Annotated in this window: 38 protein-coding genes and 1 riboswitch; of the genes, 20 read left to right on the forward strand and 18 right to left on the reverse strand. The window is 52.3% G+C overall.

Annotated features, from left to right (window positions below; all coding sequences use genetic code 11):
* Positions 1-327: 327 nt before the first annotated feature.
* Both glpK and D6029_RS21595 read right to left on the reverse strand, forming a co-directional pair.
* On the reverse strand, positions 328-1,842 hold the full coding sequence (glpK, locus tag D6029_RS21590; RefSeq protein ID WP_120066731.1) for a glycerol kinase GlpK: 1,515 nt from the start codon (positions 1,840-1,842) through the stop codon (positions 328-330).
* Between the two features lie 21 nt (positions 1,843-1,863).
* Positions 1,864-2,718, reverse strand: a complete 855-nt coding sequence (locus tag D6029_RS21595) for an MIP/aquaporin family protein (protein ID WP_120066732.1) — start codon at positions 2,716-2,718, stop codon at positions 1,864-1,866.
* Between the two features lie 444 nt (positions 2,719-3,162).
* Here D6029_RS21595 and zapB point away from each other — a divergent pair, with 444 nt between their 5' ends.
* A complete protein-coding gene (gene zapB, locus D6029_RS21600; RefSeq protein ID WP_120066733.1) occupies positions 3,163-3,402 on the forward strand; it encodes a septal ring assembly protein ZapB in 240 nt (79 codons plus the stop codon).
* Positions 3,403-3,503: 101 nt separating this feature from the next.
* Here zapB and rraA read toward each other — a convergent pair whose 3' ends face one another.
* The 7 genes from rraA to priA all read right to left on the reverse strand — a co-directional run bounded on the left by rraA (position 3,504) and on the right by priA (position 11,527).
* On the reverse strand, positions 3,504-3,989 hold the full coding sequence (gene rraA / locus D6029_RS21605) for a ribonuclease E activity regulator RraA (protein WP_120066734.1): 486 nt from the start codon (positions 3,987-3,989) through the stop codon (positions 3,504-3,506).
* 92 nt (positions 3,990-4,081) lie between these two features.
* Positions 4,082-5,011 (reverse strand): 1,4-dihydroxy-2-naphthoate polyprenyltransferase, encoded by a 930-nt coding sequence (gene menA, locus D6029_RS21610; protein ID WP_120066735.1) that lies wholly within the window; start codon positions 5,009-5,011, stop codon positions 4,082-4,084.
* A 77-nt stretch (positions 5,012-5,088) separates the two neighbouring features.
* Positions 5,089-6,423, reverse strand: a complete 1,335-nt coding sequence (hslU, locus tag D6029_RS21615; protein WP_034461420.1) for an HslU--HslV peptidase ATPase subunit — start codon at positions 6,421-6,423, stop codon at positions 5,089-5,091.
* Between the two features lie 9 nt (positions 6,424-6,432).
* Positions 6,433-6,963 (reverse strand): ATP-dependent protease subunit HslV, encoded by a 531-nt coding sequence (gene hslV, locus D6029_RS21620; protein WP_034461419.1) that lies wholly within the window; start codon positions 6,961-6,963, stop codon positions 6,433-6,435.
* Between the two features lie 90 nt (positions 6,964-7,053).
* Positions 7,054-8,043: a cell division protein FtsN gene (gene ftsN, locus D6029_RS21625; protein ID WP_120066736.1), complete on the reverse strand. Its 990-nt coding sequence runs from the start codon at positions 8,041-8,043 to the stop codon at positions 7,054-7,056.
* A gap of 89 nt (positions 8,044-8,132) precedes the next feature.
* A complete protein-coding gene (gene cytR, locus D6029_RS21630) occupies positions 8,133-9,167 on the reverse strand; it encodes a DNA-binding transcriptional regulator CytR (protein WP_120066737.1) in 1,035 nt (344 codons plus the stop codon).
* 164 nt (positions 9,168-9,331) lie between these two features.
* Positions 9,332-11,527, reverse strand: a complete 2,196-nt coding sequence (gene priA / locus D6029_RS21635) for a primosomal protein N' (protein WP_120066738.1) — start codon at positions 11,525-11,527, stop codon at positions 9,332-9,334.
* A 208-nt stretch (positions 11,528-11,735) separates the two neighbouring features.
* Here priA and rpmE point away from each other — a divergent pair, with 208 nt between their 5' ends.
* Positions 11,736-11,951 (forward strand): 50S ribosomal protein L31, encoded by a 216-nt coding sequence (gene rpmE, locus D6029_RS21640; protein ID WP_034500060.1) that lies wholly within the window; start codon positions 11,736-11,738, stop codon positions 11,949-11,951.
* A gap of 191 nt (positions 11,952-12,142) precedes the next feature.
* Here rpmE and metJ read toward each other — a convergent pair whose 3' ends face one another.
* Positions 12,143-12,460, reverse strand: coding sequence for a met regulon transcriptional regulator MetJ (gene metJ / locus D6029_RS21650; RefSeq protein WP_034461414.1), 318 nt, complete (start codon positions 12,458-12,460; stop codon positions 12,143-12,145).
* A gap of 263 nt (positions 12,461-12,723) precedes the next feature.
* Here metJ and metB point away from each other — a divergent pair, with 263 nt between their 5' ends.
* The 4 genes from metB (at position 12,724) to katG (ending at position 19,888) form a co-directional block, all read left to right on the forward strand.
* Positions 12,724-13,884, forward strand: coding sequence for a cystathionine gamma-synthase (metB, locus tag D6029_RS21655; protein ID WP_120066740.1), 1,161 nt, complete (start codon positions 12,724-12,726; stop codon positions 13,882-13,884).
* A 2-nt stretch (positions 13,885-13,886) separates the two neighbouring features.
* The gene (locus tag D6029_RS21660; RefSeq protein ID WP_120066741.1) at positions 13,887-16,319 is read left to right on the forward strand and encodes a bifunctional aspartate kinase/homoserine dehydrogenase II; all 2,433 of its coding nucleotides are present in this window, start codon (positions 13,887-13,889) and stop codon (positions 16,317-16,319) included.
* Positions 16,320-16,562: 243 nt separating this feature from the next.
* Positions 16,563-17,453: a methylenetetrahydrofolate reductase gene (gene metF, locus D6029_RS21665; protein ID WP_120066742.1), complete on the forward strand. Its 891-nt coding sequence runs from the start codon at positions 16,563-16,565 to the stop codon at positions 17,451-17,453.
* Positions 17,454-17,698: 245 nt separating this feature from the next.
* Positions 17,699-19,888 carry a catalase/peroxidase HPI gene (gene katG / locus D6029_RS21670; protein ID WP_120066743.1) on the forward strand — a complete coding sequence of 730 codons (2,190 nt, stop codon included), beginning with the start codon at positions 17,699-17,701 and terminating at the stop codon, positions 19,886-19,888.
* A gap of 150 nt (positions 19,889-20,038) precedes the next feature.
* Here katG and gldA read toward each other — a convergent pair whose 3' ends face one another.
* Genes gldA through ptsP form a run of 3 tightly spaced genes read right to left on the reverse strand, consistent with a single transcriptional unit; the run spans position 20,039 to position 24,330 of the window.
* On the reverse strand, positions 20,039-21,142 hold the full coding sequence (gene gldA, locus D6029_RS21675; protein WP_120066744.1) for a bifunctional L-1,2-propanediol dehydrogenase/glycerol dehydrogenase: 1,104 nt from the start codon (positions 21,140-21,142) through the stop codon (positions 20,039-20,041).
* A 12-nt stretch (positions 21,143-21,154) separates the two neighbouring features.
* On the reverse strand, positions 21,155-21,817 hold the full coding sequence (gene fsa, locus D6029_RS21680) for a fructose-6-phosphate aldolase (protein WP_120066745.1): 663 nt from the start codon (positions 21,815-21,817) through the stop codon (positions 21,155-21,157).
* A gap of 11 nt (positions 21,818-21,828) precedes the next feature.
* A complete protein-coding gene (gene ptsP / locus D6029_RS21685; RefSeq protein ID WP_120066746.1) occupies positions 21,829-24,330 on the reverse strand; it encodes a phosphoenolpyruvate--protein phosphotransferase in 2,502 nt (833 codons plus the stop codon).
* A gap of 307 nt (positions 24,331-24,637) precedes the next feature.
* Here ptsP and D6029_RS21690 point away from each other — a divergent pair, with 307 nt between their 5' ends.
* Genes D6029_RS21690 through D6029_RS21710 form a run of 5 tightly spaced genes read left to right on the forward strand, consistent with a single transcriptional unit; the run spans position 24,638 to position 29,597 of the window.
* Positions 24,638-25,720 (forward strand): PTS fructose transporter subunit EIIC, encoded by a 1,083-nt coding sequence (locus tag D6029_RS21690; RefSeq protein ID WP_120066747.1) that lies wholly within the window; start codon positions 24,638-24,640, stop codon positions 25,718-25,720.
* A 22-nt stretch (positions 25,721-25,742) separates the two neighbouring features.
* Positions 25,743-26,063, forward strand: a complete 321-nt coding sequence (locus tag D6029_RS21695; RefSeq protein ID WP_120066748.1) for a PTS fructose-like transporter subunit IIB — start codon at positions 25,743-25,745, stop codon at positions 26,061-26,063.
* Positions 26,064-26,092: 29 nt separating this feature from the next.
* Positions 26,093-28,390 (forward strand): formate C-acetyltransferase, encoded by a 2,298-nt coding sequence (locus D6029_RS21700; RefSeq protein ID WP_120066749.1) that lies wholly within the window; start codon positions 26,093-26,095, stop codon positions 28,388-28,390.
* Positions 28,356-29,231 (forward strand): [formate-C-acetyltransferase]-activating enzyme, encoded by an 876-nt coding sequence (locus tag D6029_RS21705; protein WP_120066750.1) that lies wholly within the window; start codon positions 28,356-28,358, stop codon positions 29,229-29,231. Before D6029_RS21700 ends, D6029_RS21705 begins: the two co-directional genes overlap by 35 nt.
* Positions 29,232-29,243: 12 nt before the next feature.
* Positions 29,244-29,597, forward strand: coding sequence for a PTS fructose-like transporter subunit IIB (locus tag D6029_RS21710; protein ID WP_120066751.1), 354 nt, complete (start codon positions 29,244-29,246; stop codon positions 29,595-29,597).
* Here D6029_RS21710 and D6029_RS21715 read toward each other — a convergent pair.
* The 3 genes from D6029_RS21715 to argE form a co-directional block, all read right to left on the reverse strand.
* Entirely contained in the window at positions 29,590-30,444 is an 855-nt protein-coding gene (locus tag D6029_RS21715) for an AraC family transcriptional regulator (RefSeq protein WP_120066752.1), read from the reverse strand. The genes D6029_RS21710 and D6029_RS21715 overlap by 8 nt on opposite strands.
* 118 nt (positions 30,445-30,562) lie before the next feature.
* On the reverse strand, positions 30,563-33,214 hold the full coding sequence (gene ppc / locus D6029_RS21720; RefSeq protein ID WP_120066753.1) for a phosphoenolpyruvate carboxylase: 2,652 nt from the start codon (positions 33,212-33,214) through the stop codon (positions 30,563-30,565).
* Positions 33,215-33,455: 241 nt separating this feature from the next.
* On the reverse strand, positions 33,456-34,607 hold the full coding sequence (gene argE, locus D6029_RS21725) for an acetylornithine deacetylase (RefSeq protein WP_120066754.1): 1,152 nt from the start codon (positions 34,605-34,607) through the stop codon (positions 33,456-33,458).
* Positions 34,608-34,791: 184 nt separating this feature from the next.
* Here argE and argC point away from each other — a divergent pair, with 184 nt between their 5' ends.
* The 5 genes from argC to oxyR all read left to right on the forward strand — a co-directional run bounded on the left by argC (position 34,792) and on the right by oxyR (position 40,421).
* Positions 34,792-35,796 (forward strand): N-acetyl-gamma-glutamyl-phosphate reductase, encoded by a 1,005-nt coding sequence (gene argC, locus D6029_RS21730; protein ID WP_120066755.1) that lies wholly within the window; start codon positions 34,792-34,794, stop codon positions 35,794-35,796.
* 15 nt (positions 35,797-35,811) lie between these two features.
* The gene (argB, locus tag D6029_RS21735) at positions 35,812-36,588 is read left to right on the forward strand and encodes an acetylglutamate kinase (RefSeq protein WP_120066756.1); all 777 of its coding nucleotides are present in this window, start codon (positions 35,812-35,814) and stop codon (positions 36,586-36,588) included.
* A 30-nt stretch (positions 36,589-36,618) separates the two neighbouring features.
* Positions 36,619-37,836, forward strand: coding sequence for an argininosuccinate synthase (locus tag D6029_RS21740; protein WP_120066757.1), 1,218 nt, complete (start codon positions 36,619-36,621; stop codon positions 37,834-37,836).
* A 118-nt stretch (positions 37,837-37,954) separates the two neighbouring features.
* Positions 37,955-39,328 carry an argininosuccinate lyase gene (gene argH / locus D6029_RS21745; protein ID WP_120066758.1) on the forward strand — a complete coding sequence of 458 codons (1,374 nt, stop codon included), beginning with the start codon at positions 37,955-37,957 and terminating at the stop codon, positions 39,326-39,328.
* A 166-nt stretch (positions 39,329-39,494) separates the two neighbouring features.
* On the forward strand, positions 39,495-40,421 hold the full coding sequence (gene oxyR / locus D6029_RS21750; RefSeq protein ID WP_120066759.1) for a DNA-binding transcriptional regulator OxyR: 927 nt from the start codon (positions 39,495-39,497) through the stop codon (positions 40,419-40,421).
* Here the strand turns inward: oxyR and sthA are convergent.
* On the reverse strand, positions 40,395-41,795 hold the full coding sequence (gene sthA, locus D6029_RS21755; protein WP_120066760.1) for a Si-specific NAD(P)(+) transhydrogenase: 1,401 nt from the start codon (positions 41,793-41,795) through the stop codon (positions 40,395-40,397). The two genes, oxyR and sthA, sit on opposite strands and share 27 nt — an antisense overlap.
* Before the next feature lie 193 nt (positions 41,796-41,988).
* Here sthA and fabR point away from each other — a divergent pair, with 193 nt between their 5' ends.
* Both fabR and D6029_RS21765 read left to right on the forward strand, forming a co-directional pair.
* Positions 41,989-42,633, forward strand: coding sequence for an HTH-type transcriptional repressor FabR (fabR, locus tag D6029_RS21760; RefSeq protein ID WP_120066761.1), 645 nt, complete (start codon positions 41,989-41,991; stop codon positions 42,631-42,633).
* A gap of 15 nt (positions 42,634-42,648) precedes the next feature.
* Complete coding sequence (locus D6029_RS21765) at positions 42,649-43,005, forward strand: YijD family membrane protein (protein ID WP_120066762.1); 357 nt, start codon at positions 42,649-42,651, stop codon at positions 43,003-43,005.
* Positions 43,006-43,050: 45 nt separating this feature from the next.
* On the opposite strand, the gene trmA is transcribed toward D6029_RS21765, so the two are convergent.
* Positions 43,051-44,151, reverse strand: a complete 1,101-nt coding sequence (trmA, locus tag D6029_RS21770) for a tRNA (uridine(54)-C5)-methyltransferase TrmA (RefSeq protein WP_120066763.1) — start codon at positions 44,149-44,151, stop codon at positions 43,051-43,053.
* A gap of 108 nt (positions 44,152-44,259) precedes the next feature.
* Positions 44,260-44,447, forward strand: a riboswitch (cobalamin riboswitch).
* Between the two features lie 66 nt (positions 44,448-44,513).
* Here trmA and btuB point away from each other — a divergent pair.
* Together btuB and murI are read left to right on the forward strand one after the other, a co-directional pair.
* Positions 44,514-46,388 (forward strand): TonB-dependent vitamin B12 receptor BtuB, encoded by a 1,875-nt coding sequence (gene btuB, locus D6029_RS21775; RefSeq protein WP_120066764.1) that lies wholly within the window; start codon positions 44,514-44,516, stop codon positions 46,386-46,388.
* Positions 46,333-47,199: a glutamate racemase gene (murI, locus tag D6029_RS21780; protein WP_120066765.1), complete on the forward strand. Its 867-nt coding sequence runs from the start codon at positions 46,333-46,335 to the stop codon at positions 47,197-47,199. Before btuB ends, murI begins: the two co-directional genes overlap by 56 nt.
* Positions 47,200-47,353 lie beyond the last annotated feature (154 nt).

The following is a 47,353-nucleotide window of genomic DNA, read 5'->3' on the forward strand; positions in this document are numbered from 1 at the left end:
ATTGCCCCAGCGTTCCCCATAAGGCAGGGTTGAGCTGCCGGGAGCAGCGAAAGAGAGCGATCGTCGGGAACGAGTCGCGAACGACCCTGATGTTGGGGATAAGCTGGGGTTTACCGCGCAGCGGCAATTTAATAGCCGGGCGCCTGGATTATCAAGGAGAGGGCGTTCTCTCCTTGATACGTTCACCGTTTTCGGGAAATAAAGAGATAACTGAACGCACGGGTGAACGGAAAATCAGCGAGGCTTAAAGATCTCACCCTGACAAAATTGCCAGGGTGATTTGTGTATAAGAGACAGCCTCAGGAGAGAGGGTTAAGGTGAGGGCAATTAACTTTCGTCGTGATCTTCCCACGCCAGCGCGCGTTTCACGGCTTTTTTCCAGCCCGCATAACGGTAATTGCGTTCGGTGGTTTCGATACCCGGACGGAACTCTTTTTCGATAACCGCTTTCTCGCTCACTTCATCCAGATTGTCCCAGAAACCAACCGCCAGGCCCGCCAGATAAGCCGCGCCCAGGGCGGTGACTTCGCGCACTTCAGGGCGCTCTACACGCGTACCCAAAATGTCTGCCTGGAACTGCATCAGGAAGTTGTTCGCCACTGCACCGCCGTCTACGCGCAAAGCGTGCAAACGAATGTCCGCATCGGCCTGCATCGCTTCCAGCACGTCGCGTGTCTGGTAGGCGATGGATTCAAGCGTTGCACGGATAATATGGTTGGCGTTCACGCCGCGAGTCAGACCGAAGATGGCACCGCGAGCATACGGGTCCCAGTAAGGCGCACCCAGGCCGGTAAAGGCTGGAACGACATACACGCCGTTGGTGTCTTTTACTTTGGTCGCGAAATACTCGGAGTCGGTTGCATCGCTGATGAGTTTCATCTCATCGCGCAGCCACTGAATTGACGCGCCGCCCATGAATACCGCACCTTCCAGTGCATAATTCACTTCACCGCTTGGGCCACAGGCAATCGTCGTCAGCAAGCCGTGAGTGGATTTCACTGCTTGTGTACCGGTGTTCATCAACATAAAGCAACCGGTGCCGTAGGTGTTTTTCGCCATCCCTTCTTTCACGCACAACTGGCCAAACAGCGCCGCTTGCTGGTCCCCGGCAATCCCGGCGATTGGAATACGCGTACCGCCTTTACCACCGATGTTGGTCTGGCCGTAGACTTCTGAGGATTTGCGCACTTCCGGCAGCATCTCACGCGGAATATCCAGCGCTTCGAGCATGCGAGCATCCCAGGTCAGATCGTGAATGTTAAACAGCATGGTGCGCGAGGCGTTGGTGTAATCGGTAACGTGCACACGTCCTTGAGTCATTTTCCAGATGAGCCATGTATCGACCGTACCAAACAGCAGTTCGCCACGGCGCGCGCGCTCACGTGAACCTTCAACATGGTCCAGAATCCACTTCACTTTGGTGCCGGAGAAATACGGGTCAACGACCAGGCCGGTCGCAGATTTGATGTACTCTTCCAGGCCGTCGCGTTTGAGTTGCTCGCAGATTTCTGCGGTACGACGACACTGCCAGACGATAGCGTTGTAAATCGGTTTGCCGGTCTCTTTTTCCCAGACAATCGCGGTTTCACGCTGGTTAGTGATACCAATCGCGGCAATTTGGTCTGAGTTGATGTCGGCTTTCGCCAGCACTTCGACAAGCGTTGAGCTTTGTGTTGCCCAAATCTCCATTGGGTCGTGCTCTACCCATCCTGCTTTTGGGTAGATTTGCTGAAATTCGCGCTGTGAAACGCTGACTACGTTGGCATCGTGATCCAGGATGACGGCGCGGGAGCTGGTTGTACCCTGGTCAAGTGCGACGATATATTTTTTTTCGTGAGTCATAATCTTGTCCTGAAGTCAGTCTTACAAAGAAGCATTTTGCTGTGTGGAAGCCTCGGATTTTTTATCCTCTTCAACAACACAAACATCACAAGGTAAATGGTGGCCAATCAACTTACGGTAGCCAAACGCGCCAAGGGCTGCACCGACTATCGGGCCAAATACAGGCACCAGGAAGTAAGGAATATCGCGGCCACCGGTAAAGGCAACGTCGCCCCAGCCTGCTAACCAGGCAAACAATTTCGGACCAAAGTCACGCGCTGGGTTCATCGCAAATCCGGTCAACGGGCCCATTGATGCGCCGATAACCGCAATCAGCAAGCCAATCAGCAAAGGCGCTAACGGGCCACGTGGAATCCCGTTGCCATCATCAGTCAGTGCCAGGATAACGCCCATCAAAATGGCGGTAATCACCATCTCTACGGCAAACGCCTGAATCAAATTGATGTGTGGATTAGGGTAGGTTGAGAAAATACCTGCCAAATCCAGGCTCTCTACGCTACCGCGCACCATATGATGCGTCTGCTCGTAATCGAGGAATAAATTGTAATACAGGCCATACACCAAAGCTGCGGCGCAGAACGCACCTGCAACTTGCGACACAATAAATGGCACTACTTTGCGTTTATCGAAGCAGGCGAACAGGCAAAGTGCGATGGTAACTGCCGGGTTTAGGTGCGCACCGGAAACGCCTGCGGTCAGGTAGATAGCCATCGCCACCCCCAGTCCCCAGATGATACTAATTTCCCATTGCCCGAAGCTTGCGCCTGCCACTTTTAAGGCGGCAACACATCCGACACCAAAGAAAATCAACAATGCGGTACCCATGAACTCGGCGATGCACTGACCTTTCAAGGTTGATGGAGCTGTCTGACTCATAGTAGGGTCCTGAAGGCAAAATTAATGATTATTGTTTGTTCGGGCATTCCCTGCCGCGCAGGTGCCATGTAGGCATGGTGTTAATTTATCGTTAACGAACATAAACGAGAAATATCGAACCCTAAATTTGTGTGGCACGTCATAAAAATGTGCGATTTCGCGTTGTTCTGTGCGCATTATCACCCAAATAAGACAACGCAAACGCGCATGTTAATCTTCAGCTTATTAACAAATAGTGATTTTGAGTGGCTCCGTCATTCGGCATAAGCCGAAAAACGTTATGTTACGCAAAGAGCGCTTGAACTCGCTGGACACGGGTACTCACGCTACTTACAATCGAGACACGCTGCGTGGTGCGCATATATTCATAAGGTGTCTTCGGGGAATATCCGGGACGGGGATTTAGACATCCATCAACGCCTTGCAATTCAGGAGAGGTACGAAATGTCATTTGAAGTGTTTGAGAAACTGGAAGCAAAAGTACAGCAGGCGATTGATACCATTACCCTGCTGCAAATGGAAATCGAAGAACTGAAAGAGACAAACAACAACCTGTCTCAACAAGTTCAGCACTCTCAGAGCAATCATGAAGAATTAGTCCGTGAAAACAATTCTCTGAAAGAGCAACAGCACGTTTGGCAAGACCGTCTGCATGCCTTGTTAGGCAAGATGGAAGAAGTGTAATACCCGTCATACTTCAAGCTGCAGGGGCGTTGGCTGCAACCTGAATTATTTAGGGTATTGATCGAAAGAAAAAGAACGGGCGCCTCAGGGCGCCCGTTTTGTTATTCGATATCGAGGGGATCTTCGGAAAGGATAATGCCGGTATTGTCCGCATACAGATGGTCGCCGGAGAAGAATGTCACGCCGCCAAAGTTAACGCGCACGTCACTTTCGCCAACGCCAACACCTGCGGAACCAACAGGAATAGCGGCAATCGCCTGAATACCAATATCCAGTTCTTCCAGGTCATCAACCTGACGCACGGCACCGTATACCACAATGCCTTCCCACTCGTTTTGAGTCGCCAGTTGGGCAAGTTCTGCGTCAATCAACGCACGGCGAACTGAACCACCGCCATCAATCACCAGCACTCGGCCACGGCCATTTTTTTCGAGCAGATCATACAACAATCCGTTGTCCTCGAAACATTTCACCGTGATGATTTGCCCGCCAAAGGACGACCGCCCACCGAAATTGGAAAACAGCGGTTCAACGACGTTGACATCTTCCTGATAGATGTCGCAAAGCTCGGAAGTATCATATTTCATAGGATTAAGATTCTGTTGCTGCACGAATTCTCAGTATATCGCTTAAAGCTAACTGTTGGCAAAATCATCAATTGTTAATTGATATTAATCAGCTAAAGCGACACCGTACTAAGCACAACTCCTATCGCAAACAATAGGTTAGTCAGCAACGCCGCTTTTACCGTGCGTTCGAGCATCGGGCGCATGGCGACCGGTTCCATCTCACGCAACACAAAACGCGTCTGCTTAATCAATAAGGGAGCCGCCAGCACGAACAGCCAGCCCCAAAGGCTTTGCAGCCAGACGAGGTTAAACACCGCCAGACACGCCAGAGCGCCTATCAGCAGGCAGGCGTGATAACGACGCGCCAGTGTTGGCCCTAAACGCACCGCCAGCGTGTTTTTACCGTTTTCCCGGTCGCTATCGATATCGCGCAGGTTATTGATGTTAAGCACGGCTGTTGCCAGCAATCCGCAAGCGGTCGCCGGTAAAATGACTAATGGAGCGAGGGAGTGCGCCTGCAAATACCAGGTGCCTGCTACGCTCAGCCAGCCGAAAAAGACTAATACCGAAATATCACCCAAACCCATGTAACCATAGGGACGCGTACCGACGGTGTAAGTAATGGCTGCGATGATGGCTAATAAACCAAGAGCCAGGAAGCCGAGGAAATCTGCCAGCGTGCGGCAGGCAACCGCAACCAGCGCCAGGCCGGAAACACAGATTAATGCCACGGTGATCATCAGCGCCTTTTTCATTTGCGCCTGGGTGATTACCCCTTTTTGCATCCCGCGTAATGGCCCGATACGGTCTTCTTTGTCACTGCCTTTTACCGCATCGCCGTAGTCATTCGCCAGGTTCGACAGGATTTGCAGCAACCCCGCAGTCAGCAGCGCCAACAATGCGATGGCCGGATTGAACACGCCTTGCCAGAAAGCCAACGCCGAACCACAGACGATAGAGGCAAATGCCAGGGGTAACGTGCGTGGGCGCAAGCTTTCAAGCCAGGCTTGAGTGGTGCTTACAGAGTGCGATTCGCTCATAATTCTCTCTGTCAGATATAAAAAAAATGGAGGGCATAAGCCCTCCATTTCAAATGAAGAAAATACGTTGAGCGGGATTATAGGATAAAACGGCTCAAGTCTTCATCTGCTACTAACTCATCCAGATGCTTACTGACATATTCGCCATCAATCAGGATGGACTGGCCGTTCATTTCGCTGGCATCGTAAGAGATGTCTTCGACCAGGCGTTCCAGAACTGTATGTAGACGACGCGCACCGATGTTTTCGGTGGACTCGTTCACTTGCCATGCGGCCTGAGCAATACGACGAATACCGTCTTCTGTGAAGTCGATATTCACGCCTTCGGTGCCCAACAGCGCTTTGTACTGCACGGTGATAGAGGCGTTTGGCTCAGTCAGAATGCGCTCGAAATCTTCAACGGTCAGCGCCTGAAGTTCCACACGAATTGGCAGACGACCCTGCAATTCAGGAATCAAATCAGACGGACTTGCCACCTGGAATGCGCCGGATGCGATAAACAGAATGTGGTCAGTTTTGACCATACCGTGTTTAGTCGAAACGGTGCAGCCTTCAACCAGCGGCAGCAAATCACGCTGAACGCCTTCACGAGACACATCCGGGCCGGAGCTGTTGCCGCCGCGCTTACAGATTTTGTCGATCTCATCGATAAACACGATGCCGTGCTGCTCGACCGCATCAATCGCGTCTTGTTTCAGCTCTTCCGGGTTCACCAGTTTCGCGGCTTCTTCTTCAATCAGAAGTTTCATCGCGTCTTTGATTTTCAGCTTGCGTGGTTTTTGCTTCTGGCCGCCGAGGTTCTGGAACATAGACTGCAACTGGCTGGTCATTTCTTCCATACCCGGAGGAGCCATGATTTCAACGCCCATCGGTGCCGCAGCCAGATCGATTTCAATTTCTTTATCGTCTAACTGGCCTTCACGCAATTTCTTACGGAAAGACTGGCGAGCCGCAGATGGCTCTGGTGCCGTTTCGTTTTGGCCCCAATTGTTCTTAGCGGGTGGGATCAAGACATCAAGAATGCGTTCTTCGGCCATTTCTTCGGCGCGGTAGCGGTTTTTCTCGATGGATTGCAGGCGCACCATTTTCATCGCGGAATCAGTCAGATCGCGGATGATAGAGTCCACTTCTTTACCAACATAACCCACTTCGGTGAATTTGGTCGCTTCAACTTTGATGAACGGCGCGTTAGCCAGTTTCGCCAGACGACGAGCGATTTCGGTTTTACCGACCCCGGTTGGGCCGATCATCAGAATGTTTTTTGGCGTAACTTCATGACGCAGCTCTTCATCAAGCTGCATACGGCGCCAGCGGTTACGCAGCGCAATCGCCACGGAACGCTTGGCATTGTCCTGGCCAATGATGTGTTTGTTCAGTTCGCTGACAATTTCGCGTGGGGTCATTTCAGACATGGGGATTCCTTACGCCTTAGACGCTAATTCTTCAATAGTGTGGAAATGGTTGGTGTAGATACAGATATCACCGGCAATCCCCAGCGATTTCTCTACGATGTCACGTGCACCCAGCTCGGTGTTTTCAAGTAGAGCACGGGCAGCGGCCTGGGCATAAGGGCCACCGGAACCAATCGCAATCAGGTCATCTTCTGGTTGGATAACATCACCGTTACCGGTAATGATCAGAGAAGCATTTTCATCGGCAACGGCCAGCAGCGCTTCGAGTTTGCGCAGCATACGGTCGGTACGCCAGTCTTTTGCCAGTTCAACCGCGGCTTTCACCAGGTGGCCCTGGTGCATTTCAAGCTTGCGTTCAAACAGTTCGAAGAGGGTGAAGGCATCTGCGGTGCCGCCAGCAAAACCAGCGATCACTTTGTCGTTATACAAACGACGCACTTTTTTGACGTTGCCTTTCATTACGGTATTGCCGAGCGTGGCCTGACCATCACCACCGATTACGACATGGCCATTGCGGCGCACACTTACTATTGTTGTCACGAGCAGACCCCTTATTGCATCAGCTAAATAAGTACCCCGATGCTTTATCGGGGCTGAATGCAATTATAGATGGGGGGGATTTTGGGGGTTTCAACCCCCAGCGCCAAGACGAATACAGTTAGAGTGACCTGCCATCTTCAGACGGTTGATAGTTCCATCGGCATTATCTTTGCCTTTGATTGGGCCAATCACGACGCGGTTCCAGCCATTATTGGTGGTAATGCGTGAATCAAAGCCTTCAAACGCCAGTTGCGCACGGACGGTTTCCGCCTGTTCACTGCCTTTGAAAGAGCCGCACTGAACCATCCAGCGTTTCTCATCCTTTGGCTTTTCCTGCGTTGCTGGAGCTTGTTTCGCCACTTCTTCACGGGTAATTGGAGCCGGTTTCGGCTGTGTCGCAGGGGCTGTTGTACGCTGCTGAGTATTATGCGGCGGCGTTTGCAGCAAATCCTGATAAGGCTGTGCGTTTGATGTTGTTGTACGCGGTTGCTGCTGCACAGTACGTGGCTGTTGCGTGACTGGCTGCGACTGTTGCTGAACGGCACGCGGCTGTGGCGCAACTTGTTGAGCGGTATACTGCTGCTGTTGCACTTGTTGCTGCTGAATCACTTTCTGTTGCTGTAACGTGCGCTGACGCTGTTCTGGCGTCTGCTCATTCCACGGCACTTCATTGAGTTGAGTTGGCTGCTGGCGCATATCCGCCTGCATTTGTTCTAATAACTGGCGTTGTTCAGAAGTGAGCTGATCTTTATTTTGGACTTCGCCACCGGCAGAAGGCTCGGTCGGGGCGCGCACACCCGTCTGGCGGTTTTCCAGTTCTTTAATATAACGCCAGCGTTCTTCTGGTTTAGGCGGCAGACCATTCCCGGCGACTTTATGGCCAGGTAAGGTTTCGCTTTCATCTTTTTTATGATGAGTAATGAAGTACAAAGCACCAATAAAGGTCACCAGAACGGCGGCCGCAATAGCGACCATTGTCGGCGAGACGGATGGCAGGCTGCGTTGCTTACTGCGGGTGTTACTTTTCTTACGCCGCGTACCTGACGATTGCCCGCGGCGTACATAATCTCGTTGTGCCACTATTGATTCGCTATATTTTTTTCGTTTATCAGCCCGCCATGTTACTTAATGGGCATCCCTTTGACCAGAATCGAGTGTCCGAAAGCGGTTCATTTTCTATTGACAGGTGCGCTGGTGGAGCCTCGTTCAATGAGTTCGCAGTCCAACAAACGTGAACCACTATTCACGACCTGGCCGTTGAGTTGATCCAAAAGCAGCAGCATGGCTTCTCGCCCGATATCGAAACGGGGCTGCGCTACGGTGGTGAGTGGCGGATCGCAGAATTGCGACAGAGCAATATCGTCAAATCCCATGATGGATAAATCTTCCGGCACCCGTAACCCACTGCGTTTGGCCTGAGACAGCGCACCCAGTGCCATCACATCGCTGTGGCAAAAAACAGCGGTCGGAGGATTTGGCAGTGCGAGCAATTGCGCCAAAGCCGCAGCACCGGCTTCGTAGGTAAAGTTACCACGCGCAATATAATGCGGATCGACAACCGTTCCCGTGCGGCGCAAAGCCTGCACGTAACCTTGCAGGCGATAGTGGCAAAGCGGCATTTCTTCAGGCCCGGCGATACAGGCAATTTTTTGATGACCTAAGTTTTGCAGGTAATGAACTGCATTAAATGCCGCCGTCAGGTTATCAATGTGAACGGTTGGTAGTTCCAGTTCTGGCGCAAACTCGTTTGCCATTACCATCGGTGGCAAATTGCGCTGTTCTTCTATGCTGGCATCAAAGGGAAGGCGGGAGCCGAGCAGCAACATACCGTCAATCTGCTTGGTGATAATCAGATTGATGAAGGTTTTTTCCTGCTGATTTTGATGAGCGCAATCGCCAATCAACACCAGATAGCCTTGTTCGGCAGCCGTCACTTCGATACCGCGAATGATTTCGCTAAAGAAGGGATCGCAGATATCCGGAACAATAACCAGAATGGTGCGTGACTCATTACGCTTTAAATTTCGCCCCAGAGAATGGGGTAAATAACCTACGGCGATGGCCGCTTGTTCTACACGATTACGAGTGCTTTGCGATACTTTGTCCGGGTTCATTAACGCCCTGGACACTGTTGCCGTTGAGACTTTCGCCTGAACAGCAACATCTTTCATAGTTGCATTGGCAACTTGATTCTTCGGCTTCAACTTCTTCTCCTCGCGTGCACTTTACAGGTGCTGACAACGTCCCTGGTGTCTGACCATGTTCACATTCTTAGCAGAATTGATGCCTGTTAGTTACAGTTATTTCATTAAAAGTGTGATGGTTGTTGAATTTTTCGATCTGCTTCGCATATCCACGGGGGGTTGTGCTAGCCGTCGATCGGGTCAACATCCAGCATCCACTTTACTTTTCGTGATTCCGGCAACGTATTGACCAGTTTCAGTGAATGGCTAACGAGGCGCTGCAAGCGTGCGCGGGAAGGGTGCTGAAGCAAAATTTGCCAGCGGAAACGTCCGCCTCGTTTTGGCTGCAAGCAAGGCACCGGCCCCATAATCCACAATTGATCATCCCTTAACGGGCTGGACTCCAGCAGGTTTCTAAGTTGCTGTAAAAACAGCGGTGCCTGATGGTTATTCTGGTCTTCGGCGCGGAACATGATGTGGCTGGTAAACGGTGGTAAGAATACCGTTTTGCGTTCCGTTAGCGCCTGGCTTGCGAAATCGTCATAGCCTTTGGTGAGCAGGGTTTGCAGTAACGGGTGCTCCGGGTGGTGCGTCTGGAGCATCACTTCGCCTTGCTTTCCGGCGCGTCCGGCACGGCCAGAAACCTGCACGTAAAGCTGGGCAAAACGTTCCGCTGCACGGAAATCGGCAGAGAAAAGCGCGCCATCAACATCCAGCAACGCGACGAGCGTCACATCCGGGAAGTGATGGCCTTTCGCCAACATTTGCGTGCCGATCAGAATACGCGCGCCGCCGCGATGCACTTCCGCAAGTTGCTGTTCGAGCGCACCTTTGCGGCTGGTGGTGTCGCGGTCGATACGCGAAATCGGCACGCCCGGGAACTCAGGCGTCAGGCTGTGCTCGAGCTGTTCCGTCCCCATACCGACGGGAACCAGATTAGTTGAACCACAATGCGGGCATTGTTGCGGAATCGCTCTTTGGCTGTCGCAATGGTGGCAGCGCAAATGGCGCTGGCCCTGATGATAGGTGTAGTAGTGATCGCAACGCGGGCATTCTGCTATCCAGCCGCATTCATGGCACAGCAGCGCGGGAGCAAACCCACGGCGGTTAAGGAACAGAATGACCTGGTTATCGGCTTTTAAATGCTGACCAATTTTTTTGATAAGTGCCGGTGCGAGGCCAGATTTCAGCGGCTGCCCTTTTAAATCCACCACTTGCTGCGTGGCTGGGCGCGCATTCCCGGCGCGTTTTGTCAGACGTAGCTCGCGATATTTCCCAACCTGAACGTTATGCAGTGTTTCCAGAGCCGGTGTCGCAGAACCTAAAATAATCGGAATATCTTCCGCGTGAGCGCGATACACCGCCAAATCACGCGCGTGATAACGCCAGCCTTCTTGCTGCTTATAAGAACTATCGTGTTCTTCATCTATAACGATCACGCCGAGTCGGCAAAATGGCGTGAATAGCGACGAACGCGTGCCAATCACAATCGCCGCTTCGCCGCTGCGAGCTTTCAGCCATACGGCCAGGCGTTCGCTGTCGTTAAGCCCGGAGTGAAGAACTTCGACCGGCGCGTTAAAGCGTTCACGGAAACGGGCGATGGTTTGCGGCGTTAATCCAATTTCGGGCACCAGCACCAGCGCTTGTTTACCCTGTGCCAGCACGTTTTCCAGCACGCTGAGATAAACTTCTGTTTTGCCCGAGCCGGTAATCCCTGCCAGCAGCCAGACGGCAAAATGGTCGGCAGAGCTGTGAATCGCCCCAATGGCGGTGGCCTGTTCGGTGTTCAGGCGTAAACGCTCACCTTCTACGGAATAGCAATCGCGCCAGTCTGTCGTCGAAGGCGCGGCACTTTTTAAGTCACATAAACCTTTTGCGCGCAGGGCCTGTAAACCCGCCTCGCTGATTTCCAGCCCGCTAACCTGATGACGCCAGATAATATTTTGCCGAACCGCTGCCAGTGCTTGTTGTTGTTTAGGGGCGCGTTTCAGGCTGTTAAGGTCAACCGCTTTACCTTCTTCGGTGGCAAACCAGTACCACAACGGCGCGTGGTGCGCGGGTTTTCCTTCGCGCAGCAAACCAGGGAGCGCATGGAAAAGCACATCGCCGATGGGATGATGATAATACTCGGCAGCCCACAGCAGAACGCGCCATAGCGAATCTGGAAACAACGACGCGCCATCCAGAACTTCCGCCACCGGTTTTAGCTCATTGAGAGGTAATTCACTTTGTTCGCTAACCGCGACAACAATGCCAACTGCCTGGCGTTTACCGAACGGCACCATGACGCGACAGCCTGATGCCACCTGCATTCCAGCGGGAACGAGGTAGTCAAAAGTACGGGCGAGAGGAACGGGTAAAGCGACATGGGCGACAGGCATTAATACATCCAGGCTGATAAAAATGACGAGATAGTGTACACTGTGTGTTCCAGAAAATGCGGATCAGTTTGCATACTCTGGCGGGGTTCTGTATGATTCGCCGCCTTTGATGCGCAGTTTTTGGTATCAAAAAACCTAATTTATCAACTTCGCGTGGTGTCTGGCGTTAGGGCTGGAAGAGCGACGCGGCCTTATACAGAGGTTTTCCATGAAAAAGAATATTCACCCGAACTACGCAGAAATTACTGCAAACTGCTCTTGCGGTAATTCTATCAAGATTCGCTCTACCGTGGGTCATGATCTGAACCTGGACGTTTGTGGCGAATGCCACCCGTTCTACACTGGCAAGCAGCGTGATGTTGCTACCGGTGGCCGCGTTGACCGCTTCAACAAGCGTTTCAGCGTTCCAGGCGCGAAGAAGTAATTCTTTGCTCTACGGTAGTAAGAAAAAGGCGCCTAACGGCGCCTTTTTTGTATCTATTACTTCTATAACCGATAGCATTCGAGTTGCTGGTAGGCGGCAAGGGAACGAATTCCCAGGAGCTTACTAAAGTAAGTGACTGGGGTGAGTGAGTGCAGCCAACACCCCAGCAGCTTGAAGGATGACGGTTAGAGTTAATATTCCCAGGTCTCTGGATCAATCCCCAGCTCGCGCATAATCACTTTCGCCGCTTCAGGAATTTCATCACTACGTTCTTTGCGCAGGTCTGCATCGTTTGGCAACGGTTGACCAGTAAACGCATGCAGGAATGCCTCACACAGCAGCTCACTGTTGGTTGCGTGACGCAGGTTATTCACCTGGCGACGGGTACGCTCATCGGTGAGGATTTTTAACACCTTCAGAGGAATGGACACCGTAATTTTCTTTACTTGCTCACTCTTCTTCCCGTGCTCAGCGTAAGGGCTGATATATTCGCCGCTCCATTCAGCCATGAGTTACTTAATCCTCTTATCAATGTATATGTGCTTTCATCGGACAAATCACGATTTCGGCGATTATCTGTTGCGTAGTGTACAGCGTTTATTGATTCGCGGTCTGCGACGCTATCACCCTAAAGCGTATAATTTTAACGGCTATTGCGTGTTTGCTCAATCTATACGCAAAGAAGTTTAGATGTCCAGATGTATTGACGGCTAACTCGGCAATGTTTACTCTGGTGCCTGACCTTTATTCGACCAGCAAGGATTCGAGAGCCATGACGCGCAAACAGGCAACTATCGCAGTACGTAGCGGTTTGAACGATGACGAGCAATACGGCTGCGTTGTCCCACCTATCCATCTCTCCAGCACTTATAATTTCACCGGATTTAACGAACCGCGTGCGCATGACTATTCGCGCCGTGGCAATCCTACGCGTGATGTCGTACAGCGCGCACTGGCGGAACTGGAAGGCGGAGCGGGCGCGGTGCTGACGAATACCGGCATGTCAGCCATCCATCTGGTCACGACTGTTTACCTGAAACCAGGCGACCTGCTGGTGGCTCCGCACGACTGTTACGGCGGCAGTTACCGTCTGTTTGATAGCCTGGCAAAACGCGGCGCGTATCGCGTTTTATTTGTTGATCAAGGTAATGAAGCAGCCCTGGCGGCGGCGTTGGCCGAAAAACCGAAACTGGTGCTGGTCGAAAGCCCAAGTAATCCCTTGTTACGCGTGGTAGATATTGCGAAAATCTGCGCCGCAGCGCGTGAAGCTGGGGCAATCAGCGTAGTGGATAACACCTTCCTCAGCCCGGCGTTGCAAAACCCGCTGGCCCTGGGTGCAGATCTCGTTCTGCACTCTTGTACTAAATACCTGAACGGTCACTCCGATGTGGTTGCCGGTGTGGTGATTGCGAAAGAGGCGGAAACCGTCACGGAGCTTGCCTGGTGGGCAAATAATATTGGCGTCACCGGCGGTGCTTTCGATAGCTACTTGTTGCTGCGCGGCCTGCGGACACTTTCACCGCGTATGGAAGTCGCACAACGCAACGCCCAGGCGATTGTTGATTTCCTGCAAACGCAACCGCTGGTGAAAAAGCTGTATCATCCTTCGCTGCCTGAAAACCAGGGCCATGAAATTGCGGCTCGTCAGCAAAAAGGTTTTGGCGCGATGCTGAGTTTTGAATTTAATGGTGACGAGCAAAAATTGCGTCGTTTCCTGAGTAGCCTGACTCTCTTCACACTGGCGGAATCGCTGGGTGGAGTAGAAAGTTTGATTTCACACGCGGCGACGATGACCCATGCGGGCATGGCACCAGAAGCGCGTGCGGCGGCGGGGATTTCAGAAACCTTGTTGCGTATTTCGACTGGCATTGAAGATAGCGAAGATTTAATTGCTGACCTGGAAAATGCCTTCCGGGTTGCAGCCGAGGGGTAAGCATGAGTGTTTCAGCACCAACAGGGGCGTCGGGTCGTCAACTGCACAAATTTGGTGGCAGTAGTCTGGCAGATGTGAAGTGTTACCTGCGCGTTGCAGGGATCATGGCCGAGTATTCTAAGCCTGGCGACATGATGGTGGTTTCCGCCGCCGGTAGCACAACTAACCAGTTGATTAACTGGTTGAAATTGAGCCAAAGCGATCGTCTTTCTGCTCATCAGGTTCAACAGGCATTACGTCGTTACCAGAGCGAGCTGATTAGCGGCCTGGTGGCTCCTGATGTTGCTGATAACTTAATCGGCCAGTTTATTCATGACCTTGAGCGTCTGGCCGGTTTGCTTGACGGCAAAATGAGTGACGCGGTGTATGCCGAAGTCGTCGGTCATGGTGAAATTTGGTCTGCTCGCCTGATGTCTGCGGTGTTGAATGATTTAGGACATCCCGCAGCCTGGCTTGATGCGCGTGAATTTATGCGTGCTGAACGCGCAGCGCAACCGCAAGTTAATGAAGGTTTATCCTGGCCGCTGCTGCAAGAATTGATGGCGCAGCATCCGCACAAACGCCTCGTCGTTACTGGCTTTATCTGCCGTAACGATGCGGGTGAAACCGTGCTGCTTGGCCGTAACGGTTCTGACTATTCTGCAACACAGATTGGCGCACTGGCGGGCGTTTCCCGCGTCACCATCTGGAGCGACGTTGCCGGGGTTTACAGCGCTGACCCGCGTAAAGTGAAAGATGCGTGTTTGCTGCCTTTGCTGCGTCTTGATGAAGCCAGCGAACTGGCGCGTCTTGCGGCACCTGTGCTCCATGCCCGTACTTTGCAGCCAGTTTCCGGTAGCGACATTGACCTGCAATTACGCTGTAGCTACTCACCAGAACAAGGCTCAACACGCATTGAGCGCGTGCTGGCTTCTGGCACCGGTGCTCGTATCGTGACCAGCCACGACGATGTTTGCCTGATTGAACTCGACGTTTCCCCGCAGCAAGATTTCAAACTGGCGCATAAAGAACTGGATACGTTTTTAAACCGCGCCCAGATTCGCCCGTTGTCGATTGGTGTTCATCCTGACCGCAACCTGCTCCAGCTTTGTTACACCTCCGAAGTGGCGGGCAGCGTGCTGCAAACGCTTGAGCGCTCTGGCCTGCCGGGCGAATTGCGTCTGCGCGAAGGTTTGGCGCTGGTGGCGATGGTCGGTGCGGGCGTTTGCCGTAACCCACTGCACAGCCACCGTTTCTGGCAGCAGCTGAAAGATCAGCCAGTCGAATTTATCTGGCAGTCAGAAGACGGCATTAGCCTGGTGGCGGTGTTGCGCGTTGGCCCAACCGAAAACCTCATCAAAGGCCTGCATAAATCCCTGTTCCGTGCTGAAAAACGCATCGGCCTGGTTCTGTTCGGTAAAGGTAATATTGGCTCGCGTTGGCTGGAGTTGTTTGCCCGTGAACAAGAAACCCTTTCAGCTCGCACCGGCTTTGAATTCGTTCTGGCGGGTGTGGTGGATAGCAGCCGCAGCTTGCTGAATTACGAAGGCCTGGACGCCAGCCGCGCCCTCGCTTTCTTCAATGATGAAGCCGTCCAGCAAGATGAAGAATCGCTATTCCAGTGGATGCGTGCGCATCCTTATGATGATTTAGTGGTTCTGGATGTGACCGCGAGCGAGCAACTGGCCGATCAGTATCTTGATTTTGCCAGCCATGGTTTCCACGTCATCAGCGCGAACAAAGTGGCGGGTGCCAGCAATAGCCAGAAGTACCGTGAAATCCGTAATGCTTTTACCAAGACGGGCCGTCACTGGCTTTACAACGCCACTGTGGGTGCCGGTTTGCCGGTCAACCACACCGTGCGAGACTTGCGTGAAAGCGGCGATTCCATTCTGGCTATCAGCGGTATTTTCTCTGGCACACTTTCCTGGTTGTTCCTGCAATTCGACGGCACCGTGCCGTTTACCGATTTAGTTGATCAGGCCTGGCAGCAAGGGCTGACTGAACCCGATCCACGCGTCGATCTCTCCGGGAAAGATGTGATGCGCAAGTTGGTGATTCTGGCTCGCGAGGCGGGTTATGACATCGAACCGGATCAGGTGCGTGTCGAGTCGCTGGTCACCAATGGCAGTGAAACCGGTTCAATTGACCATTTCTTTGAAAATGGCGATGAGTTGAATGAGCAAATGCTTCAGCGTTTTGAAGCCGCTCAGGAAATGGGTCTGGTTCTGCGTTACGTGGCACGTTTCGATGCAAACGGTAAAGCGCGTGTTGGCGTGGAAGCGGTGCGTCTTGAGCATCCTCTGGCATCGTTGCTGCCATGCGATAACGTGTTTGCTATCGAAAGCCGTTGGTATCGCGATAACCCGCTGGTGATTCGTGGGCCGGGCGCCGGGCGCGATGTCACAGCCGGTGCAATTCAGTCGGATCTCAACCGTTTAGCGCAGTTGCTGTAATTTCTCTAAACCCCATCTCTGCATTCTCCCTCTCCCTGAGGGAGAGGGCCGGGGTGAGGGTTCTTCTTCATATCCTCCCATCATGAATAAAATTCAACTTGAGTGAGAATTCCTCATTTCTTGTGTTGAATTTTCAGTTGACGACGTCATGATTTTCCTTCATCTTGCTATCTGGACGTCTAAACGTCTGGATGTAGTAAAACACAACACCACATAATAAAATGCGATTGATGAGGTAAGGGTATGAGCTTTTTTCACGCCAACCAGCGGGAAGCACTAAATCAGAGTCTGGCCGAAGTTGCCGGGCAAATTAACGTTTCCTTTGAGTTTTTCCCGCCGCGCACCAGTGAAATGGAACAAACCCTGTGGAGCTCAATCGACCGTCTTAGCAGCCTGAAACCGAAATTCGTCTCCGTGACTTACGGCGCGAACTCCGGCGAACGCGACCGTACCCACAGCATCATCAAAGGCATTAAAGACCGCACCGGCCTGGAAGCTGCACCACACCTGACGTGTGTCGATGCAACACGTGAAGAACTGCGCACAATCGCGCAGGATTACTGGAATAACGGTATTCGCCATATCGTCGCCCTGCGCGGTGATTTACCACCGGGCGGTGGCAAGCCAGATATGTACGCATCCGATCTGGTGACATTGCTTAAAGACGTGGGCGATTTTGATATCTCCGTCGCCGCGTACCCGGAAGTTCACCCGGAAGCGAAGAGCGCGCAGGCAGATTTGATCAACCTGAAACGTAAAATTGATGCCGGTGCAAACCGCGCCATCACGCAGTTTTTCTTCGATGTGGAAAGCTATCTGCGCTTCCGCGACCGTTGTGCCGCAGCGGGCATTGACGTTGAAATCGTGCCGGGAATTTTGCCCGTCAGTAACTACAAGCAGGCGCATAAATTCGCCACCATGACCAACGTGCGCGTTCCGCACTGGATGGCGCAAATGTTTGAAGGGCTGGATAACGACGCTGAAACTCGCAAAATGGTCGGTGCCAATATCGCGATGGACATGGTGAAAATCCTCAGCCGCGAAGGCGTGAAAGACTTCCATTTCTACACCTTAAACCGTGCTGAAATGAGCTACGCGATTTGCCACACGTTGGGTGTTCGCCCGGCGGTATGATTCAGAAAATGGCCCGCAAGGGCCATAATTTCCCCGCAGTTCAGTCACTTCTCCTTGCAATTATCCCCTTATTTTAAATGGTTATTTAGTAAAATTTACGCCGCTATCAACGTTTCTACACAAAACCTTTGTTACCTTGCTTAAAGACCGGAAGGAAATAACTATCAAATCTGTAGTTTTTTTCATCTATAACTTATCTGCAGAGCTGTATATCCTGGTATTAAAACAGCAAAGGGAGCAGGAAGATGAGCACAAACGAAAACGATCACAATACGTTGTCAGCAGCAGGGAAGTGCCCGTTTCATCACAGCGGAAACGATGAAAGCGCGGGAGCCGGAACAAGCACTCGTGACTGGTGGCCAAAACAACTCCGCGTAGACCTTCTTAATCAGCACTCCAACCGTTCCAACCCTCTTGGCGAAGATTTCGACTACCGCAAAGAATTCAGCAAACTTGATTATTCCGCCCTGAAAGGCGACCTCAAAGCCTTACTCACCGATTCTCAGCCGTGGTGGCCTGCAGACTGGGGAAGCTACGCTGGCCTGTTTATTCGTATGGCCTGGCACGGCGCGGGGACTTATCGTGCAGTCGACGGGCGCGGTGGCGCGGGGCGCGGCCAACAGCGTTTTGCACCTCTGAACTCCTGGCCGGATAACGTGAGCCTCGATAAAGCTCGCCGCCTGTTGTGGCCTATCAAACAAAAATACGGTCAGAAAATCTCCTGGGCCGATCTTTATATACTGGCGGGTAACGTGGCGCTGGAAAACTCCGGCTTCCGTACTTTTGGTTTTGGTGCCGGGCGTGAAGATGTTTGGGAACCCGATCTCGATGTGAACTGGGGCAATGAAAAAGCCTGGCTGGAACACCGTGACCCGGAAGCACTCGCCAAACGTCCATTATCAGCGACCGAAATGGGGCTGATCTACGTGAATCCAGAAGGCCCGAATGCCAGCGGTGAGCCGTTGTCTGCCGCCGCTGCCATTCGCGCCACCTTTGGCAACATGGGGATGAACGACGAAGAGACGGTTGCGCTGATCGCGGGCGGCCATACTTTGGGTAAAACCCACGGTGCAGCAGAAGCGACTCATGTCGGTGTTGACCCGGAAGCTGCGCCAATTGAAGCCCAGGGCTTAGGTTGGGCGAGCGGCCACGGTACTGGTGTCGGCGCTGATGCGATTACTTCCGGCCTGGAAGTGGTCTGGTCACAAACGCCAACGCAATGGAGCAACTATTTCTTCGAGAACCTGTTCAAATTCGAATGGGTACAGACGCGCAGCCCGGCTGGCGCTATTCAGTTTGAAGCGGTAGATGCGCCGGAAATCATTCCTGATCCGTTTGATCCGTCGAAAAAACGCAAGCCAACGATGCTGGTCACCGACCTGACGCTGCGTTTTGACCCGGAATTCGAGAAAATTTCCCGTCGTTTCCTCAATGATCCACAAGCCTTCAACGAAGCCTTTGCTCGCGCATGGTACAAGCTGACTCACCGTGATATGGGGCCGAAATCGCGTTACATCGGGCCGGAAGTGCCAAAAGAAGATCTGATTTGGCAGGATCCGTTACCGAAAGCGCTTTATAAGCCAACGCCAGCCGATATCGATCACCTGAAAGCAGAAATCGCCCATTCTGGCCTTTCTGTCGGTGAACTGGTGTCTGTGGCATGGGCGTCGGCGTCGACCTTCCGTGGTGGTGACAAACGTGGCGGAGCCAACGGCGCGCGCCTGGCGCTGGCACCTCAGCGTAGCTGGGATGTGAATGCGGTTGCGGCTCGCGTTCTTCCAACGCTTGAAGCCATTCAAAAAGCGTCCAACAAAGCTTCTCTGGCCGATATCATTGTGCTGGCAGGCGTGGTGGGTGTTGAGTTGGCAGCAGAAGCGGCTGGAGTGAGCCAACGCTTACCATTTATTCCAGGGCGTGTGGATGCCAGCCAGGATGAAACCGACATCGAGATGTTCAACCTGCTCGAACCGGCAGCGGACGGTTTCCGTAACTATCGTGCTCGTCTGGATGCCTCAACAACCGAGTCATTGCTGATTGATAAAGCGCAGCAACTGACACTGACCGCGCCAGAACTCACCGCGTTGGTGGGTGGTTTGCGTGTGCTGGGTGCGAATTTCGATGGCGGCACACAAGGCGTATTCACCGATCGTCTGGGCGTACTCAGTAACGATTTCTTCGTGAATCTGCTGGATATGCGCACCGAATGGAAAGCCACCGATGCCTCTTTAGAGATGTTTGAAGGCCGCTGCCGCCAGTCCGGGGAAGTGAAATACATCGCGACTCGCGCGGATCTGGTCTTTGGTTCCAACTCGGTACTGCGCGCCCTGGCTGAAGTGTATGCCTGTGGCGATGGCAAAGAGAAGTTTGTGAAAGACTTTGTCGCTGCCTGGGTAAAAGTGATGAATCTGGATCGCTTTGACCTGAACCGTCAGTAATAGATAAGGGTTTTGTAGGGTGGATAAGCCGCAGGCGTCATCCACCGTGAATGCTAATTTTGCCGGATGACGCTATCGATTATCCGATCTACGAAAAACCCTGCTCAGCAGTCTCAAATCCCCGCAAACGCGGGGATTTTTTTATCGGTATTATTCCCACTCTTGCAAGAAACGTTGCCCGTACTGGTCGGCGACCAGCAGTGCCGCGTAAACCTGATTCGGAGTGGCACCGCCCGGCATGTTGTGAATAGTTTCACCTTCCGCACAAGACGCCTGCGCCACGATGCGCATTTTTTCCTGAACATCCTGTTTGATATCCAGTTGCGCCAGAGTTATCGGCAAGCCGACGGAGTGGCAAAGTGCTGCAACCGTTTCAATCTCCTCTACCGGCGCGTTTTCCAGCACCAGTTGCGTCAGCGTACCGAAAGCGACTTTTTCGCCGTGATAGAAATGGTGTGCGTCTGGAATTGCCGTCAGACCGTTATGCACCGCATGGGCTGCGGCCAGACCACCACTTTCAAAGCCGACGCCGCTCAGATAAGTGTTGGCTTCAATCACGCGTTCCAGGGCAGGCGTCACGACATGTAATTCAGCCGCCAGCATCGCTTTTTCGCCTTCTTGCAGCAGCGTGTTGTAGCAAAGTTCGGCCAGCGCAAGCGCCGCCTGAGTACACTTACCGCCCGCCATCGTGGTGGCACCGCTGCGTGAGCAGGCGCGAGCCTCAAACCAGGTTGCCAGCGCATCGCCGATGCCCGCTGCTAACAAACGTGCCGGTGCATTCGCCACGATTTGAGTATCAACAATCACCATATTCGGGTTGTTCGGCAGCATCAGGTAGCGGTCAAACTCGCCTTCGTCGGTATAAATCACGGACAATGCGCTGCACGGTGCATCGGTCGAAGCAATCGTCGGCGCAATGGCAACAGGCACGCCCATAAAATGGGCCAGCGCTTTGGCGGTATCGAGCGTTTTACCGCCGCCAATACCGAGCACTGCGCCGCATCGTGCTTTCTCGGCAACGCCTCGTAAGCGGTCAATTTCATTTTGCGAACATTCGCCGCCAAACGCGACAATTTCCAGCGCCAGTCCAGCATCTTTGAAGCTTTTTTCCAGCGCTGATTCGGCAAACCCTAAGACAAATTTATCCCCGACAACCAGCCAGCGTTCGGCCATAGGTTTGAGATAAACACCCAGACGAGTGATGGCATCAGCGCCCTGAATGTACTTACTCGGTGATTGAATAATGCAGTCCATACTTTATTTCCCTCACAAGTTGATATGACCAAACGCGATAGTCCAGTCTTGCTCAAACTTCTCTATAGCCGACTCTACCGCAGGGGTATTGAGCATTTGTTGCGCTACATCTAAGGGAAGAGTGATCGCTTCGCAGCCTGCTAACAAACAGTCCAGCGCCTGGCGTGGAGTTTTGAAACTGGCGGCCAGCACTTTGCTGGCGGGCGCATGCAGTTCAAGCAGGGTTTGTAATTCCTGAACCATACGAATGCCATCTCCGCCCTGGGCATCGACACGGTTGACGTACGGCGCAACATATTTCGCCCCCGCCAGCGCGGCCAACAATCCTTGAGATGCGCTGTACACGGCGGTGCCAAGCGTCGTGATGCCTTCTTTTTTCAGCAGTTTTATGGCGGCTAAGCCTTCCGCCGTGACCGGGATTTTCACCACAATTCCAGGGATGGTATTGCTCAGCCGTTTGGCTTCATCCACCATTCCCTGGGCATCGCGGCTCATGGTTTGGGCAAACAAAATGCCTTCTGCGCCGATGGCTTTTTGCAATCGCGGCAGCACATCCCAGATGGATTCTTTACTGGCGGCCACAATACTTGGGTTAGTGGTGACCCCGGCGATGGGGAAAATACGCGCCAGGCGCTCTACTTCCGCCACATTGGCGGTATCCAGATACAGTTCCATATTGTGCCCCCTTAAAGTTCTAGTTCGTGTTGCAACAGGCTGGCAATAGCCTCGGCAGAGGTGGCGTTAACCAGTGCGTTGCGGAATTCTTCATGCATGATGCGGCGCGCCAGGCGGGAGAAAATACGCATATGCTGGTCGCCTGCGGCATGCTTATTGAGCGTCAGCATGATGATGAATTGCGCTTCGTCATCGCCCCATTTAACGGGCGCGGGTAGCCGTGCCACGCTAATAGTCGATTGTTCGATATGTTCTGATTTGCTGTGTGGAATGGCGAAACTGAAACCCAGCCCCGTAGAGAACACGGCTTCCCGCGCCCACAAATCTGCTTCCAGCTTACGGGGATAACGGCAGCGTCCGGCGAGCAGCAGGTTATCGGTCATCCCTTTAATCACTTCTTCTTTGCTGCGCCAGTCATTTTCAAGCGAGATACATTGCGTCGTGATAAGCGGCGCATCCTGCTGCGTCATGCGGAACTGGGCCAGCAAATGTTCGACTTCCAGAGAAGTCCGGCAAGCCATCGCCTGATTGAGTAACTGGCGGCAGGCACGGCTGTCGAGCTGCGCCAGGCGTGCTTTTGTTGCTGGAATGGACGGCGCGCTCATACTGATTTCATCCAACCCTAAACCGACCATTAGCGGCAGAACCGAGCCTTTCGCCCCCAATTCACCGCATAGACCAATCCATTTCCCCTGACGATGTACGGCTTGCACCGCGAAATCCAGCGCACGCAGGAAAGCGGGGTTCAGGCTGTTGTAATGGCGAGTGACCTTCGCATTATCACGGTCAACCGCCAGCAGATACTGCGTTAAGTCGTTGCTGCCAATGCTAAAGAAATCAATCTCTTCACAGCACTGGTCGATGATAAACATCACTGATGGCACTTCCAGCATGATGCCCAACGGGATTTTTTCATCAAAGGGGATATGTTCACTGCGTAACGATTGTTTCACTTCCGCGAGTTGATCTTTCACCCACAAGATTTCTTCCATTGATGAGATCATCGGGATCATGATTTTCAACGATCCGTGCGCGGAGGCGCGCAAAATGGATCGTAACTGGCTGTGGAAAAGGGCCAGATATTCCTGATAAATACGCACGGCGCGGTAGCCCAGGAACGGGTTGTTCTCCGCTGGAATATTCAGGTAATCCACCGGTTTATCACCGCCGATATCAATGGTGCGCACAATTATGCTGCGCCCGTTTGCCCCTTCCAGCGCCTGGCAATAAATGTTGTAAAGCTCATCTTCGGACGGCGCATGAGCGCGGTCCATGTAAAGCATTTCAGTACGGAAGAGGCCAACAGCCTCCGCGCCGTTATTAAAGGCCGGGGCCGATTCAACACAATGGGCAATGTTTGCGGCGACTTCGAGACGAATGCCATCGGCTGTGCGGCCCGGTTGATCCAGCCAGACCTTTTGCTGATTGCGAACCCGTTGCTGCACGTAAGCTTCTTGCTGGTAATAGCGTTTTACCGGCTCGTTGAGATTTACGACGACAACGCCAAGATCGCCGTCAATCTGCACGGTTTGTTGTAGCCACGGGGAAAGTGCGTCGATATCCACGCCAACGAGCGTGGGAATATTGAATGAACGAGCCAGAATGACCGTGTGGGAAGTGGTTCCGCCGCTTCGTAGCAGCAACCCTTTGAGCAAGGTTTTATCCAGCTCCAGAAACTGACTCGGGGTGATTTCATCCGCCAGACAAATCGCGGCGTGCTGGAGTTTGCCAGGCGTTGGGAAGCGAGTTTCACCATAAATATGTTGCAGCAACTGGAAGCAAACATCCCGAACATCCAGTACCCGTTCTTGCAGATAAACGCTTTCCGACTGGGCAAACTGCGCGCAAAAATGCGCTGCTGTTTTCACTATCGCCGCCGCACAACTCATTCCGGCGTGAATGTGTTCCAACAGCAAAGTGCGCAATGAACTATCACTCGCCAGCGAGCGATGCGCCTCAAGAATGGTGCTTGCCGTTCCGTCATTCGCCAGCAGCTGTAACTTGATGGTTTTCAGTAACCTATCCAGGCCATTTTCTAGAGCCGCTTGTTCCTCATCAATGCTTCTCCCCGCAGGTAATTCACCCAGTTTATTTAAATCGAGGGAGGCCAGTTTAATCAGCGAACCGCTGGCGCTTCCACCACAAACGGGATTAGCACGGAACAGGCTGGGTTGCAGGCGTGAAAGGGATTCTGGAATGGGGGCAATTTCGCTGCTTTGTGCTTCCGGTAGTGGGGCATCGCAGTGAGGAAACTCGTCTTGCATGAACGCTGAAAGTCTCGCGAACGCGCTTTCTGCATCATTCCCGGCGATGAGTAACTGGCAGTCATCCCCTTTAAGCGTGCCTGTTCCGATTAGCGACAGGGCACTTTTCGCATCTCCCCGACGCTCGGTACGCAGGTTATGCCATTCAATTGTCGAGGAAAACTGATTGCACAGTGTTTCAACCAGACTGGCTGGACGAGCATGTACCCCATTAGGTAAGTCGCAGCGGAAATTTATAACCAGTGCCATAGGTGTTCTCCCGAACCCACTCAAACAATGGCTACAGAATAAGAGGCCTGCGACATCAGCCGCCACGAGACAAAACTGTTAAAAACTGGACAAATGTATTGTCTGTGGTTATTTGCGAGATATCTCACAAAACGTGAAAAAGCAAGTAATGAAACCAGTAATGCTAACTTTTGAGGCGGATCGCATTTCCCTTCATGTATTACAAAAATCCAGTAAATGGCGTTTTTGTCCACTGTCTGCCGCCGCCTGGATTGCCTATTGTGTCCACAATATTTTGGACATGCGCCGCTAAGGCCGGGAGTGCTTTATGAAAGAGTTGGTCCAGATCCTCAAAAATACGCGACAGCATTTAATGACCGGTGTGTCGCATATGATTCCTTTCGTGGTGGCCGGCGGTATTTTGCTGGCTGTGTCCGTCATGTTGTATGGCAAAGGTGCGGTGCCTGATGCACTCACCGATCCCAATCTGAAAAAACTGTTTGATATCGGCGTGGCAGGTTTAACGCTGATGGTGCCTTTCCTTGCCGCTTACATCGGCTATTCCATCGCTGAGCGCTCTGCACTTGCCCCTTGTGCGATTGGTGCATGGGTGGGGAACAGCTTCGGTGCGGGTTTCTTTGGCGCGATTATCGCCGGGATCATCGGGGGCATTGTTGTCTTCTATATCAAGAAAATCCCGGTGCCAAAAATTCTGCGCTCGGTGATGCCTATTTTCATCATTCCTATCGTCGGCACCTTTATTACTGCGGGCATCATGATGTGGGGGTTGGGCGAGCCAGTCGGCGCGCTGACCAGCAGCCTGACTCAGTGGCTGCAAGGGATGCAGCAAGGCAGCATCGTTGTTCTGGCCGTGATTATGGGGCTGATGTTGGCGTTTGATATGGGCGGCCCGGTCAACAAAGTGGCCTATGCCTTTATGCTGATCTGCGTCGCACAAGGCGTGTATACCGTGGTGGCTATAGCCGCGGTCGCCATTGCAGTTCCGCCATTAGGGCTTGGCCTCGCCACATTAATGAACCGCAAAAACTTCAATGGTGAAGAACGTGAGGCGGGCAAAGCGGCATTAGTGATGGGCTGCGTGGGCGTTACCGAAGGCGCCATTCCCTTTGCCGCTGCCGACCCGTTGCGCGTTATCCCTTCAATTATGCTTGGCTCGGCTTGCGGTGCAGTCACTGCGGCTCTACTCGGCGCGCAATGCTACGCAGGTTGGGGCGGCTTGATTGTGTTACCGGTCGTCGAAGGCAAATTAGGTTTTGTCGTGGCATTGCTGGTGGGGGCGGTGGTGACGGCGGTATGCGTCAATTTACTCAAATCGTATGCCCGTAAAAAACAAGTCGATGCGCCAGCGAAAGCTGAAGAAGACCTGGATCTGGATTTTGAAATTAACTGATTGAGATAAAAGGATATTAACCATGACTAAAATTATTGCTGTTACCGCTTGTCCGTCAGGTGTTGCTCATACTTACATGGCGGCAGAAGCGCTGGAGAGCGCAGCTAAAGCCAAAGGCTGGGAAGTAAAAGTAGAAACCCAGGGTTCGATTGGTCTTGAAAACGAGCTGACGGCTCAGGATGTGGAAAGTGCCGACATGGTGATTTTAACCAAAGATATCGGAATCAAAATGGAAGAGCGCTTTGCCGGGAAAACCATCGTGCGCGTCAACATCAGCGACGCAGTAAAACGTGCTGATGCCATCATGCGCAAAATTGAAGCCCATCTGGCGCAAACCGCCTGAGCCTTTGAATGACCAGTAAGGAGCGCACCATGACTCAACGTATCGAACGCCTGAAATCCGCATTGTTTGCCCAACCGCGAGAAATTTCGCTGGAGCGCGCAGTGTTGTATACCGCCAGTCACCGCACCACAGAAGGTGAACATGTGCTGTTACGTCGTGCAAAAGCCACGGCATACATTCTGGACAACGTACACATTGCGATTCGAGATGATGAGTTGATCGCGGGGAACCGTACCGTGAAACCGCGAGCCGGAATTATGTCTCCGGAAATGGACCCTTACTGGTTGCTCAAAGAGTTGGAACAATTCCCAACGCGCCCGCAAGACCGATTCGAAATGAGCGAGCAGGATAAAACGCTCTACCGCGAGCAGCTTTACCCCTACTGGGAAAAGCGTTCGATGAAAGACTTCATCAACAACCAAATGACGGATGAAGTTAAGGCGGCGGTAAAGACGCAAATCTTTAGCGTCAACCAAACCGACAAGGGGCAAGGGCACATCATTATTGATTACCCGCGCCTGCTGCAAAACAGCCTGGGTAAGCTGGTGGCGGAATTGCGTGAACATTGCCAGCAAGCGCCAGATAACCACTTTTACCAGGCCGCGTTGATTTTGCTGGAGGCTTCACAACGGCATATTTTGCGCTATGCCGCGTTGGCGGAAGAGATGGCGACTCAATGTCCTGAAGCATCACGCCGCGACGAGCTACTGAAAATCGCCGAGATATCACGCCATAACGCAGAACATCAGCCGCAAGACTTTTGGCAAGCCTGCCAGTTGTTCTGGTACATGAACATTATTCTCCAGTACGAATCGAATGCCAGTTCGCTGTCTTTGGGGCGCTTCGATCAATATATGCTGCCGTTTTATCAGGCGTCATTGAATCGCGGTGAAAGCCCTGAATTCCTGCGCGAGCTGCTGGAATCGTTGTGGGTGAAATGCAACGACATCGTTCTACTGCGTTCAACCAGCAGTGCTCGTTATTTTGCTGGCTTCCCAACGGGCTACACCATTTTGCTGGGCGGCCTGACAGAAAACGGGCGCAGTGCGGTAAACATCCTTTCGTTCCTGTGCCTTGATGCCTACCAGAGTATTCAGTTGCCGCAGCCCAATCTGGGCGTGCGAGTAAACGAACTGATTGACCGCCCCTTCTTGCTCAAGACCGCCGAAACTGTGCGTCTGGGGACGGGGATTCCGCAAATATTTAACGACGAAGTGGTCGTTCCCGCATTCTTAAACCGGGGTGTTTCCCTGGAAGATGCGCGTGACTATGCCGTTGTGGGCTGCGTTGAGCTTTCTATCCCTGGGCGAACCTACGGGCTGCATGACATCGCCATGTTTAACCTTTTGAAGGTGATGGAAATTGTCCTGCTGGAAAACGAAGGCAATGGCGGTCTGGATTACGAAAACCTGTTGCAGCAAATTCGCGACAAAATCTGCCACTACATCAAGCTGATGGTGGAAGGAAGCAACATTTGCGATATCGGCCACCGCGACTGGGCACCGGTTCCGCTGCTTTCGTCGTTTATTGAAGATTGCCTGGCTAACGGCAAAGACATTACCGAGGGCGGTGCACGGTACAACTTCTCAGGTGTTCAGGGGATTGGTATCGCCAACCTTAGCGACTCTTTGCATGCCCTGAACGGCATGGTGTTTGAGCAACAACGGCTAAGTTTTGACGAGCTCTTGCATGTGTTAAAGGCAAACTTTGCGACGCCAGAAGGGGCGCAAATCCGCGCACGGTTAATCAATCGTTTTGAGAAATACGGCAATGATATCGACGAGGTCGACAACATTAGTGCCGATTTACTGCGCTTCTACTGCAAAGAAGTGGAGAAATATGCCAATCCACGCGGCGGCTATTTTACTCCGGGTTCTTATACGGTTTCCGCGCATGTGCCATTAGGTGCAGTCGTTGGCGCGACACCTGACGGGCGCTATGCGGGCGAACAACTGGCGGATGGTGGGCTGTCGCCCATGCTGGGCCAGGACTGCCAGGGGCCAACGGCGGTGCTGAAATCGGTCAGTAAACTGGATAACTATTTGCTGTCCAATGGCACGTTGCTGAACGTGAAATTTACGCCGAGTACGCTGGAAGGTGAGGCGGGGCTGCATAAACTGGCCGATTTCCTCGGTGCGTTTACTAAGCTCAAATTGCAGCATATCCAGTTCAATGTAGTGAATGCCGAAACGCTGCGTGACGCGCAAACTCGCCCGCAGGATTATGCCGGGCTTGTGGTGCGTGTTGCAGGATACAGCGCATTCTTTGTTGAGCTGTCGAAGGAGATCCAGGATGACATTATCCGCCGTACAGCGCATCAGCTGTGAGGTTCTCGAAGGTGACGAGCTAAAAGCGCGAATTTTTAATATTCAGCGCTACTCCCTGAATGATGGTCATGGCATCAGGACGGTCGTTTTTTTTAAAGGCTGCCCGCACCACTGCCCGTGGTGCGCAAACCCGGAGTCACTCTCCGGGAAGATTGAAACCGTGCGGCGCTTGTCTAAGTGTCTGCACTGCCCAACCTGCCAGAACGATGCCGATGAATGCCCGTCCGGCGCGATGGAAAGAATTGGCCGCGATTATTCTCTGGCTGAACTGGAAACAGAGGTGCTCAAAGATGACGTTTTCTTCCGGTCATCAAAAGGTGGCGTAACGCTTTCTGGCGGTGAAGTGCTGATGCAGGCAGCTTTTGCGACGCGTTTTCTGAAACGCCTGAAACTGTTAGGGATTCATACCGCGATTGAAACCGCTGGCGATGCTGCGCCTGAGAAAGTGCTCGCGCTGGCGCAACAATGCAATGAAGTGCTTTTTGACGTGAAGATCATGGACGCTGAAATAGCGAAAGCTGAGCTGAATATCAATCAGCCCAGAGTTCTGGCCAATCTTAAAATGCTGGTAGAGGCGGGCATTCATGTCATTCCTCGCGTGCCACTGATTCCGGGTTATACCCTTGAGCGGCGCAATATGGAGGAAATTCTGCAATTCCTCGCGCCGTTAAAACTCAGCGAAATTCATCTGCTGCCTTTCCACCAGTACGGTGAGCCTAAATATTCATTGATTGGCCGGGCGTGGAAAATGCAGGATGTGTTGGTTCCTGATGAGTCGGAAATAAATCCACTACGGATAATGGCTGAGAATGCGGGCTATCGTGTGACAATTGGCGGCTAGTTTTCATTGAGGATGGCTGAGATGACTCGACATTTAGTTGCAGTAACGGCATGTGTTAGCGGCGTCGCCCACACCTATATGGCAGCCGAACGGCTCGAAAAACTCTGCCAGCAAGAAAAGTGGACAGTTAAAATCGAAACGCAGGGTGCGCTGGGAATTGAAAATGGACTGACGCAAACGGATATTGAGCAAGCTGATGTGGTGTTGCTGATTACCGATATTGAGTTGGCGGGGGCGGCGCGTTTTGATCACTGCCGATGTGTGCAGTCGGGTATTAATGCCTTTTTGCGTGAGCCTCAAAAGGCGATGTCAGCGGTGCGTCGTATTTTTGGCACTCCGCAGGACACTCGCATCATTCTCAATTAACTGATTTTTCCGTTAGCTGGCTGTGATACTGGCGTCGATATTCTGACGGCGATCTCTCGGTGTTCTTCCTGAATAACCGGCAAAAATAGTTACTGTCGACAAAACCGCAGGCATGAGCCACTTCTTTAACCTTCAAGTCGTAGCGTTTAAGCAACGTTTTGGCGTGTTCCAGGCGGGTGTGGTTGAGATATTCGTTAAATCCCACGGCACCGGTTTTCTGAAACAGGTGTGAGAGATAGTTGGGGGATATGTAAAAGGCCTGAGCGACGGATTCCCGGGTTAGCTGTTCTGCATATTTCTCATCAATGTATTCACGCACGGCTTCGAAAAGTGCCTGGCTGCGCGAAGCGGTCTGGATTTGGCTGCCAAGCAAATCGGTACAGTGGCTCAAAATACTGCTGACGATAAACCGTGCGGTTTGCTGTTCATGAGGTTGCATCACCAGTTCATTCAACGCCTGAAGCAGAAACGAGCCAATTCGTGGCCCACGTCGGGCGACGTTCTGTTTCCCCAACGTTTTAAACGTCGAGCCATCCCAATGCAGCACACTAAATCCAAGCTGCTGTTTGCCAAATAAAATACTGAGCGTGGTGACAGGCGAATTCCACTGCGGGTTGTTCCAGCATTTTGCCGGAATATAAAGCACGTCGTGTTGCTCAAGCCTCGCGGGCATTCCTGCATCGCAGGCATCCATTAATACGCCGTCTAACACCACTTCGAGACGCGGGAAATCCACCTGATAAGCCAGTTCCGATGGAGCCGTCTGGTTATCGGCGAACCAGATGTGTTGAATGCCTGAAGGGCTATTTAGCAGGCGAGAAAGAATTTGGCTCACATCGTAATTCATAAGGCCCCGCAGTGGGTCAGGAAGGATGAGGCATGGTGCCATATTGATGCGCTTATTCGTATGAGCAGAAACAAAAAACCCCGCTTGCGCAGGGTTTTGATACGGTATGTTTTCGGTTTTAACCTGTGTTACGCATACCCGCAGCAACACCAGCAATAGTCACCATCAGCGCTTGTTCAACCTGCGCGTCTGGCTCTTCGCCTTTCTCTTCAGACTGGCGCGAACGGTGCAGCAATTCGGCCTGCAGTACGTTCAGCGGATCGGTGTAGATATTACGCAACTGAATAGATTCGGCGATCCATGGCAGGTCTGCCATCAGATGTGAATCGTTGGCGATATCCAGAACCACTTTGATATCAGCTTCCAGTTGGTCGCGCAGTTGCGTACCTAGCGCCCACAGTTCTGGTTTCACCAGGCGCTGATCGTAGTATTCCGCCAGCCACAGGTCAGCTTTCGCAAATACCATTTCCAGCATGCCCAGGCGCGTGGAGAAGAATGGCCAGTCGCGGCACATGGTTTCCAGTACGTCTTGTTTGCCGTCTTCTACCACTTTTTGCAGCGCGGCACCGGCACCCAGCCAGGCTGGCAGCATCAGGCGGTTTTGCGTCCAGGCGAAGATCCACGGAATTGCACGCAGAGACTCAACGCCACCGTTAGGCTTACGTTTGGCCGGGCGTGAACCCAACGGCAGTTTGCCCAGTTCCAGTTCCGGTGTTGCCGAACGGAAATACGGCACGAAGTCTTTGTTTTCGCGAATATATCCACGGTACATATCACAAGAGGTGACAGACAAATCCTCCATGATAAGTTTCCACTCTTTCTTCGGTTCTGGCGGCGGCAGCAGGTTAGCTTCAAGAATCGCACTGGTGTAGAGCGACAGGCTGCTGATGGTGATTTCTGGCAGACCGTATTTAAAGCGGATCATTTCGCCTTGCTCGGTCACACGCAGGCCACCTTTCAGGCTGCCTGGCGGTTGAGAAAGCAGTGCAGCGTGCGCTGGCGCACCGCCACGACCGATAGAACCACCGCGTCCGTGGAACAGCGTCAGAGTAATTCCGGCTTTCTCACAGGTTTTGATCAGCGCATCTTGCGCCTGATACTGCGCCCAGGAGGCCGCCATTACGCCTGCATCTTTTGCGGAGTCAGAATAGCCAATCATGACCATCTGTTTGCCCTGAATAAAGCCGCGATACCAGTCGATATTCAGCAACTGAGTCATTACATCGTCGGCGTTGTTCAGGTCGTCGAGAGTTTCAAACAGCGGTGCAACTGGCAGCGCGAAGGTGCAACCGGCTTCTTTCAGCAACAGGTGAACAGCCAGCACGTCAGACGGTGTTTTCGCCATAGAAATCACGTAAGCGGCGATGGAACCACGCGGAGCTTCGGCAACCACTTTGCAGGTTTCCAGCACTTCACGCGTGTCGTCGCTTGGCTCCCACTGGCGCGGCAGAAGCGGGCGTTTAGAGTTCAGTTCACGAATCAGGAAGGCTTGTTTGTCTGCTTCCGACCAGCTTTCGTAATCGCCAATGCCCAGGTAGCGGGTCATTTCGCCCAGCGCTTCGGTATGGCGGGTACTTTCCTGGCGTACATCAATACGAACCAGTGGAACGCCAAAGCTCTTCACACGGCGCAGGGTATCAAGCAGTTGTCCGTTGGCGATAATGCCCATGCCACAAGCTTGCAGCGACTGGTAACACGCATAAAGCGGGTCCCAAAGCTGTTCGTTTTGCGTTAGCAAACCGTCTGGTTTTGGCAGGCGTTGGCCTTTCAGGCGCGCTTCCAGCCAGGCTTGAGTCGACAGCAACTGCTGGCGAATGCCTTTCATGATGCAGCGATACGGTTCTTGTGCGGCGTCTGGGCCAGCCAGTTCGCTCAGTTCCGGAGTGCATTCCACCATGGAAAGCTCGGAAATCAGCACCTGAATATCGCGCAGGAACAGGTCAGTGGCTTTCCAACGGCTAAGCAGAAGAACGTGGCGAGTAATATCAGCCGTAACGTTCGGGTTGCCGTCGCGGTCACCGCCCATCCATGAAGTGAAACGCACCGGCACAAAATCGACCGGCAGTTTGTAATTCAGGTTGTCTTCAAGTTGTTCGTTCAGCTCACGCAGGTAGTTTGGAACCCCTTCCCACAGGCTGTTTTCTACCACCGCAAAACCCCATTTTGCTTCATCTACAGGGGAAGGGCGGTGTTTACGAATTTCATCGGTGTGCCACGCCTGGGCGACCAGCTGGCGCAAACGGCGCATAATCTGGTTACGCTCGTAATCGGCAATGTCGCTGTGGTCGAGCTGCTTCAGGCAGCTATTTACTTCAACCAGTTTGTGAATCAGGGTGCGACGGGTAATTTCGGTCGGGTGTGCGGTCAGCACTAATTCTAATGACAAAGATTCAACAGCATCACGAATGGCATCTTCACTAAGGTCCGGCTGATTTTTTAATTTTTGGAGTGTCTTAGCGATAACTTCTGGATTGCTGGCGGCTTCGCCATTGGCGGAAATGCTGTGATATTGCTCGGCGGTGTTGGCCAGGTTCAGGAATTGGCTGAATGCACGGGCTACAGGGAGTAGTTCGTCGTTAGATAGGTTCTGCAATGTGGTTAGCAGCTCCTGACGATTAGCTTCATTGCCAGCCCGGGAGGACTTGGACAATTTGCGGATTGTTTCTACGCGGTCAAGAATGTTTTCACCTAACGCATCCTTGATGGTATCCCCGAGCAACTTGCCGAGCATACTGACATTACTTCGCAAAGCGGAATACTGTTCGTTCATATGACCCCAGACACCCTATCCAATCTAATATGTAATTTAATTTCACCCGTGAAGGTTCAACACCGTCTTTATAAAGCCACGTAAGTCTGATTTCGTCAATTGCTACGAAATCGTTTCAGCAAACGAATAAATTGCGCTAATTCATGAAATTTAATTACTAACTTCGTAGATAAGCGTTTCTTATGAGGATCCGCTAAAAAGTAGCTTAAAAAGGGGGCAAAACCCCCATACACGCTATTTTTCAATGCCAGCAAAAATGATGCACGACCTGCGTAATCAGTTTGCGAGTTGGCTCGATAAAACGTGTTTCGATGTATTCATCCGGCTGGTGCGCCTGGTTGATGGAACCCGGCCCCAGTACCAATGTCGGGCAAAGAGTCTGAATAAATGGCGCTTCGGTGCAGTAGTTCACCACTTCCGTTTGTGCGCCGAGTAATTTCTCAACCACTTGCACCAGCTGATGATCTTTGGCGCATTCATAGCCCGGAATAGGCGGATGCAGTTCAGAAATCGTCAGGCGGCCAGGCCATTTTTGGCTCACCGGTTCCAGCGCTTCGTTAAGCAAACCGTTCAAATCATTTAACGTCAGCCCTGGCAGCGGGCGAATATCCATATGCAATTCGCAGCAGGCACAAATACGGTTGGCGGCATCGCCACCGCTAATGTGGCCGAGGTTCAGCGTCGGATACGGCACGGTAAACGCATCGTGGTGATAGCGCTCTTTCAGGGTGTTTTTCAGCGACATAATATGGCCGATGGCATCGTGCATCAGCTCAATCGCATTCACGCCGCGCGCGGGATCGCTGGAATGCCCGGACTGCCCAAGAATACGAATCGCATTGGAAATGTGGCCTTTATGAGCACGCACCGGCTGCAAGGAGGTCGGTTCGCCGATAATCGCGCAATCCGGGCGCAGGCTGGTGGTTTCTGAAAAATAACGCGCGCCTGCCATTGTCGTTTCTTCATCAGCCGTCGCCAGAATATAGAGCGGCTTTTTAAGCTGGGTGACATCCACATCGCGCAACGCGTCGAGAATAAACGCAAAGAAGCCTTTCATATCGGCGGTGCCGAGGCCGTAAAGCTTGTTTTCGTGTTCGGTCAGAGTGAACGGGTCGCGCGTCCAGCGGCCATCGTCAAACGGAACCGTATCGGTATGACCCGCCAACAATAAACCGCCAGCGCCGCTGCCGGTGCTCGCCAGCATATTGAATTTATTGCGCGTACCCGGCACGGGTTGGATTTCGACATTAAATCCAAGATCGCGGAACCATCCTGCCAGTAAATTGATTAAAGACTCATTGCTCTGATCCAACGCACTGTCGGTGGCGCTGATAGATGGAGTCGCGATCAAAGCGCGGTAAATCTCGATAAAAGGAGGTAATTTCATCTTCACTGTTGACAGGCCTTAGCTCGGGTTGGTATACATAATCATGCAGTTATATTGAATAAAAATACAATATTAACTGCCGTAAGGGAACCCCAGGTTCCGGTGGATTTAACCACGTAAATGTACGTTGGGTGATGGCTTACCAGCTGGCACCTTTAGCAGACACAACCTAAGAAGGTGTACAGCCGAGATGTTGAATACGCTGATTGTTGGTGCCAGCGGTTATGCAGGCGCAGAACTTGTGACCTATTTGAATCGCCATCCTCATATGAACATAACCGCTTTGACGGTTTCAGCGCAAAGTAATGACGCAGGAAAGTTGATATCTGATTTGCATCCGCAACTCAAAGGTATCGTCGATCTGCCATTACAGCCAATGTCAGATATCAGCGAATTTACTGACGGCGTAGACGTGGTGTTCCTCGCCACGGCCCATGAAGTGAGTCATGACCTGGCCCCGCAATTTCTGGCGAAAGGCTGTGTCGTCATCGATCTTTCCGGTGCCTTCCGCGTTAACGATGCTAAGTTTTATCAACTCTATTATGGCTTTACGCATCAGCATCCTGAACTGCTCGAGCAAGCCGTTTATGGCCTGGCGGAATGGGAAAGCGACAAACTGAAAGAAACCAGTTTGATTTCCGTTCCTGGCTGCTACCCAACGGCTTCACAACTGGCGTTAAAACCGCTGATTGAAGCGGGTCTGCTGGATTTGAACCAGTGGCCGGTGATCAACGCGACCAGCGGCGTGAGCGGAGCAGGGCGTAAGGCGGCGATTTCTAACAGTTTCTGCGAAGTCAGCCTGCAACCGTATGGCATTTTTAATCATCGCCATCATCCAGAAATCGTGACGCACCTCGGTACGCCAGTCATTTTCACTCCGCATCTGGGTAACTTCCCGCGTGGGATTCTGGCGACCATTACTTGCCGCCTGAAAGAAGGCGTGACGCAGCAGCAAGTTGCGGATGCTTTCAACGAGGCATATCAAGATAAACCATTAGTGCGCCTGTACGACAAAGGCGTGCCAGCATTGAAAAATGTGGTTGGCCTGCCGTTCTGCGATATCGGCTTTGCCGTGCAGGGCGAGCATGTGATTGTCGTCGCCACCGAAGACAATTTGCTGAAAGGCGCATCGGCTCAGGCCGTGCAGTGCCTGAATATTCGTTTTGGCTTTGCCGAAACGCAGTCTCTTATTTAATTAACGCCGGGTGACATGATGAATCCATTAATTATCAAATTAGGCGGCGTGCTGCTGGATAGCGAAGAAGCGCTGGAGCGTTTGTTTACCGCGCTGGTCAACTACCGCGAATCCCATCAACGCCCGCTGGTGATTGTGCACGGCGGCGGCTGCCTGGTAGACGAGCTAATGAAAAAACTCTCTCTGCCGGTGACCAAGAAAAACGGCCTGCGTGTGACGCCTGCCGACCAGATTGACATTATTACCGGTGCGTTGGCGGGAACGGCGAACAAAACCTTGTTGGCGTGGGCGAAAAAGCATGGCATCAATGGTGTCGGTCTTTGCCTCGGCGATGGCGACAGCGTCACCGTGACCAAACTCGACGAAGAGTTGGGCCATGTAGGCCTGGCGAAACCGGGTTCCGCTAAGCTGATTACCACTCTTTTGGATTCAGGTTTCCTGCCGATTGTCAGCTCTATTGGCGTGACTGCGGAAGGCGAGTTGATGAACGTGAATGCCGACCAGGCCGCAACAGCGCTGGCGGCAACACTGGGCGCAGACCTGATTCTGCTGTCAGACGTTAGCGGTATTCTGGATGGCAAAGGTCAACGTATTGCAGAAATGACGGCGGCGAAAGCCGAGCAGTTAATCGCTCAGGGCATTATTACCGACGGCATGATAGTGAAAGTTAACGCGGCGCTGGATGCAGCACGCACGCTGGGTCGCCCGGTGGATATCGCATCCTGGCGTCACGCGGAACAGCTTCCCTCTTTGTTTAACGGCGTCGCCATCGGCACCCGTATTCTGGCCTAGTTTAAAATTAAGTTTTTGAAGGATAAGACAATGCAAAATCACGGAATCAAAAAAATCGTTCTCGCATACTCTGGCGGCCTGGATACTTCTGCCATCATTCCATGGTTGAAAGAAAACTACGGCGGCTGTGAAGTGGTCGCGTGTGTGGTGGATATCGGCCAGGATCGTGAAGACTTGCAAGGCGTTGAGCAAAAAGCCCTGCGCTCTGGCGCAACTGAATGCTACGTCGTTGATGCGCGTGAAGAATTCATCAGCGATTACGTTTATCCGGTTCTGCAAACTGGCGCACTGTACGAAGGCACTTATCTGCTGGGCACTTCAATGGCGCGTCCGTTGATCGCCAAAGCGCTGGTGGATGTGGCAAACAAAGTGGGCGCAGATGCGCTGTGCCACGGTGCGACCGGCAAAGGCAACGACCAGGTGCGTTTCGAGTCCGCATGGGCGGCATTGGCTCCACATTTGAAAGTGGTTGCGCCATGGCGTGAGTGGAACCTGCGTTCCCGTGAAGCGCTGTTGGATTACCTGAAAGAGCGTGACATCCCGACTACCGCTTCCCTTGAGAAAATTTACAGCCGTGACGAAAACGCATGGCACATCTCGACCGAAGGCGGCGTGCTGGAAAGCCCATGGAATGCACCGAATAAAGATTGCTGGGTCTGGACTGTTGATCCTAAAGAAGCGCCAGATCAGGCAGAAGAAGTGACGGTTACGGTTAAAAAAGGCAAAGTTGTTGCCGTTAATGGCGAAACCATGAGCCCATTCCAGTGCCTGGAAACGCTGAACAAAATCGGTTCTAAGCATGGCATTGGCCGTATCGATATTGTTGAAAACCGCCTGGTTGGGATCAAATCCCGCGGCTGCTACGAAACCCCAGGAGGCACCATCATGATGGCGGCACTGCGTGGTGTTGAGCAGTTGGTTCTGGACCGCGATAGCTTCAAATGGCGTGAGCAGTTGGGCCTGGAAATGTCTTACGTGGTTTACGATGGCCGTTGGTTCGCACCGCTGCGTAAATCGCTGCAGGCGTCTGCGGAATCACTGGCAGAAGAAGTTAACGGCGAAGTGGTGCTGGAGCTGTATAAAGGCCACGTCACCGCGAAGCAGAAAAAATCTCCGAACAGCCTGTATAGCGAAGAGTTCGCAACGTTTGGCGAAGACGAAGTGTATGACCACAGCCACGCGGGCGGCTTTATTCGTCTGTTCTCGTTGTCATCACGTATTCGCGCACTCAATGAATTGAAGAAGTAATTTTTTAATTAATAGCCCTCACCCTAACCCTCTCCCCCAGGAGAGGGGACTTTCTTTTCTCCCTGTTCTGGGGGGCAGGGTGAGGGGGTACAAGACGATAATTTAATGGAGCATCACTATGGCACTTTGGGGTGGACGTTTTACTCAGGCAGCAGACCAACGTTTCAAATCGTTCAATGATTCATTGCGCTTTGATTACCGACTGGCTGAGCAAGACATTGTGGGTTCTGTCGCCTGGTCCAAAGCGCTGGTTACGGTGGGTGTTCTGACTGTTGCTGAGCAGCAGGAACTCGAGCAGGCACTGAATTTCCTGCTGGAAGAAGTGCAGGCCAATCCGCAAGCGATCCTTGAAAGCGATGCGGAAGATATTCACAGCTGGGTGGAAGGTAAGCTCATCGATAAAGTCGGTGCGCTGGGTAAGAAACTCCACACTGGCCGTAGCCGTAATGACCAGGTCGCCACCGACCTTAAACTGTGGTGCAAAATACAAATCAGCGAATTGCTGGGGGCGACTCGCCAACTGCAACAGGCGCTGGTGGAAACCGCAGAAAACAATCAAGACGCAGTGATGCCGGGCTATACGCATTTGCAACGCGCGCAGCCAGTGACTTTTGCACACTGGTGCCTGGCGTATGTTGAGATGCTGGCGCGTGATGAAAGCCGTTTGCAGAGTACGCTTGAGCGCCTCGACGTTAGCCCGTTGGGCAGCGGCGCTTTAGCGGGAACAGCATATGAAATCGACCGTGAGCAACTGGCTGGCTGGTTAGGCTTTGCTTCGGCGACCCGTAACAGCCTGGACAGTGTTTCCGATCGTGACCACGTACTGGAACTGCTTTCTAATGCTTCCATCGGTATGGTTCACCTGTCGCGTTTCGCTGAAGATCTGATTTTCTTTAATACTGGCGAAGCCGGTTTTGTTGAACTGTCTGACCGTGTGACTTCTGGCTCTTCGCTGATGCCGCAGAAGAAAAACCCGGATGCGCTGGAGCTAATTCGCGGTAAATGTGGCCGTGTACAAGGCGCGTTGACTGGCATGATGATGACGCTGAAAGGTTTGCCGCTCGCTTACAACAAAGATATGCAGGAAGACAAAGAAGGCCTTTTCGATGCGCTCGATACCTGGTTGGATTGCCTGCATATGTCCGTGCTGGTGCTCGATGGTATTCAGGTGAAACGCCCGCGTTGTAAAGAAGCGGCTGAGCAAGGTTATGCTAATGCAACCGAGCTGGCGGATTATCTGGTCGCCAAAGGCGTGCCGTTCCGTGAAGCGCACCATATTGTGGGCGAAGCGGTGGTCGAAGCTATTCGTCAGGGCAAAGCGCTGGAAGCATTACCGCTGGCCGATTTGCAGAAATTCAGCGCCACGATTGGTGATGATGTTTACCCGATTTTGTCGCTGCAATCTTGCCTGGATAAGCGTTCAGCCAAAGGCGGCGTCTCTCCTCAGCAGGTTGCACAGGCGATTACCGACGCGCAACAACGGCTGGTCTAAATAGCTGCAAAACAAGATAAGCCTGGCTGCGTGCCGGGCTTTTTTGTTGGTGATGGATGGTTTGTGCGGTTGAGAGCCATTATTCAATATCAACTGTTGATAGGGATAATCGTTCATTGGTATGCTTTCTATCGCCATGAGCTATCATGGCGACGGAGGATAGAGAATGAATATTCGTGATCTAGAATACCTGGTGGCGCTTGCTGAGCATCGTCACTTTCGTCGGGCAGCGGATTCCTGCCATGTCAGCCAGCCCACGCTGAGCGGTCAAATTCGTAAACTTGAAGATGAACTGGGTGTGATGCTGCTTGAGCGCACCAGTCGTAAAGTCTTGTTCACGCAGGCGGGTTTGCTGCTGGTGGACCAGGCGCGCACCGTGTTGCGTGAAGTAAAAGTCCTTAAAGAGATGGCCAGCCAGCAGGGCGAGGCAATGTCCGGGCCGCTGCACATTGGCTTGATCCCAACCGTTGGGCCTTATCTGTTACCGCAGATTATTCCTGAGTTGCATAAAACCTTCCCGAAGCTAGAAATGTATCTGCACGAGGCGCAAACCCATCAACTGCTCGCGCAGCTTGATAGCGGAAAACTCGATTGTGCGATACTGGCGCTGGTGAAAGAGAGCGAAGCGTTTATTGAAGTGCCGCTGTTTGATGAGCCGATGATGCTGGCGATTTACCAGGATCACCCGTGGGCAGATCGTGACCGCGTGCCGTTGTCAGATTTGGCGGGTGAGAAGCTTTTGATGCTGGAAGACGGGCACTGTCTGCGCGACCAGGCGTTAGGTTTCTGTTTTCAAGCGGGTGCGGAAGAAGACACGCATTTCCGTGCAACCAGTCTTGAAACGCTGCGTAATATGGTCGCTGCCGGAAGCGGTATCACATTGTTACCGGCGCTGGCTGTGCCGAACGAACGCTGCCGCGATGGCGTGGTTTATCTGCCATGTTATAAACCAGAACCGCGTCGTACCATCGGCCTGGTTTATCGCCCTGGTTCACCGCTGCGTGGCCGCTATGAGCAGCTGGCGGAGGCCATCCGCACGCATATGGATGGCCATTTTGAACCGGAGTTAAAACAGGCGGTTCAAGCCGTTTAACGCCGCTACCCGATAGGCTTCCGCCATGGTCGGGTAGTTGAAAGTGGTGTTAACAAAGTACTCAATCGTGTTACCACCGCCTTTCTGCTCCATAATCGCCTGGCCGATGTGAATAATCTCGGCCGCGCGCTCACCAAAGCAGTGAATACCTAAAATCTCTTTCGTCTCGCGATGGAAGAGAATTTTTAGCGTACCCACGTTCATACCCACGATTTGTGCACGAGCTAAATGCTTGAACTGCGCCCGGCCCACTTCGTACGGTACTTTCATCGACGTTAATTGCTGCTCGGTTTTCCCGACGGAACTGATTTCCGGGATGGTATAAATACCGGTCGGAATATCTTCAATCAGATGCGCCGTCGCTTCGCCTTTGACCATCGCTTGCGCGGCGATTCGACCCTGATCGTAAGCCGCCGATGCCAGACTTGGATAACCAATCACATCGCCAACGGCATAAATGTGCGGCTGTGCGGTCTGGTACATGCTGTTAACTTTCAACAGACCACGACCATCAGCTTCCAGGCCGACATTTTCCAGCGACAATGAATCGGTATTACCGGTGCGTCCGTTGGCATAAAGCAGGCAGTCAGCCTTCACTTTTTTGCCGGATTTCAGCGAGACAATGACGCCGTCTTCCACGCCTTCGATGTTCTCAAACTCTTCGTTGTGACGAATAACGACGCCGCTATTCCAGAAGTGGTAAGAGAGCGAGTCGGACATCTCTTGATCGAGAAATGCCAGCAGGCGGTCGCGGGTGTTAATCAAATCCACCTTGACGTTCATGCCACGGAAAATCGACGCATACTCGCAACCAATCACCCCCGCGCCATAAATAATGACGTGGCGAGGTTCATGGTGAAGGTTAAGAATGGAATCGCTGTCGTACACGCGCGGATGCGAGAAATCGACTTCCGGCGGGCGATACGGGCGCGAGCCACAGGCAATCAGGAATTTCTCGGCGGTGATCATTTCTACCGAGCCATCGTGGCATTCCAGCGCGATGGTGTGAGCATCAACAAAGCGTGCATCGCCCTGCAACATTTCGCAGCGGTTACGCTCATAGAAGCTCTGGCGCATACGAGTTTGTTGGTTAATGACACTGTCGGCATGATTAAGAATGTCGGCGAAGGAAGAACGGAGAAGATGGGTGTGGTCGCTGTATAAAGGGTTTTGATTAAATTCGATAATGCGGCTGACGGCGTGGCGGAGGGCTTTCGAGGGGATGGTTCCCCAGTGAGTACAACCGCCACCCACGTTATGGTAGCGCTCAACAACCGCTACCCTTGCTCCAAGTTTCACCAGCCCCATTGCAGCGCCTTCGCCGCCTGGGCCGGAACCAATTACTACTGCGTCATAATCGTAGGTGTGTGACATGGTAAGGCTTACCTGTTCTTATACATAAAAGCAACACGATGGTAACATCAACGTCATGATAACCCAATTGTCGTTGTGCTTTTTGCTGCGTTACGCGAGCAAGCTCGCGTAAACAATCATTCACAATCCCGTATAAAACCAGTTAAGTTATTCTCTGGTATAGTGCGACGTCGATTTAAGAGATTCAGGCAAGATGATGGGTGTAAGAGCGCAACAAAAAGAAAAAACCAGGCGTTCTCTGGTGGAAGCCGCGTTTAGCCAATTAAGTGCTGAACGGAGTTTTGCCAGCCTGAGTTTGCGCGAGGTCGCCCGTGAGGCTGGAATTGCGCCAACATCGTTTTATCGCCATTTTCGTGATGTTGACGAGTTGGGTCTGACCATGGTCGACGAGAGCGGTTTGATGCTGCGCCAGTTAATGCGCCAGGCTCGCCAACGAATTGCCAAAGGCGGGAGCGTAATTCGAACTTCTGTCTCAACATTTATGGAATTTATCGGTAATAATCCCAACGCATTCCGTTTGCTGTTGCGCGAGCGTTCTGGAACGTCCTCCGCATTCCGCGCCGCTGTCGCGCGTGAAATTCAGCATTTTATTGCGGAACTTGCGGACTATCTGGAACTCGAAAATCGCATGCCGCGCAGTTTTACTGAAGCGCAGGCTGAAGCGATGGTGACGATTGTCTTTAGTGCTGGTGCCGAAGCGTTGGACGTTGATGCCGATCAGCGTCGTCAGCTTGAAGAGCGACTGGTGCTTCAGTTACGTATGATTTCAAAAGGTGCGTATTACTGGTATCGCCGGGAGCAAGAGAAAGTGGCATTGGCTCAAATATCCGAAGAGTGATTGAAAGGAAGAGCAATGAAACAGTTACAAGAGAGAGGTACGCTCGGGTTAGCGTTTATCGCGGGCCTTGCGATTAACGGAACGTTTGCCGCGCTGTTTAGCTCGGTTGTGCCGTTTTCTATTTTCCCCCTTATTACGCTGGTGCTGACGGTCTACTGTTTGCATCATCGCTACCAAAACCGCACCATGCCGGTTGGCCTGCCAAGTATTGCAGCGGCTTGTTTCGTTCTGGGCGTGTTGTTGTATAGCGCGGTGGTGCGGGCTGAATACCCGGCGATGGGTTCTAACTTCCTGCCATCGGTGCTTTCAGTGGCGTTATTGTTCTGGATTGGCTTTAAAGTCCGGGCACGTAAAACGCAGGTCGCTGAATAATTAGCTGAGCCAGAAACAAAAACGGACGCCGAGGCGTCCGTTTTGCTATTTACGCGTTAACAACACGCCGCATTCCATATGATGCGTGTACGGGAACTGATCGAATAACGCCAGTCGCGACACATTATGGGTTTCGCTCAGTGTTTCCAGATTTTCGCACAGCGTTTGCGGATTGCAGGAAATATAGAGAATCCGCGGGTACGCCTGCACCATCTTCACGGTGTCTGCATCCAGGCCGCTGCGCGGGGGATCGACAAAAATGGTTTCGCACTGGTAGCTTTTCAGGTCAATGCCTTTCAGGCGGTTAAACTCGCGCACGTCGTTCATCGCCTGGGTAAAATCTTCTGCCGCCATACGAATGATTTGCACGTTGTCGATTTCATTCGCTTCAATGTTGTATTGCGCGGCAGCAACTGACGGCTTGGCGATTTCAGTCGCCAGCACGCGGTTAAAGTTACGCGCCAGCGCCAGCGAGAAGTTACCGTTTCCGCAATATAATTCCAGCAAATCGCCGCTCGAGTCTTTCGTCGCATCCAGCGCCCATTCCAGCATTTGAACGTTCATCGCCGCATTTGGCTGAGTGAAGCTGTTCTCAACCTGGCGGTAAATCATCTCTTTACCGGCAACGGTCAAACGCTCGTCGATGAAATCCTGATCCAGCTCGATTTTGGTTTTAGTCGCACGGCCAATGAGATGAACGTTGAAACCCTGCGCGCGCAGCTTATCGCGCAGCGCCTGGGCGTGTTCTTGCCACTCTTCATTCAGCTTGCGATGGTACAACAATGAAACAACCGCCTGGTTGCTCATTGTGGTCAGATAATCAATCTGGAAAAGTTTATAACGCAGCGCGGGAATATCACGCACGCCGTCGAGCATCGCAGGCATCAACGCGTTGATCAGCGAACTGGCTGCCGGGAAGGTATTGACCCGAATACGCTGCTTTGTTTCCTGGTCAAACATGATGTGGTAGAGGTCGTCTTCATCGTGCCAGATGCGGAATTCAGCACGCATTCGGTAATGGCTGACCGGCGAACGGAACACCTCCGGCGCAGGCGCGGCAAAAGGCGCCATCAAGCTTTGCAAGCGGGCGACTTTTTCGGCCAGTTGCGCGTCGTATTGTTCAATCGGAAGATGTTCGGGGGTCATGGCGTCTACCTGTTAATAAAGTCAAACAACGCGGCGATTGTAGGGAATAGGTTGGTGATGTCCAGTCCTGTTGCATTTTGATGCTTATAGACAAGCTTATTAACAAAATCGTAGCATAGCGTTTCCGGCCTTTTTACAAGTTAAAAGGGAACCCAGTGTAATTCTGGGGCTGACGCGCAGCGGTAAGGAAGAGCGGGATGAGTGCAAAGTGCAGACACTGCTTATATAAGTGGGAAGTCATCATCCAATAACAAACGCCTCCAAGCCCGAAGACCTGCCGGTATACGTCGCAATCTGCATAACTATCGCGTGCTATTTGTTATGTCTGCGGCATCCTTTTTGGAAAGCGGATGCTTATATAAATGAAGTTAAAAAAACTTTCGCTGCTTACGGCGTTGTCCGTAACGGCTTTTTCAGGCTGGGCGCAAGACAGCAATTCTGAAGAAAACCTGGTCGTAACGGCTAATCGTTTTCAGCAACCTGTGAATACAGTTCTGGCTCCGACTGATGTTGTCACCCGGGAAGATATCGATCAATGGCAGGCCAAATCGCTTAATGATGTGATGCGTCGTTTGCCTGGCGTGGATATCGTGCAGTATGGCGGTTTGGGGCAAAGCTCTTCTATGTTTGTCCGTGGCACAAGTGCGAGCCATGTATTAGTGCTGGTGGATGGTATACCGCTCGCGCGACCTGGTATTTCCAACTCCTCGGATATCAGCCAAATCCCTATCTCATTAGTGCAACGCGTGGAATATATTCGCGGCCCGCGCTCGGCTGTTTATGGTTCCGGTGCGATTGGTGGCGTAATTAATATTATTACCCAGACTGACGAGCAAAAATCGCAGATTAATGCGGGCGTTGGCTCTAATAGCTATCAGCAATATGACGGCACATTGCGTCATCGTTTTGGCGATACGGTCGCGACCGTTTCTGGCGCGTACGAAACCACCAAGGGTTTCAACGTTCAGCCACACTCAACTTACAGCGGTGATAACGATCGCGATGGCTACCGCAGCAAAAGTTATTGGGCGGGCCTCGAGCATAAATTTAGCGAAGAGTTTGATGGTTTCTTCCGTACCTACGGTTACACCAACAATAGCGATTACGATCTAGGTGCGCCTCCTTTTACTCCTGCGTATAGCGCGGACGAGCATCAACTCTATAATCAGAATTACGATGCGGGCCTGCGTTTCCATTCAGGAATCTATTCTTCGCAACTGCTGGCTAGCTATCAAAAAGTGAAGGACTACAACTATAGCAGCGAGTATGGCCGCTATAACGATGGTACGACGCTCGACAATATGACTCAGCGTAATATCCAGTGGGGCAACAATTTTGTTGTGGGGAATGGCTCGATCAGTGCGGGTGTGGATTGGCAGCAACAGCGCCTGACATCTTCCGACACCATTATGTCTGATACCTACAAGCGCGATGATACGGGTGTGTATCTGAGCGGCCAGCAGCAGTTTGGTGATGTGACGCTTGAAGCCTCTGGTCGTGAAGATCACGACGAGCAGTTCGGCTGGCACGGTACATGGCAGACGGCGGCAGGCTGGGAGTTTGTTGAAGGGTATCGTGCCACCGTTTCTTACGGCACCGGGTTCCTTGCGCCATCGCTTGGGCAGCAGTTTGGTTCCACACGTTTTGGTATCGACTCTAATCCAAACCTGAAGCCAGAAGAGTCCAAACAATGGGAAGCCGGGCTTGAAGGGCTGACCGGCCCGCTGGACTGGCGTTTGTCGGCTTATCGCTACACCATTGATAACCTAATTACCTACTATTCGGATCCGGTGACGTATGCTGGCGCTTACGACAACATCAAGTCTGCGACCATCAAAGGGCTTGAGTGGACGGGGAGCCTGGATACCGGCATCTTTACCCATAAAGTCACGCTCCAATATATGGACCCGCGTGATGATCAGAGCGATGAAGTGCTGGCTCGCCGTGCGAAGCGCCAGGCTAAGTATCAACTCGACTGGACGATGTTTAACCTCAATATGGATGTGGCGTGGCAGTATTACGGCAAACGTTACGACAACAACACCTCTGCTTATAACAATACTCAGCAGATTTTGCCGAGTTACAGCACGGTGGATGTTTCCGCATCATATCCGGTCACCTCACAGCTAACCGTTCGTGGTAGAATCGCCAACCTGTTCGATAAAGATTACGAGACGGTTTATGGCTATCAAACCCCAGGACGGGAGTACTACCTCACTGGCAGCTATACCTTCTAATACACGTCCCACCGTACTGGTTTTTGACTCCGGTGTCGGTGGGCTCTCTGTGTATGATGAAGTCCGGCAGCTCCTGCCTGACCTGCACTACATTTATGCCTTCGATAACGTGGCATTTCCCTATGGCGAGAAAAGCGAAGAGTTTATTGTTGAGCGCGTAGTCGAAATTGTGACTGCGGTTCAGGAACGTTACCCGCTCGCGCTCGCCATTATTGCCTGTAATACGGCGAGTACCGTTTCGCTTCCTGCACTCCGTGAAAAGTTCGCATTTCCAGTTGTCGGCGTTGTTCCTGCGATTAAACCTGCTGCGCGTCTGACTACGAATGGCGTTGTTGGCTTGCTGGCAACTCGCGGCACGGTGCGTCGTCCTTATACTCACGAACTGGTCGCCCGCTTTGCATCAGAATGCAAAATCGAAATGCTAGGTTCAGCCGAGCTGGTGGAATTGGCGGAAGCCAAGTTGCATGGGAAACCGGTGGACCTCGAAGAGCTGCGTAAAATTCTGCGTCCTTGGCTGAAAATGAAAGAGCCGCCAGATACAGTGGTATTGGGTTGCACTCACTTCCCTCTATTAGAAGAAGAGTTGCTGCAAGTTCTTCCGGAAGGCACTCGATTGATAGATTCAGGGGCTGCGATTGCTCGCCGCACCGTATGGCTTTTAGAGCATGAATCTCCAGAGGCATTATCTGCTGATGAGAATATTGCTTTCTGTATGGGGCTTACGCCTGAGATTGCACAATTAACACCCGTTTTGCAGCGTTATGGCTTCCCAAGGCTCGAAAAACTAGCAGTTCGCAGCAATTTTGAATAAAAAAACGACGGTTGAAATAAAAATTGAAAATAGGGGTTGTCAGCCTCCGGAAAATCCCTATACTGCGCCTCCACTGACACGGCATAACGGCTTACAAACCGGCCCGTCAGCCAGACGAAAAGCGAAAATAAATGCTTGACTCTGAAAGAGGAAA

Source organism: Buttiauxella izardii (genome assembly GCF_003601925.1).
GTDB classification, from domain to species: Bacteria; Pseudomonadota; Gammaproteobacteria; order Enterobacterales; family Enterobacteriaceae; genus Buttiauxella; species Buttiauxella izardii.

What these genes read in the sequence shown, in the direction of transcription:
- glpK (WP_120066731.1), bottom strand. Translation starts at nt 1,842, where the DNA reads ATGACTCACGAAAAAAAATATATCGTCGCACTTGACCAGGGTACAACC.
- D6029_RS21595 (WP_120066732.1), bottom strand. Translation starts at nt 2,718, where the DNA reads ATGAGTCAGACAGCTCCATCAACCTTGAAAGGTCAGTGCATCGCCGAG.
- zapB (WP_120066733.1), top strand. Translation starts at nt 3,163, where the DNA reads ATGTCATTTGAAGTGTTTGAGAAACTGGAAGCAAAAGTACAGCAGGCG.
- rraA (WP_120066734.1), bottom strand. Translation starts at nt 3,989, where the DNA reads ATGAAATATGATACTTCCGAGCTTTGCGACATCTATCAGGAAGATGTC.
- menA (WP_120066735.1), bottom strand. Translation starts at nt 5,011, where the DNA reads ATGAGCGAATCGCACTCTGTAAGCACCACTCAAGCCTGGCTTGAAAGC.
- hslU (WP_034461420.1), bottom strand. Translation starts at nt 6,423, where the DNA reads ATGTCTGAAATGACCCCACGCGAAATTGTCAGCGAACTGAACAAACAC.
- priA (WP_120066738.1), bottom strand. Translation starts at nt 11,527, where the DNA reads ATGCCTGTCGCCCATGTCGCTTTACCCGTTCCTCTCGCCCGTACTTTT.
- rpmE (WP_034500060.1), top strand. Translation starts at nt 11,736, where the DNA reads ATGAAAAAGAATATTCACCCGAACTACGCAGAAATTACTGCAAACTGC.
- metJ (WP_034461414.1), bottom strand. Translation starts at nt 12,460, where the DNA reads ATGGCTGAATGGAGCGGCGAATATATCAGCCCTTACGCTGAGCACGGG.
- metB (WP_120066740.1), top strand. Translation starts at nt 12,724, where the DNA reads ATGACGCGCAAACAGGCAACTATCGCAGTACGTAGCGGTTTGAACGAT.
- D6029_RS21660 (WP_120066741.1), top strand. Translation starts at nt 13,887, where the DNA reads ATGAGTGTTTCAGCACCAACAGGGGCGTCGGGTCGTCAACTGCACAAA.
- metF (WP_120066742.1), top strand. Translation starts at nt 16,563, where the DNA reads ATGAGCTTTTTTCACGCCAACCAGCGGGAAGCACTAAATCAGAGTCTG.
- katG (WP_120066743.1), top strand. Translation starts at nt 17,699, where the DNA reads ATGAGCACAAACGAAAACGATCACAATACGTTGTCAGCAGCAGGGAAG.
- gldA (WP_120066744.1), bottom strand. Translation starts at nt 21,142, where the DNA reads ATGGACTGCATTATTCAATCACCGAGTAAGTACATTCAGGGCGCTGAT.
- fsa (WP_120066745.1), bottom strand. Translation starts at nt 21,817, where the DNA reads ATGGAACTGTATCTGGATACCGCCAATGTGGCGGAAGTAGAGCGCCTG.
- ptsP (WP_120066746.1), bottom strand. Translation starts at nt 24,330, where the DNA reads ATGGCACTGGTTATAAATTTCCGCTGCGACTTACCTAATGGGGTACAT.
- D6029_RS21690 (WP_120066747.1), top strand. Translation starts at nt 24,638, where the DNA reads ATGAAAGAGTTGGTCCAGATCCTCAAAAATACGCGACAGCATTTAATG.
- D6029_RS21695 (WP_120066748.1), top strand. Translation starts at nt 25,743, where the DNA reads ATGACTAAAATTATTGCTGTTACCGCTTGTCCGTCAGGTGTTGCTCAT.
- D6029_RS21700 (WP_120066749.1), top strand. Translation starts at nt 26,093, where the DNA reads ATGACTCAACGTATCGAACGCCTGAAATCCGCATTGTTTGCCCAACCG.
- D6029_RS21705 (WP_120066750.1), top strand. Translation starts at nt 28,356, where the DNA reads ATGACATTATCCGCCGTACAGCGCATCAGCTGTGAGGTTCTCGAAGGT.
- D6029_RS21710 (WP_120066751.1), top strand. Translation starts at nt 29,244, where the DNA reads ATGGCTGAGATGACTCGACATTTAGTTGCAGTAACGGCATGTGTTAGC.
- D6029_RS21715 (WP_120066752.1), bottom strand. Translation starts at nt 30,444, where the DNA reads ATGAATTACGATGTGAGCCAAATTCTTTCTCGCCTGCTAAATAGCCCT.
- ppc (WP_120066753.1), bottom strand. Translation starts at nt 33,214, where the DNA reads ATGAACGAACAGTATTCCGCTTTGCGAAGTAATGTCAGTATGCTCGGC.
- argC (WP_120066755.1), top strand. Translation starts at nt 34,792, where the DNA reads ATGTTGAATACGCTGATTGTTGGTGCCAGCGGTTATGCAGGCGCAGAA.
- argB (WP_120066756.1), top strand. Translation starts at nt 35,812, where the DNA reads ATGATGAATCCATTAATTATCAAATTAGGCGGCGTGCTGCTGGATAGC.
- D6029_RS21740 (WP_120066757.1), top strand. Translation starts at nt 36,619, where the DNA reads ATGCAAAATCACGGAATCAAAAAAATCGTTCTCGCATACTCTGGCGGC.
- argH (WP_120066758.1), top strand. Translation starts at nt 37,955, where the DNA reads ATGGCACTTTGGGGTGGACGTTTTACTCAGGCAGCAGACCAACGTTTC.
- oxyR (WP_120066759.1), top strand. Translation starts at nt 39,495, where the DNA reads ATGAATATTCGTGATCTAGAATACCTGGTGGCGCTTGCTGAGCATCGT.
- sthA (WP_120066760.1), bottom strand. Translation starts at nt 41,795, where the DNA reads ATGTCACACACCTACGATTATGACGCAGTAGTAATTGGTTCCGGCCCA.
- fabR (WP_120066761.1), top strand. Translation starts at nt 41,989, where the DNA reads ATGATGGGTGTAAGAGCGCAACAAAAAGAAAAAACCAGGCGTTCTCTG.
- D6029_RS21765 (WP_120066762.1), top strand. Translation starts at nt 42,649, where the DNA reads ATGAAACAGTTACAAGAGAGAGGTACGCTCGGGTTAGCGTTTATCGCG.
- trmA (WP_120066763.1), bottom strand. Translation starts at nt 44,151, where the DNA reads ATGACCCCCGAACATCTTCCGATTGAACAATACGACGCGCAACTGGCC.
- btuB (WP_120066764.1), top strand. Translation starts at nt 44,514, where the DNA reads ATGAAGTTAAAAAAACTTTCGCTGCTTACGGCGTTGTCCGTAACGGCT.
- murI (WP_120066765.1), top strand. Translation starts at nt 46,333, where the DNA reads ATGGCTATCAAACCCCAGGACGGGAGTACTACCTCACTGGCAGCTATA.